The following is a 41,290-nucleotide window of genomic DNA, read 5'->3' as shown; positions in this document are numbered from 1 at the left end:
AACTCCAAACTCCAAACTCCAAACTCCAAACTCCAAACTCCAAACTCCAAACTCCTAACTCCAAACTCCTAACTCCTAACTCCTAACTCCTAACTCCTAACTATTTACAACCTTGGACTACATCTATCTTCACGGCTTTGCTTCTAGCCCTAATTCTGCCAAAGCGCGGGATATAAGCGATCGCTTTACCCAAATTCACACAAAGCTGAAAATTCCCGATCTCAATGCTGGCGATTTTTCTCAGTTGACAATCACTCGTCAGATCGCTCAAGTTGCCGCCGAATTCAACAATGATTCTACACCAGTAACACTCATTGGCTCAAGTTTGGGTGGTTTGACCGCCACCCACTTGGGACAGCAAAATTTACAAGTGCAACGCTTAGTTTTGCTAGCACCAGCTTTTGGGTTTTTATCCCATTGGTTGCCCAAGTTAGGGGATGAAGAAGTACAGCGTTGGCAGCAAGAAAAATATATTATGGTCTACCACTATGGGGAAGAGCGATTAATTCCTTTAAGTTACGATTTCGTCATAGATGCTGCCCAATACCAAGAAAAACTTTTGCAACGTCCTATCCCCACGCTAATTTTGCACGGCAAAAAGGATGAAGTCATTCCAATCGAAGCTAGTCGTGACTTTGCGCGTTCTCGTCCTTGGGTGGAGTTAGTCGAACTCGACAGTGACCACGCCTTGGCTAATGTTCTGGAAGAAATTTGGCAGGCAATTCACCTCTTTTGCCAATTACCTTAAAGCTGTAAAATATTAAACTCACACATAACTAATATCCTGAGTCATTTGTCCTTTGTTAGTTACTAATGACCAATGACTAATGACTAATGACTAAAACTATGCTTCCCTTCATCCGGTCAGATTTAGCCCAATTCACCGCCTATAAACCCCACCCCAGCAGCGATACAGCCAATTCTGTCCCCATACAGTTTGATCGGCTAGATACAAATGAAAGCCCTTACGATTTACCACCTGAGTTAAAAGAGAAGCTGGCATGGACGTATCAGCAAGTAATTGAAACAAATCGTTATCCCGATGGTGGACATGAAACACTTAAGGATGCGATCGCACAGTACGTCAATGAATCAGCCGCCCCCTCATCATCCTTGTTTACTGCTGCCAATATTTCTGTTGGCAATGGTTCAGATGAAATTATCCGCTCTTTATTAATCGCCACCTGTCTAGGAGGAGAAGGTTCAATTCTCGTTGCCAATCCCACTTTCTCTATGTACGGGATTTTGGCACAAACTTTAGGCATTCCTGTAGTGGCGGTGGGGAGAAATGAAACAAATTTTGAAATTGACTTAAAAGCTGCACAGTCTGCGATCGAACAAACTCAAAATCCCCCTATTCGCGTAGTTTTCGTAGTGCATCCCAATTCGCCGACTGCCAACAGCTTAACTGCGGCAGAGTTGACATGGTTAAGAAGTTTGCCACAGCATATTTTGGTAGTAATTGATGAAGCTTATTTTGAATTCAGCCAAACTACCTTAGTAGGTGAATTAGCACAGCATCCGAATTGGGTGATATTACGTACTTTTTCTAAAGCCTTCCGGTTAGCATCTCTCCGTGTTGGTTATTGCGTCGCTCATACTGAAGCGATCGCCATCTTAGAAAAAGTTCGCTTACCCTACAATCTCCCCAGCTTTTCCATCGCAGCAGCATTAGTTGCTTTACAAAACTGCACACTCTTGCTCGAATCAATTCCTCAAACCCTGAGCGAACGAGCCAAACTCATCGAAATTCTATCCCAGCAACCAGAACTACAAATTACCCCAAGTGCTGCCAACTTTATTTACCTGCGTCTTCAAGCAAATAGCTTGAGTTCACAAGATGCTGTATTAAAAACTTTCCATCAGAAACTTAGGACGCTGGGTACTCTTGTGAGACACATTAGCGGAGGATTGCGAATTACCGTCGGAACCACAGAGGAAAACGCCCGCACCATAGATCGAGTCCAAGCTGCTTTGGCAAATTTTGAATCTTAGCTGGATCAGCAGAAGCCTCACACTCACTTTTAGGAGTTGTGAGATGAATGCGAGTGAGGTGACGACTATCCCTTTTTGGATGTGTAAAGCACGGAAAAAAGGGATGTGGAGGAAACGAACAAATCTAAGTTAAAATTAATAAATAGGGGCGGTAGGGCATTCCATCTCTTTAATAAAGCTACTCGCCTCCTAAGCAATAGCCGGATTGGGTGAGAAGCCTACACTGCAAGCAGTGCAGTCCGTGTAGGAGTATGTCACTAATTCACTCAGTAATTAAACCTGCTGTTCATATCACTGCCCAAACGGCGTACTATTCCTACTGTTTGTGGCAGTACACCTACCAAAAGAGCAAAGGCAACATCCGGCAAAAAAGCCACTACTTCTGGTGGAAAGTATTGTTCAAATTGATCGAGAATCTTCTGAACCCGCTGCCCAGGCAGTGGGTTTTCAGTTATTTGTTTGATTAATCGAATCCACTGTCGCCTAATCAAGTAAGCTTTCTGGCGTTCTTCATTAGATTCGGGAGTTAATAAAGACAGATTACCTATGGGCAGTGCCCTTTGGCAATCACAATCGTAATCCCCACCCACAGCAGCCCCAGGCCCAGCAAACTCTGCATGGTAGCGTTTAAAGAGTATTAATCCATTCCGCCTACGACTATTGACGATAAAAACTTCTCCACTGTGCAAACGTGTAAGGATATCCGAGCCTTGTGACTGCTCAGTTCCGTCTGACATGACAACAGAATCAAGGAAACTTGTTTCAGGGTAATAGGTTGATACCATAGAGGTCTGATAGCGTTGATGCTGTTCGCTATCCATGTTTTTTAAAGTTTCAACGAATGTGGTAGTAGTATGCACTTCAAAACTTAAATAAGTGTTATGTCAAATCAGGTTTTTGAATTCTTTTATTATCAAGAGTTTTTTAGTCAAGTGAACTAAAACAACAGTATATAGACGTTGTTTCAGTAATCGAGTCATTATATTTTATGAGATATAACTAGATTTGTCTGTAAACTCTAGTAGTGTTTTCTTAAAGTTTTTATAAAGATCGATATCTTAATTACAAAGTTATTATGATGAACTGATGATTTTTTTAAGCGTATTTTCGCGTATGCTCCCATTGTAATCCATATCGAATACTTGAAAATATTTGTTAACGATAAGTCCAAAAAGACAAAACTTAACATTTTATAATGTTAAAAATCTTTGCCAAAAAGAGACTTTGTTTTTTGAATAATCAATAATATTTTTCGGAACCAGTCTGATTAGAATATTCTTCCTAAAAAGAATTACCAAAAGCGATGTACATAGATTTTTAAATTCATGCTTCTTAGTTTTTATTTAGTACATTGTGGCAGAAGTTTCTCTACCACTAACCAATTGCTTGAGTAACGGGTTATCTGTTTTATTGAGATATTGGCTGGATTTCAGGGGTGCTGTACTAGATATTTAGCTTATACCAATTCTGCATGAAGATGCTACATAATAAGACCTGTCTGTAGTCCACCCGATGCTTTGGGGGACAGCGTAGCCGGGGGGAAATATATGCAGCTTCACAAAAAAACGGTATTAGGTTATTTTGTGTTTAATTACCGCTATGAGTTACAGATTTTATCCAAATTGCAACACAAAACTTGACAATTACTAAAACAAAATCTTAGATGATGGAGTCAGCACTCAAGTGCTTATGCAATAACATCTGGCTTGAGCGTCTTAGAAAAAATGTATTCCAATTCGATTCGACTTTATGCACCCGATATCCCAGCTTGAAATAAAGCTGTCTTGCTTGATGGTTATTTTCTAAAACATGGAGATATAAGTCTTTAAATCCCCACTCGCGAGAAACTTTTTCACAGCTAGTAAGTAATCCTGAAGCCACACCATGTCTACGGTATTTTGGGTGAACCGCTAAATTAGATAAGTAAGGAAAACCTACGCCAACCTGACTCCAAGAATCACTGTAACGTACACCCAGTTCCACACTTCCCACTAAATTATTAGCTTCACCAGTAGTAGCTTCAAAGGCGACTAAACAAACATGACGAGGCGCAGGTGATGCCATGCGATGCCTTAAATCTTCGTAAATACCCAGACGTAGCAATGGGAAAGCCCATCCCCATATACCCTTATGGGAGTGAAAGCTTTCAGTAATAATTTGGGCAACACCAATCAAATCAGCAGGTGCAGCTGTACGAATTTGGAATTGGTAGGAAGCTGGATCGATTGGCTGTTGGTGGTATGGGTGAAAAAACCGATATTTCAAGGCTAGTTTAGTATTGATTTTATTCTACGAAAATTTTCTCAAATATCCGAAAACACCATTTTAACTAAATGAAAACTTAATTGCTGCTCAGGAGATTGAACTGACTCAATATCGCTAATTCGCTTTTGCTTGTGGATCAAACAAAGTTTTATACTTTAGTTTGAGGTTTTTTCAAGATGCAGGAGCAAGGGACGCTTTTAAGCGAGGAACTTAGGTTATGGAAGCTTTGTATCTTGGGCATTGGGAAATCTTACCCATGCCCCATGCCCCATGCCCTAAAACTCCATCCCGCAAGTGGCGTGGAGTTTTTTATTCACTTCTTTCCTCCAACAATAACTGCCCTCTGCGGCTCGACTGAGCGATCGCGATCGTTGAGCGTCCTCTTGCTTTCTCTTATAACCTGCATTTTTGAAAGAGTCTTAGGAATTACAGCTCCATAAATCTATAAACTTCAATTCAGTAGGTTCCGGTGCATCCCTTGTTTTCGGTTGGCAGGATATCAGACTGATTACCACAAGAAAATCTGTAAAGTAATATAGCTTTGCATGAGTGAGCAGAGAAATAGCATAACTTGCCCGTAGGCGGCACTTACAAAATTGTTAAGTAAGTACACCATCGCCAAACTCTGGTTCAAACCACCCTTGCTTACAATACTGGACTTTTTTTGCACTTGCCACTACACTGACACTACTTTGCTACTAAGTTATATGAATAGGCAATACATATACTGGTACAAGAATCTTAAGGTTCCCTAATCCCTAATCTCAAACTTTCCAACCACTACCACTTGTCTGAATGATAGTTCTGATTGCTAAATTAGAAAGAGGTATTTGTCTAATAGTATACTTTGGCTTTAAATCTTATTTTTTTGATTTTGCTGACTCCACCATGACTATCATAAATAAAATTTACCTGCAAGTGTTAGTACAACTGCTGCGGAGGGAAAACTTAATATGCAGCTTCATCTGGATTTTTAAGCTAGCTATGAGCGCTGTGTGTGGTATCAGACATTGCTCACAGGAGGTGAATGAACATTTGGCAAGCAAGCATCGACTCTGTAACACTAAAACAGACTATGAAAGCAATTACACTGCACCAAAGCAAACAGTAATCGGCACAAGCCATTGAGACGAATTACTGTGAGCAAATGCTCCTACACTCAGCAGTCATGTAGCCAACCAGCCTTATTGGTCGAAATGCTCTGCTCTCACCTGACTCAGAAAAATCCTTACCTGATCAGATTATTCTTTATCCGACTGCCGTTGCAGCAGGAAAGCGGTGCATGAAATCCCAAGCAAACAGTAAGCCTAAAATTTTGGTTGTCGATGATGAACCAGACAACCTTGACTTGCTTTACCGCACTTTCTATCGCGACTATAAGGTGCTAAGGGCAACCTCTGGTCCTGCGGCCCTTGATCTGCTGGCTCAAGAGGGAGAGGTCGCGGTGATCATCTCCGATCAGCGGATGCCGATGATGAGCGGTACAGAATTTTTGAGCCTCACAGCAACTCAATATCCAGATATTATTCGGATTATTTTAACTGGCTACACCGATGTCGAAGACTTGGTGGAAGCAATCAACGCTGGTAAGGTATTCAAATATGTCACTAAACCGTGGGAAGCTGAAGAACTTAAAGCAGTGGTACGCCAAGCTTTGGATACCCACAATGTTCTCAAAGCCAGAACCCGCGAACTCACCCGCACACTCCGTCAAGAATCGCTGCTGAATACCGTTACAAATACGATTCGTAGTGCTTTAGACTATAGACAAATTTTGCAAGCAATTGTAGACACAGTGGGTCACATGTTGGAGGTGGATGTCTGTCTGTTGCGTCCCTTCCAAGATGACCAGTTGGCGGATAAAGGATTTATTTATCAGAAGCCTCTTTCTGAAGAAGCAGAGGAGCAGGGGAGCACAGGGGAAGTAGCACTAAATCTTTCTCCTCTGCCCCCCATCTCTTCTGCTCCCCATCCTCTTGTTTCCCCTCAGCCCCTTTTGGATCAGACAGTCTGGGAAACCCGCGAAGTCCAGGTAATTCACGATGCCATCGATGATGAGCGGATTCATGGTAATACTGCCGAACTGCACGAGCGTGGGGAAGCTTTTGCTGCTGCTAATATTCGTTCTAGTTTAATTGTGCCACTGATCTGCCAACAAGAACTGATGGCAGTATTAGCACTGCACCAGTGTTCTCAGCCTCGCCTCTGGGGGGAGGATGAGGTGCAGTTAGTTTTGATGGTAGCGGATCAGGCAGCCTTAGCTTTATCTCAAGCTTATGCTTATGAACAAGTACGTGCCCTTGCCAAGCGAGAAGCCCTAATTAACACGATTACGAGCGCGATTCGCTCTAGTCTAGATCCGCAAGATATCTTTGCGGCCATCACCCAGCAATTGGGACAAGCTTTACAAGTCGATGGCTGTGTCCTGTCTTTGTGGACAGAGGAAGATGAGTTTGTTGAGTGTGTGGGCTTGTATGACAGTTTTCAACATCTAGAAAATTTACGCTTGCCAGCCCCAGATAATCATTCAAGTGGCAATAATCACCTACCAACCCAGAGATTACCCTATTCTCAAGCATCTATACAGGAGAATCCCATCCTCCAACAAATGCTACAGACACATGAACCTGTGGTCATTGGTAATGTGAGTAATTCTCCCTCAGATGTGCGGGGTTTTGATTTGCCTTTAAAAATACCTGCGCGATCACTAATGTTTGTGCCATTGTTGGCTGACGGTAAATGTATCGGTAGTATTACTTTGCATGAAGGTAAAAAAGTACGCCAATGGCTACCTTCTGATATCGATTTGGCGAAAGCAGTAGCAGCACAAGCAGCGATCGCTGTCCAGCAGTCACACTTGTATGAAAAAACTCGGCAACAAGCTGAACGCTTACTAGAATTAGACAAACAAAAAACCGAATTTTTCCAAAATATTTCCCATGAGTTTCGCACACCGATTACCTTGATTCAAGGGCCTTTAGAGTCGGCGGTGGCGGCTGGTGAAGGATTATCTTACTCCCAAAGTGCGATCGCTCTGCGTAACTCCCGCCGCCTGCTGCGACTGGTAAACCAACTCCTGGATTTACAACGCCTAAATGCGGGGAGAATGCAGCCTAGCTTCCATCCTTGCGATTTAGTCGAGTTTGTCAGCCAAATTGTGGAATCTTTTCGTCCCTACTGCGAGAAAAAGAGACTGCATCTCGTCACCCAGTTAGATGAATGTTCTACGGTGTACCTAGACATGGAAAAATTTGACAAGGTGGTTTATAACCTCCTGTCAAATGCCATGAAGTTTACTCCCGAAGGTGGCACGATTAGTGTCAGACTAAAATCTGAGCGCGATCGCTGCGTCTTGCAAGTACAAGATACTGGAATTGGCATTGTTAGAGAACAAATTCCCCACCTATTTGAGCGCTTCCGCCAAGCTGAAGGTTCAGCAAATCGCTCCTATGAAGGCAGTGGTTTGGGTTTAGCTTTAGTTAAAGAATTGGTCGAATTACATGGTGGTCAAGTCACCGTGGAATCAGTTTACGGCCAAGGCACTACCTTTAGTTTATGGCTTATGAGTGGAAATGCTCATTTACCCCCACAGCAAGTACTAGAAACGCCTACCGAACTGAATACGAGCCGCGCTAGCGTAGAATTGGCTGATTTAGAACTAGTAGAGTCAACAACAGACAATATTGAAGATATTACAATAAACTCCCCCAGTAGTATTGATACTCAAGACTCAGTACATAAGACTCAGCACTCAATTTTAGTTGTAGATGACAACCCAGATTTGCGAACCTATGTCTCTGAGATTTTCCGTCGCAACGGTTATCGTGTACAGACAGCTCGTAACGGTCATGAAGGGCACAGTAAAGCTAAGGAAATTCTACCCAGCTTAATTGTGACTGACTTAATGATGCCCTTAGTGAGCGGACTTGAGATGATTCAGTTGATCCGCAGTGAGGAGAAATTGAAAGGAACACCAATCATTCTGCTGACAGCGAAAGTAGATGAAGAAACCCGCATCGAAAGTACAGAACATGGGGCGGATGCTTATTTAGCAAAACCATTCAACGATCGGGAACTTTTGGCGGAAGTTCGGAATCTTTTAGCGTTGAAAGAAAATGAGCGGCGAATCGTGGAGTTAAATACTTATCTCACAGAATCGGTGCTAAAGCGCTTTTTACCGGCTGTATTGGTGCAAAAAGCCGCAACCGGAGATTTGACGTTAGATTTACGCCCAGAACCACGCTTAATTACAGTTTTGTTTAGTGACATTGTGGGTTTTACACAGCTATCCAATACTCTCAGATCCCGACGAGTTGCAGAGTTGCTAAATGAATATTTAGAAGCTATGACCAAGGTTGTATTTGGTAATGGCGGCACTGTAGATAAATTTATGGGAGATGCTATCTTAGCTTTATACGGAGCGCCTGAAGAACTAACCCCCAATGAACAGGTGCGTCGTGCTATTAATACAGCAAGAGCAATGCACCGCTCACTGGCTGTGTTAAACGAACGCTGGCGAGAGCAAGGTGTATTCGATGGCGACAGACTTACTAGCGTACAGTTTCGGTGTGGTATCCACCAAGGTACTGCTGTTGTGGGGATGTTTGGTAGCGCTGAACGTGCCGATTATACTGCTATTGGCCCAAGTGTAAATATCGCTGCCAGGTTGCAAGCTGCCGCTGTTCCCGGTACGATCCTGGTTTCTGCTGCCGTGGCAGATTATTTGCAGGAAGAAGAAATTACTAAAGGTAGTCCGCTAGAACTTAAAGGAGTAGATGAAACAGTTTTGACTTTCGCTGTTACACCAGAGATTATGGTTAATCGCTAAAATTTAGACTGGTATTTGAAAGCATTATCAATGAGTAAGAGTGCCTAATCATATCCAGTTTATATAATATGACACCATCGGTTGCAGACAAAACTCCAATTCCAGCCAAGGTCTGGAGACGACACACTGATCCCCCAGGTTTGTGGATTTCTGTTGTTGTAGGTTCAGTCTCTCTGCACTTGCTGGTGTTTTGGCTGATGCGCTCATCTAATGCATTTAGTCTGTGGTTTCCCCAGCAAAGTCAATCTGCTATTCCTATTGAATTGATAGACATTGCTCCCAAAACAAAATCAATAATCAAATCAAAATCAACAGCCAAAACAGTTTCGTCAAAGCCATTATCCTCACCTCAAAAGTCTGTACCAGCAGCACATCCACTACAGACAGGACGAACTACGCCCAGAAATCAAGATTTTGGCGTCATAAATTCTACGGATAATCCCCAGAAAAAGAGCCGAACTGACGCTTCTCAAACTAATCGCAAACTCTTTAGACGACAGATAGTTCCCAGGCCAAAACCAACACCTACAGCCACACCAAAACCAACACCTACAGCCACACCAAAACCAACACCTACAGCCACGCCAAAACCAACGCCTACAGCCACGCCAAAACCAACGCCTACAGTTCCAGTTGGTAATTTACCTTGGAAGCGCCGTCAAGAAATCAAACTGGGAAAGGGAAGGCCACTACCAGCAGGTATTCCATCAAATCGACCAGTTTTAGAACCTGAAAATAGAGAAACTCCAGCAACTCCGACTAGAGAAACTCCAGCAACTCCGACTAGAGAAACTCCAGCAACTCCGACTAGGGAAACTCCAGCAACTCCGATTGGGGGAGCATCGGTAGCAATAGTAGCTCCTTTATCTAGAGATGAAGTGATTAGCTTGATACAATCAAGAGGATTTCGACAAGATGCTCTACCCGACGTTATCGCTTTATACAAGGGAAGCAACACAAAACAATTAGACTCAAGTTTTCTTGTACAGAATTCTGGACTTAAACCGGCACAGCTCTTGGCTAGCTTAATAATTGATAGCAATGGTAACTTTAAACAGGCTGTAGTTCTAGAAATACAACCAGCAGCACTGCAAAGTGAAAAAACCACATACGAGCAAGTCCTCAATGAAGTTTTCAAAACAGAAAACTTTCTTCCTGCCCACAATAACGATGGCAAAAAACCAGGCTTGAGCAATCTGTATATCAGAGTCACAATCCAAACTGCCAATTAAAACTAAATGCTTGATTTTTTACATAAGCTGTGTTAAATTCATAGGGTTGGAAATACGCGGGCGTAGTTTAGTGGTAAAACTATAGCCTTCCAAGCTATTAATGCGGGTTCGATTCCCGCCGCCCGCTTAGAATAAACCCTCAAATATACTAACTAGTGCCATCAGTAAGGTTAGAAAGACGCGATCAATCACCGTCTCTACAGGGGATTTATCCGTCAATTAGTTCTTGACAGACTACTAGTGGTCTGTCAATACTGTCCGGTTAAGACAAAAGACGGGATGAATCGCCGTCTCTACAATAATTTCTTGAATCTTTGCACTCTACAATTTCCATCAAAAAACCTTAACCGAACCGTATTGAGTGGTATGTCCCATTAAATACAATGGGTGAACTCATTCTTAATTTTTCTTCCTTTGCGACGGCAGTCGCTCATGGGGGAAACCCCCAAGACCGCGCTGCCTCCTCTTTGCCTCCTTTGCGGTTCGTTCTCTTAACTCTCAAAATTAATGGGACAGACCACTAGATACTCAAAGCAGCAAAATTTCAGGCAGGGTGAGAAACCAGGACTGTGGGAATCACCCAATGCTTCTTAATTATTCTGAATTTAGAATTGCTGCTATGCTAATTGAGATTTTCTAGGCGAATGCGTGGATCGGCTGCTTTGAGCATCAAGTCGGCGATTAAATTGCCAATAATCAGCAGTACTGCACCCATTAACAAGCTTGCCATTAATAAATATAAATCTTGAGCTTGTAAAGCCTGTAAGGTCAATCTCCCTAAACCAGGCCAGTTGAAGAAAAATTCGGCGATGAAGGCACCATTTAATAAACCGGCTAATTCAAAACCCAATAAGGTAATTAAGGGATTTATGGCGTTACGGAGTGCATGAACGTAGATGACGCGGTTTTCTGGTAGACCTTTGGCACGAGCCGTTTGGATATAATCTTGACGCAGCACATCCAATAATTCGCCGCGAGTGATGCGTTGCAAACCAGCAAAACTAGTAATTGAGAGGGCGATTGTGGGTAAAATCATGTGCCAGCCGATATCTAAGATTCTGCCAAACCACGACAGTTCCGAGTGATTAATGCTAGTCATGCTACCCACTGGGAATAGTGGCGAGGTGATTTGGGCTAAAACCAGCAGCGCTAAGGCAGTGATGAAACTGGGAAAGCCTTGTCCAGCGTAACTGATCACCTGTAGAATCCGGTCTGCTGGTTTATTTTGTTTAACAGCGGCAAAGATTCCCAGCGGGATGGCGATCGCCCATGTGACAATTAAAGATGCGATCGCTAATAGTAAAGTTGCTGGTACTCGTTCCCACAACAGCGATGCCACTGAACGCTGATAAATAAAACTTGTGCCAAAATCCCCTTTGGTCACGATTCGCCATAGCCATAGCCAAAATTGCTCTGGCCAAGACTTATCTAGGCCAAATTGCCGCTTGATTTCCTCAATTCTTTCTGGAGATATCTTTGGATTTTGCCGCAGTGTATCTACATAATCACCAGGGGCGAGTTGAATGATAAAAAACGACAACGCTGACGCCAACAACAAAGTCAGGAGTGCCTGCAATAGCCGCTTTCCTACATAAACAAAAGTTTCGCTCGTGACTAGCCTGATTAGCCAATCCCGACCTGTCTCCAAGGAAATTTTTGTAGATGTCATTTATCTTTTGTCCTTTGTCCTTTGTCCTTTGTCCTTTGTCCTTTGTCCTTTGTCCTTTGTCCTTTGTCCTTTGTCATTTGTCAGTTGTTTTTCTATTGACCAATGACTATTGACCAATGACTAATGACTAATATTCAATTAAAGAGATAATTGGCACGTCCGGCAAATGTGTACGCCCTTGTAAATCCCGTAGCTCGATAATAAACCCAAACCCTACTAGTTCGCAGCCAATTTTCTGCACCAACTTTGCTGTCGCACTCGCAGTTCCACCTGTGGCAATCAAATCGTCCACAATCAAAACTCGGCTACCTTGGTGTAAAGCGTCTTGATGCACTTCTAGGCAGTCTGTACCATACTCTAATTCATATTCAATTGAGTAAACGGCTGCCGGTAACTTACCTCTTTTGCGAATGGGAATAAAACCAGCTCCTAATTTATAAGCCAGAGGTGAACCAAAAATGAATCCCCTCGACTCTATACCAATGACATAATCTACAGTTATTCCAGTTTCGCTGCATTTTTGTGTTAAAAAGTCAATAGTGTAACGCAGTCCTTCTGGATCGCGCAGTAACGTAGTAATATCCCGAAATAAAATTCCGGGTTTCGGGAAATCTGGGATGTCACGAACGAGAGACTTTAAATCCATAAAATAGTGAATTGGGAATTGGGAATGGGGCATAGGGCATGGGAGATGAAGGAGCAGGGGGAGCTTGAGGGGAGCAGGAGATAGATATGGGAGTAGGAAAGAAATAACTTATGCCCAATGCCCAATTCCCAATGCCCAATGCCTAATTTCAGATACCTGAAAAATCGTACACTATAATGTCATACGCTGGGGGTCGAGGCTGAAGCTTCGCCCTTTATTGACGATAATTAGAATCTAAACCAAGCTAGAAAAGGTATTGCATTAATAAATGAGGTGAATTTAGTGATGTTTTAAAATTTTGATTTCAATATAGGGAAAACTTTCAATAGAAAGAGTTAAGTAATGTATATATCAAGGTAGTTATGATACTGCTACAAGTCTAACGCTCAAGTCTTGACTACCGATCTTAAATTTGTTTTATCTAGTCTGTTGGAACCGCATAAGGTATTTATAGAATGAATGTCTCAGCAAGTTTAACGCCGTTCAACAGTCCAACCCAAGACTCGATGCCGATGATTCTGGACACTTTACCAGATCCGGCGATCGCTTCCAAAACCTGTCCTCGGAGAACCAGGCTGCAAATTGACCTGATTTTACTGGCAATTGAAGCTTTAGAGCTTGGTGGTTCGGAAGCAATCCTGGCTTTTGCTCAAGAGTTGGATCTTAAAGGAATTGTTAAAGACAGGGTGAATTTATGGCGGATGCGTAGCTCTAACCCGCTACGAAGAGCGCATATACGCCGTCCCTTAACTATTATGGAAGCGAAAGCTCTGGTGGTCATTGCTTGCTATATAGCGCGGCGTTTAACTGTTGTCATCCGCCAGTTATTAATGATATGTCAACAAATGGAAGAGAAGCAAATTCCATTAGAACAAAATTTGCGGCTATCTAATTACCTAGAGCGGTTTAGAGCGCATTTTAAAAGTCGGATGAATGCTCGGCGTTCTGGTGTACTAGCATTAACTTCTGATGAGAAATTAGATGCACTAGCGATAAATCTGTTAGGACAATTACTATTTTGTACTGGTACGGCTGGAATGCAGCGGTTCTGGATTAGTCTTTTTGACGGTGAAGTGGAATGAATATTCAACGTAAGTATAGTCTACCTAATTGTACACTTCTTTTAGAAGGGTTAAGTGATGTTACTAGGGCTGCACAGTTCCAGGAAATGCGCCCGGAATTGTCAATATTGGTAAATGCAGAATGCTATTTATCTGGCTACAATCAACCCTTAACGGGAGGGCGGGAATTTTTTGAAAGTTTGGTAAGGGCTGTTAGTGGCTACGCCCAAGAATTTTTAAGTAGTGTACCCAATCCGCAGGCACACAATCAGGAATCGGAGCTAGTAGAGTTTCAAAAAATTGACAGCAACCGACATCGGTTAATCATACATTCAGAAAGCGCTCCAGAGGGATTTGAGTCTCACTCTAAGAATTCCAAACGTCCGCCTATTGAAATAGATTTGAATACAGTGCAGTTGTTTGATTTGGTAGAAGCAGTAGATCAGTTTTTTGCTGATACCCAGACCTTACCAGAATTATCTCTAGAACTACAACCAGTTACTAGACGCTATGGCGGTGCTAGTCAGGCTTTGCTCAGGCAGGCTGTTCCTGCGGCTGTGGGAGTATCAAGTTTAGCAGTAGCAGCGATCGCATTTAACTTGATTCCACCTCCCCAAATTCGTCCACCACAGCCTAAGGTAGATGAGCAAACTAGCTCTACAACAAAGAGCCTCACTCCTCCAGTATCAGCGACTACAACTCCCATTGTCGCTGCGACTCCCACACCTACACCTACAGCTACAGCTAATACAAAGCCAGTAGTTAAAGATTTAGAAGCACTTTTAAATACAGTTCCAGAAATTACTGATCCATCCCAGCTGCGTGCATTGAATCGTCAAGTGTATAACCAAATTCATCCAGCTTGGACTAAACGTTCAGGATTGCAACAGGATTTGATCTATCGTTTGGGTGTAGCTGCCGATGGAGCGATCGTTGGTTATAAAGCGGTGAATAAGGAGGCTAATCAAGGAGTTGGGCAAACTCCTCTGCCTAACCTACTTTACAATCCTGCTAACCGCGCTCCCATTTCCAATGAACCGATCGCCCAATTCCGAATAGTGTTTACTACAAGTGGTGTGCTGCAAGTCAGCCCTTGGCGGGGATATGCCAGGACACCAGAAGTAATGGGTGCAAAAATTACTGATTCTAAGATAACGAAAGGTTTAAATCAAAAGCTTTATAATGCAGTTCGCCAAAGCTGGAGTGGCACTCCCACCTTTACGCGAGATTTGAAATATCGAGTAGCGGTCAACAAAGATGGTGTAATTGCTGACTATGAACCACTCAACCAAGTTGCCTTTGACTATTTTCGGGAAACACCTCTTCCCAAGATGTTTAATGCTATCCACGGTTCCAATGTAGCTGCTCCCAATACTAAAGAACCTCTGGCTCACTTCCAAGTGATATTCAAGCCTAGTGGCATGTTGGAAGTTACTCCTTGGGAGGGATATCAATAATTGGAGAATGGGGAATGGGGAGATGAGGGAGATGAGGGAGATGAGGGGTATGGGGCATTGGAAGAGAATTAAGTTGCTGCTATTCCCAATTCTCTATTCCCTATTCCGGGGTATGAGTATCATCGGATACTGTTGGCAAAAGTGTTACAAACACATAAACAAAAGTGTTACAACTAAAAACTGCAACGGCAGATTGAAGGTTTGAACTTACATAATACTTTCACATACAAGTATGTATTACATTCGCCAACGGTATCATCATCGGAACAGAAAACCCAGTTAAGCTTAAAAGCCTTATTAGATAAAGATTCTCCTGATAACCAAGGTCATTGACGCTCTGCTGATCGTCGAGTCACTACTCAACGATAAAATAAGGGTTTCAGCTTCTAAAAATGCTTGTATTGCTTATGTAATATCTCTTAACCCGGTTTTCTGAGTGAATGCTAATCATACCCCTATGACTATTGTTTTCATTGCATCCCTCTTATTTGAGTAATTACTCAAAGTATTAAAACATAAGGCGGGGCTTTGCAAGTTTTTTTACAGAAAACTTGACACATTGCGCGAAGCACCTTTTTCACCCCTAGCTGTCTCCCCTTGTCTCCTCTTGATTGAGATGGACTGCCAAACAAACAGCTTGCTTATTGCCTAGAAATTAATTAGTATTAAATTTGCATTATATTTAATGCATAGCTTCACGAAATGGCATTATGGATATTAGCCGCGACATTGAATCACTTTCTAACTTCAAGCGAAACACGGTTAGGTTTCTTGAACAGATGAAAGAAACCAGGGAACCCGTTGTATTGACGATCAACGGCAAGGCTGAACTTGTTGTACAAGATGCACAGGCATATCAAGCGCTTCTTGACCGTATCGACTATTTAGAAACAATGAAAGCGATAGAACAGGGGTTACAAGACGTAAAGGATGGTAAAAGCATTGTTTTAGAGGATTTTATAGCTGATATGCGGAAAAAACATGGCATTCACGGTTAAGCTTTCCGCCCTTGCAACCCAGCATATTGAGGATGCGTATTCATGGATACAAGAAACCAACCCTGGCGCTTTGGATGAATGGTTTAATGGTATTACAAACGCCCTTCAATCCCTGAAAAACTTGCCCTATCGATGTTCGAGAATACCTGAGACGGGCGAGTTGAATCAGGAAATTCGTCAACTTATTTACTTTCCTCGTCGGCGGGTAGTTTTCCTTTCTTGTTGCCTGCCGTGGATGTCAATATCCTAATCTGATAAACCCTATTGACTACAGGTAAACCGTCCTTCTGGCTGACACGGGAAGGACGGTTTTTCACTCTTTAGTGTGCGGGGCGTGGTTTGAAATAATTACATGATTTTTAATCGTCATCGTCGGGGTCAAATGAGTAAGTAAGGCTGAAAACCATACTAGACAAACATTCCATTCATCAATATTTTAGGACTTACGCACTGTACAAAAGAAGCATCTTGTGTATTAACGTAAATAGGTTGTTTTAGGCTTTTGAAGGGCGCTTTTGATTGCTGGCGATCGCCAAAATATGATTGAAAACCCTAACCAAAAGCCTTGAAAACTATACCTGTTATTTTCGCTTTTCTGTCAATGCGTAAGTCCTATATTTTTGGAAATTCTCAATGTACCAATTAACCTATAATTAGGTATCGTTCTGTAACCAACCTTTGATGACTGTTTTTCCAACTTTGAGATACTTATTGTCTAAAAAAAACTCTTCAATAGCTGTCTCTCCTCCTTCTTTTAATGCAGCTATCGCCTGTTGCTTAATATCTGGTTTAGTAGCAATATTGACGTAATCTAAAGATTACTCAATATCTCCAAAAATCTTTAGTCTACTTCAGTAGACTTTAACTATTAGCCTTGAACTTTAGTTCAGGGCGGGTCAGGAAACCAACAGATAAGCCAAATAAGCTTAAGTTGACACCGATGGGCACTGCCGTGCCCCTACACATCGCGATATATTGTACCGCATCTGAATGGGAAGCGCTATAGTGTTCTGTTACCAAACCTGGGAAGTGTAATGTACCATCAATAAATTTTGCAAATGCTCAATGCCCAATACCCTTTTACCTTGTAATCCGCCGCATATAATTCCCCCACAACTGGGCTGCTTGAGCGCTGCTACCAGATGTTGGGGAATTATTGTCGTTTCCCAGCCAAACGCCAGTTACAAGTCGCTGACTGGGGATAAAACCAATGAACCACAAGTCAACGTTTTTATCAGTGGTGCCAGTTTTACCAGCTTCTCCTAGTCCAATGGCAGCACTACGACCAGTACCTCTGGCGATTACACCACGCATTAAAGTAGTCATTTCATCGGCGACAGCATTTGTCAGCACTTGTTTGTTAGCAGCTGGATCTTGGTCGAAGGAGTAGATTACCCGACAAGTTTTGATATCATTGCGATCGCGGCAATCACCACTGTCTAAAATTCGGCTAATGGCATGGGGAGGATTGGACACACCGCGATTGCCAATAGCGCCGAAAGCACCAGTCATTTCTAAAACATTGACCACGCTTTGACCTAGTACCAAGCCAGGAACCGGATCGAGGTTTGATTTTATCCCTAAACGCCGCGCCATTGCCACAACTTTATCCAGCCCGACTTCTTTGGCAACTCGCAAGGCAATGGGATTTTCTGAAAGCGCCAGCCCGGTGGCAATATCGAAACTCGTGTCAGCACCAGCACGACAGGGTTTATAAGTAAAGCCTTGCCAACTTAAAGGAGCGCAGGAATAACTCTTTGATGGTGAAATTCCCTGTTGAATAGCGGCAGTGTAAGCAAAAATTTTGAAGGTGGAACCTGGTTGTCTTTTGGCTTGAACAGCACGATTGAACTGACTTTTTTTGTAATCAGTTCCACCTACCATTGCAAGAATGCTGCCTGTACTAGAGTCAAGAGTTACCACAGCTCCTTGAGAAAAATTAAAATTTCTACCAGAGTTGTTCACCGAATTACTCAACGCGGCTTCTGCTTGTCTCTGTATGGCTGGATCAAGCTTGGTTTCAATGATATAGTTTCCCTCTCTTGCGGCTCCCTCTCCCAAGATTGATTCGAGTTCAGAAAAGACGTAACTGTAAAAATAAGGTGCGATCGTTTTAGCTTGTTGTTCGCAGACTTTAGGACTAATTTGGACGGTGGAGCGTCTAGCTCGGTTCGCATCCTCTGGTTTAATTTTGCCCATCTCCAGCAACCGCTTAATCACACGATTCCGGTATTCAGCCGCTTCTAGCTTATTTGGCCCATTCCCACAAAAATCGAAGGCGTTGGGAGCAGGTAAAATTCCTACCAATGTTGCTGCTTCTGCCAAAGTTAATTCTTTAGCTGGCTTCTCAAAGTAATACCGGGCTGCATCCTCAAAGCCAGAGGTATCCCCGCCCAAAAAAACCCGATTTAAGTACATCAGCAAAATATCATCTTTGCTGTAAAAGGTTTCGAGTTTTAGGGCGACAACTGCCTCCCGCAATTTGCGTCCAAGAGTATCTTGTCTGCCTACATACTCACGGAACAAACTGCGGGCAACTTGCTGGGTAACAGTACTGGCTCCTTGTTGGACATCTCCGCTGCGGCTATTGATCAACACGGCTCGTAAAATACCCAGAGGGTCAACCCCAAAGTGCCAGTAATAACGAGTATCTTCTGAAGCTACTACGGCAGCAGGCAAATAAGGGCCAAATTCCTCTAATCGCTTCATGTCTACATGAGAGATTGTCCGAGGCTCTCTCAAGGGGGTGGCTCCATCACGGGCGTAAACAACTACTGGGGCGCGTGTCGCTGTCGGTAGAGGTTTAACTTTAAATTTCAGCCATTCGACGCCAATCACTAATATTAACAGGGCAGTGACACCACCGACACCATAAGCTGTCCAAGTTGCAGCTTTGACATACCATGCTGGTGGATCGACGTATTGCAAACGTACAGAAGCAGCGAGTTCTGGGGGCCCCAGAGTCAGAATATCGCCGTGACGCAGTTCTAGGGAGCTAACACGACGCTTGCCACGATAAATGCCGTTGGTCGAGTTTTCGTCTTTGATGACAAAAACTGGTGTGCTATGAGTAGAATTTCGCGATAGCGACAGGTGAATTTGGCTGACAACAGGGTTACGGATGACGATATCGCTGGATTTGGAGCTACGACCGAGAATATAGCGATCGCCCAACAGTGGATATACCTCTGCTTTATCCGCCCCCGCATCCTGCACCCAAAGTTCTGGTACTTTAGCATTAGGCTTGAGCGCCAATTTAGAAAAATCGACTCTAGCTTGAATCGTATGTACTGCTTGAGTCAGTTGACCTATTAACGTTTGTGGCTTGTGAGGGGGTTGGGGGGAACTCATCGGCTATTCACATCACAGTTTTTAGTGAAGAATCGGGCGAATTACAATCAATTTTAGATGTTAGTCTTTCATCATTTTACTCATAAGCTAAAGAATAAATTAGCTATACGGAACTTTTTGATTTAATTTATACTTTAATTTATATTAAGATCAGCACTAATTTGTGATTTTCATCACTTGTTTATAAAAGCACAAATTTTTTTCCCATTCTCAAAGGCTTATTTAAGCTACTGTTGTCAGTTCAATAACTACAGGCATTATTTTTAATTTTGTATTTTTAAACACTAGTTATCAGCAAACAACAGGTTTCATTTTTACCAATTTTATATATCCACATACTCTGAAACAAACTTAAACATCTTCATTTAGGAAGATTTTCTAAATCTCATTGTCTGTTTTAATGGGCCGATGTGTTCCGTTGAGGTTAATTTCAGAATGATGGGAAAATCTCTGACCCTGATTGGTGCAGCTTTATCTTTGGCACTTACCACTAATATTGCTGTAGCCGAATCCAGTAAATCCCCCATAGCTCAATCTAGTAGCGACTCTACTAGCGCACCAACGGAAATCAAGATATCGCCAGAAGGTATGAAAATTCTGTGCGAGTATTTTCCGCTCAACTCCCGCTGTCCCAATAATGGCACAGCAGCCACTCCTACCCCTAGCGCTCCTAGTAGCACTACAGTACCAGCAGAAACCACAACGCCTGATAGCACAACTGCACCAGGAACCGTCACCCCTCCTGGATCTGGCACTCCCGAAAGCACTCCAGCACCAGGTAGTATTACCCCACCAGCATCCGGCGCTCCTAGCAACTCAACTCCAGCACCAGGTAATATTACCCCACCAGCACCTGGCGCTCCTAGCAATTTAACTCCAGCACCAGGTAGTATTACCCCACCAGCACCCGGCGCTCCTAGCAATTTAACTCCAGCACCAGGTAGCTCAACTACACCTGAACAACCTGGTACTCCCGGAACTCCTGGCAGCACTACCGAACCAGGTAACTCAACTACACCTGAACAACCTGGCGCTCCTGGCAGCAGTGTTGAACCAGGTAACTCTCCCAGTACTCCCGGCTCTAGTTCACCAAAAACTCCTACCACAGGTAATTAAATTAAAAGCTGGGGCATAATCTAAATGCTAGTTTGCCATCAGCGATCGCCGGTGCATCTTTACTTGACCTCTTGTCAGGTAAAAAATTAAAATAGCTGAAACCTTATAGATAAAGTCTTCGCATATAAGACTGGGCAAGGGTTTCATCAATCAATAGCCTGGGATGATTCATCCCAGGCTTAATAGTTTAATGCGATCTGCCAGTTGAAGTTGGTGTTTTTTGCAAGGAAGCAATTAACAGACAAACAATACCAATACTAATAAATGAATCTGCCACATTAAATACAGCAAAGTTAATCAGGCGAAAATCAAGAAAATCAACTACGTAGCCTAAAACAAAACGATCAATACCGTTGCCCATAGCTCCACCTAAAATCAAGCCATAGCCTAACTGATCCCACAAATTTAACGTTGGGCCAACCAGTGCTAACGCTATTAATACTAAACTCACTCCTAAAGATAACCAGCGCAACCATTCCACTTTCCCGCTTAACAGACTAAAAGCAGCACCAGTGTTAGTGACATAGGTGAAGTGAAATATCCCAGGTAAGAGTGGTAGTGTCTGCCCCAAACTAAAGCTTTGCACTATCCAGTACTTTGTTATTTGGTCTAAGAAAAAAGTGATAAAGGCAGCGATCCAGAAAAGACGATTTTTTAAACGCATGGTGAATTAGTCATTGGTCATTGGTCATTGGTCATTAGTCATTGGTCGTTGGTCATGAGCTTTTGACAAATGACAAAAGACAAATAACAATGAACTAATAAAACATTAAGTGACGCAATATATATGCTATTACACTAACTGCACAGACTACAGTTAATTGACCTGGTAGTGCAAACCAGGAGTATCTGAGGATTGCTTGCATCAAGGGTAGGTTTTCTGTGCCTTTCCACTGAAAAAGATAGCTAATAATCAAATAAGTAATACCGCAGATGTGGAGGGTTAACAAGCCACAGATGCAACTAAAGGCAAGAGTTTCTAGTCGAGGTCTAGCTTTAAAGGCGAACAAACCACAAATCCAAGCTCCAGGAATAAAGCCTAGTAGATAGCCAAACTGAGATAGCTTGACATAACCAATACCACCACCATCGGCAAATACTGGTAGTAAGGTTAACCCCATGACTAAATAGGCGATTTGTGAGAGCGCACCGGCATTTTTGCCCCCTAAACAACCTACCAATAATACTGCGCCAATTTGAAAAGTGACACCTAAAGAAAAAGTCTGAATTCCGTGCTGACTCCAAGTCCAAGGAAAGGTAATGCCATAAACTTCTAGGAAGGTACCACCCATTGTCAGGAGTAAGCCAATCATAGACCATAGTAATTGATTGGAAGCAGCAAACATTTATCAGGCAACTAAGGAAAAGCAAAAGGGAAAACCAACAGCAACTAGTACAAGAAGGCAAAATTAAAAAGGCAAAATTAAAAAGAAAGAATGCTTATATTGTAAGCTTTCTGGCTATTTTAAATGGGTGGTTTATTTACGTCATCTTGTACTAGTATATTCATTAATATTGAAATAAAATCTGTGCTGATATCTTAAGAACTAGCATATTTTCTTTTGCCTTTTCAGTATGTAATTTTTCAGTTCTGCAAATTGTGGCTTAGGTGTCTATTATCTGATTTTATTGATTGAGGCGTGTTCTCAACCTGGTGTTTTACTTAGGAAATTGTAAAACAAATATCGCTTTTATCAGGAAAGGCAGAGGGCAGTCTTGCTGGAGGCAGAAGGGAATGCTGGCTCCAGATTTAAAGCCCGTGACCAAACGGGTCTTGGGTTTAATACCCCACCGTCTACACGGCGCTGACTTTTTCGTTGGGGTCTGAATCCCCATTCAATTGTTCCTTCTGCCTTCTGCCCTCAGCATAGATGCCTTCTTCAATAGTATTTATACTATTTTTTTCAGAGCATTGCCTAAATTTGGCTACAAAGTGCTTAGTATTTATAGCGATTACAGTTGAGTCCAATACAGACATAACAATTGCATACAAACGAAAAGCACTATTTTTCTTTTGCATAAAGTATAAAGCAAAGCTACGGGCTTGGAGGCAGGTATATCTAATTTGGAGTCTTGTATTTTGTACCTCATTTACTTGCAAACTGCTGTATAAACTTTTTTCATGACCGAAAACGACTCATGATACAGAGCAACTAAATTTATTTATGGGGATCATTAATTTTGAATTTTGTTAGCGTAGCGTAAAGCCTTCGGCATGGCTTCGCTTAGAGCGAGTCCGCATTCGCTTTTAGCGTCTCGTAGAGAGCGTAATTTTGAATTCGGAGCGTACCCCTTTGGGGATCTTGCTACGCGCAGCGTCTCCAAGAGTTGCGACGTGACTTGACCAACGAACGTACGTACTCTAATAATAAAGTTTTGTAAATACGTGTAATCAACTTAATATAGTGCTGTTTATAGCTTAAATCTCAAGCATGAGTATAAAATTTATCAAATAAAACTAGAAACAAGGGTTTGTTCTTCATCAAAAAAAAACAAGTATTTTTTGTTCTGTTAACCTATTGTTAATCTTTATTGCTGTGCTTTAGGAGTATCTTAGAAACGCTTACCTGAAAACTTACTAAAAAATTGATAGCGATGCTCTCACGTTTTAGTGCAACAAAAATTCATCGCCTCACAGGTTCGATTTCAGTGTTAGCACTGACAATCAGCCTCGCAGCTTGTGGCGGACAGCAAACCCCAGATAGCACAGCCACCAAGGATACACCTTCTGGTACTGCTACAGATACTACTGCTTCTTCTAGCCCAGCTAAATTAGACCTTGGCGGAACCGTAAAGTTAACTGGGGCTGGTGCGTCTTTCCCTGCACCACTCTACGATACCTGGTTTACAGATTTAAACAAAAAATATCCAAATCTGCAAGTTGACTATGCATCAGTTGGTAGCGGTGCTGGAGTTGAGCAATTTATCAAAGGCACTGTAGACTTTGGTGCCAGCGATGTGGCGATGAAGGATGAAGAAATCCAGAAAGTACCAGCAGATAAGGGTGTTATTTTGCTGCCTGTGACTGCTGGTAGCATCGTGCTAAGTTACAACTTGCCTGATGTTCCAGAACTCAAGCTTCCACGAGCCGTTTACACCGATATTTTACTAGGCAAAATCAAATCTTGGGATGATGCCCAAATTGCCAAAGCTAACCCAGGTGCAAAACTTCCTAAACAGCCAATCACAGTTGTTTATCGTTCCGATGGTAGCGGAACCACAGGTGTGTTCACCAAACATCTCAGCGCGATCAGCCCGGAGTGGAAGAGTAAAGTTGGTGATGGCAAAACTGTCAACTGGCCTGCGGGAGTCGGTGCTAAGGGTAATGAGGGTGTTACCGCTCAAATTCAACAAACTCAAGGTTCTATTGGTTATGTCGAGTACGGCTATGCCAAACAAAATAGTCTCAAGTTTGCTGCTTTAGAAAACAAGGCTGGTAAGTTTATAGTACCTAGTGAAGAGTCAGCCTCTAAAACTCTGGAATCAGTAACTCTACCCCCAGACCTCCGCGTCTTCATTTCCGATCCCGAAGGGGCTGATTCCTATCCAATCGTTACTTACACCTGGATTTTGGCTTACAAGAAATATCCCAATGCGGCAAAAGCCAAAGCGATCGAAGCTGCGATTGAATATGCTTTAACTGATGGTCAGAAGCAGGCTAGTGCATTAGGGTATGTTCCTCTACCCGCAAACGTCATCACCAAGGTGGCTGCTGCTGCGGATCAAATCAGTCCAGAGTATAAAATTTCTGTTGGCAGTGCTACTAGCGCTAATAAGTAAGAATCAAACACGCCTAATCAATAGTAACTGGAAACACGGAGTTACTAAATATATCAGTTTAAATAGATGATGAGGCGACAATTTTAGTAATCTGGTTGCCTCCCCCATTTTTCTCTGATTTAATTGTTAAAGTCGGTATTCATGACTACAAATTCTCAAAATCTGTCATCAGCGATGAAAAATCGCTCTGGCGCAGAAAAGTCCCTAGATCAGGGTTTTATTTGGCTCACTAAAATTTTCGCCTTTGGGGTTGCTGGTACTTTATTATGGATCGGGTCGCAGGTTGCAATTGGCTCTTGGCCTGCCATCCAAAAGTTTGGTGCTAGCTTTTTAGTCAACACCACTTGGAATCCGGTTAATGATAGCTATGGGGTGCTACCTCAAATCTATGGAACTCTCTTGAGTTCTTTTATCGGTCTGCTGATCGCAGTCCCAATCGGCGTTGGTACCGCTATTATACTCAGCGAGGATTTTTTACCTGCGAAAGTGAAACTGGTACTGGTTTTCGCAGTAGAACTACTCGCAGCTATTCCCAGCGTTGTCTACGGCGTGTGGGGTATTTTTGTTTTGGTGCCAATCTTAACCAACTTGGGAAAATGGCTCAATGGTTACTTTGGTTGGCTGCCATTTTTTAGCACTTCTCCTACAGGACCAGGAATGTTACCGGCGGGAGTCATATTAGCGATTATGACTTTGCCGATTATCACAGCCTTATCCCGCGATGCCTTGATTTCTGTACCTCCCAGTTTACGCCAAGCCTCTATAGGACTAGGAGCAACCCGCTGGGAAACAATTTTGCAAGTTCTTATCCCAGCAGCCTTTTCGGGCATAGTTAGCGCTGTGATGTTGGGACTCGGCCGGGCAATGGGCGAAACAATGGCTGTCACTATGTTAATTGGCAACTCCAACAACATCAGTCTCTCTCTTTTAGCACCAGCCAATACGATTTCTTCTCTACTGGCAAATCAATTCTCAGAAGCTAGTGGTTTGCAAGTTGCGGCTTTAATGTACGCAGCTTTAGTTCTATTTTTCTTGACACTAGTAGTCAATATTCTGGCAGAGTTAATCGTTCTGAGAGTCAAGCGAATATAGCTTAGTTTTTGGTTAAATTATGACTTCTAATTTTCCAGAGCGCAGTTTAACTCGCTCCCCCATGTCTCAGAGGACACTGTTTAATACAGTGATGACCGTAGTTGCATTTACCTGCGGAGTATTGGCTCTTTTGCCTTTGCTAGCAGTACTCTCTTACGTGATTATTAAAGGCTTTAGCAGTCTGAATCTGGCCGTGTTTGTGGAACTGCCACCCAAAGCTCTACAAAAGGGAGGAGGCTTTGGTAATGCAATTTTAGGCACACTACTAATGGTAGGAATTGCTGCCTTGATTAGCATCCCCTTTGGAGTTTTAGGGGCAATTTACATCACAGAATTTAGTTCGGCGAAAGTAGCTAGATGGGTACGTTTTGCCGCTAACGTCCTGAGTGGAGTCCCCTCGATTATTGCTGGGGTATTTGCCTATGGGATTGTAGTTTTAACACTGGTAAAATTGAACTTAGGATCGTATTCAGCTCTTGGTGGAGGGTTTGCACTGGCAATTTTGATGTTGCCCATTATTCTGCGAACGACTGATGAAGCGTTACAGTTAGTATCGCAAGATTTGCGACAAGCTTCTGTAGGGTTAGGAGCGACTAACTTTCAAACGGTAAGTCAAGTAGTTTTACCAGCAGCTTTACCAGCTATTGTAACTGGGGCAACGCTAGCGATCGCCAGAGCATCTGGAGAAACCGCACCATTGCTATTTACTGCTCTGTTTTCTAATTTTTGGCCAGATGGCTTATTTCAACCAACAGCTTCTCTGGCTGTCTTGGTTTACAAATATGCCATTTCTCCGTTTAAAAATTGGCAATCTCTAGCTTGGGCTGCATCTTTGATATTGGTATTGATGGTTCTAATCACAAGTATCATCGCTCGCTGGGCAACTCGTCAAAAAGCTTAGTAAACAACCATCCACAGTGCAAATCCCCATCGCTTAAACTAACACTAGATTTAATTTATGGCTACCAACACTAGGACAGTGAATGACACTGAAACCGTTTTACGCACTGAAAATCTCAACGTTTACTATGGCAAGTTTTTAGCCTTACAGAATATTTGGCTAGATATACCGAAAAATCAGGTGACAGCTTTTATCGGCCCTTCTGGTTGTGGTAAAAGTACGTTGTTGCGATGCTATAACCGTCTCAATGACTTGATTGAGTCATTTCGGGCAGAAGGTAAGATACTTTTTTACGATAAAAACTTGTATGCACCCGATATCGACCCTGTAGAAGTGCGTCGGAGAATTGGGATGGTGTTTCAAAGACCAAACCCATTTCCAAAATCAATTTTTGACAATATTACTTTTGGAGCCAAAATCAACGGCTACAAAGGTAATTTGGATGAATTGGTAGAAAGCAGTCTCAGAAAAGCAGCTTTGTGGGATGAAGTCAAGGATAAACTACATCAAAGTGGCTCGTCTTTATCCGGTGGACAACAACAACGGTTATGTATTGCTCGCGCGATCGCAGTCCAACCTGAAATTATACTGATGGATGAGCCTTGCTCCGCTCTTGACCCCATTTCCACCTTGCGTGTTGAAGAACTGATTCACGAACTTAAAGAGCAATATACTATTGTCATCGTCACCCATAACATGCAGCAAGCAGCCCGTGTTTCTGATAAGACAGCCTTTTTTAATGTTCGGACTTCAGAGACAGGAAGCCGTAACGGTTATATGGTAGAGTATGATGCAACAGAAGTAATTTTCAACAATCCTCAGCAGGAAGATACCAGAGATTACGTCAGCGGCAAATTTGGATAAATAAATATTTCACATTGTTGATGTTAGAGCAGTGAGGGATACTCGGAAATTAAGGCTGTACGATATTCCTCTATGTTTTTTATTTGCAGGACTTTTTTCCTCTCAGGCAAACCTCATCTCCATGCTGTCCGAAGTATATTACCTGGTGCGCTCAAAAACTGATGGTAATTATCTCATCGCCCGTCCTAATGCTGAAACATCGGGTTATTTATTACTGTTTCAGGAAAATTTTGACGCTCTCAGCTATCTCAATACCCATGCAGCAGAAGTGGCAAATCGCTTTGCTGTAGAATCTATTGCGCGTACACAGTTGGGAAACTTGCTTAAACGTTGGGGTTTTAACGGTGTGGGTATTGTGACTGACCCATTATTGCCCAAAGTTGAGTTTTTACAGCACAGTTAAAATAATTCGTAATTCGTAATTTTTGTTAATTAAATAGTTGTGCGTAGGCGTAGCCCGTCGTAGACATCGCACAACTAAAATCAGGTAATATGGGTGAACTCAATTCATCACCATTGAATAAGGTAGCAACTAATTTTAAACTCGCTTGTTCGCGTCGATATACTTCCACCTGTTGCTTGCGCCAATCTACAATCCAATATTCTCTGACTCCTCGTGATGAGTAGAGCTTAAGTTTTAGTTCTCTGTCCCGCTTTTCGTTTTCACTACCAGCAGATAGCACCTCTACAGCAAGTTCTGGCGCACCAGTCAAATGCCCAGCCTCGTCTAAAAGTAGGGGTAATCTCTCGTTGCTAGCCCAGACAACATCGGGAATAACATTATCATTGTCGCCAAAAATTATTCCTGGAGCCGTCACAACTTCTCCTAGACCATTAAAAGGGAACAGGGAACGGGCAACAGGCAACAGGGAAATCCCCATAATTAAAATCAGGGGATTTGTACAAGGACAAATTGAAACATCGTGGCTGACGCCATCTCGTTTCAAATATTTTTATCTCTTTTCATAAATAAATTTAGGGGCTTTAAACCCTGTATTCGGGGCTAATTTTTTTTCTGTTCCCTGTTAAGAGTTCCCTGTTCCCGCCCCGAAGGGGCTTGGTAATTTGTGACCAGTTATCCAAGGAAGTGCTAATTCTGACACAAGTTTTTTGATGCTTCCAGTGAGGCGCTTTAGTCACAAACAATTCTCCGTCAATAATTTCATAGCGATTCCCGTTATCTGGAAACAACTCTAAGTCGGCGGTAGTCCAGCGCACTCTCTCAGATATTGGCTGGTTCATAAATTATCTTTGTTGAGGGATTTACCTATTTTAGCCTGAGTGGAAATGGAACATTTTAGTTGCACTCCCATAATCTATATGATATTCCTTGCAAAGAATATCATGATTGACATTCCTTGTAAGGAATACTATACTTTGAGGTAGGAAGTGAATTGGACTTGGGAACTTTATCAAGATGTCAATGGGGAAATCCCCAAAGATTTGCTTGCTTTTTTCATTAGGATGATTCCTGAACAGGAGCAACCAGAAAATCCACCAAAGCCATTACTGAGTCTTTCCGAAACCAGGCGTTTGCAAGTTAACCTTGGCTACCTGTGTAACAAAGGACTCGCATCACTCACCAGTGGCATCTTTGAGAAACTCGAAGATGACCTGTATGAATTACGTATGACCAAGAGCGAACATAATCCAAGGTTTATTTTAACGGCTGCTACACCTGGGCGCTTTGTAGTGCTGCACGCCTTTATGAAGAAATACGACAACGCTATTAAAGATAGAGACAAAGAGGCTGCAAGAGTAAGATTACGTGAATTGCAGCAGAGGGAAAATTGATGGAAAAACCTAATTTTCAAGCTTGGTTGCAGAAGAAGGTAAGCGATGAGCCAGAAGTAATTTTGGCGGGAAAGTTAGAGTATCTGCGTCTATATCTTACTGATGCCATGCGGGAAATACGTAATAAAGCAGGATTGACTCAGGCACAGTTAGCCCAAAAACTGGGAGTAAAGCAGGCGGCTGTGTCCAAGTTGGAGTCGGCATTAAAGGAACATGAGTTGGAATCGGTGTTGCACTATTTACATACCTTGGGTGCAGATTTGCTGGTAGCCGTCAAACAAGGAGATGACTTATATCAAGCTAGTGATAACGAAGGTGTGTTGCTGGTAGATGTACCAGATGTAGTTTTCCAAAAAGCATTGGCGGCAAACATGAGCGTGCGGGAATATGTGCGTCTAGCCGTTGAGAAGTTTTCTGGTGAGGATGATGGACTGAGAACAGCTTTGGTAAAACTACTTGAAAGTGACGATTTGGTGGCGGTGAAAGTAAGAGCGCGTTTAGGTTCAAGGACAATCCAAGAAGTTGCTGTTGAGTTGGAAAAATGTTTGAGTCTATCTGAAGAAGATAGGATTTTTGCTGTGAAAAATGTTTTGGCTGCTAATGTGGCGTGTGGAGAAAGTAATCGTGGAAGTAGTGATGAAGTTGATGAAATTGAGTTGTTGGATTTAGCCGAAGAATTGCTAGAAAAGTTGGCAGATATTTAGGATGACACAGACTACAGTCTACCTTGGTGCTACATCTCTAATCTAAAGATAGAGAGTTTTCCACTTATCATTTAGACTGATAAAATAATTTTAAAATTTTAGCGATATACTCCAGATTTGAGGTTTATCATTATTTGCAAGCCAAAGAAATTAAAACACAATTAAGATTACTAATAGAGGAAGCATCTATTATAGATCCTGTTTTAGCGAAAAGGTTAGAAGAGATTAATCGCTGGGTGAAAGATGTCAAACCGGGTTCGCTGACTGCGAAAAGATTTGTCATACTGTTTTTGCAACAAATGCTCCAAGATGCTGAAGTTTGGCTGAGACTTAAATCATTACCATCTGAAGAAGAGCAGCAATCAGCGTTAAGAGTACTGAATCCAACTTTAAAATATTGGTATGGCTACTTGTTTCCTAAATGGTTGAGTGAAAACGACCCTAAATTTTATATCTGGAGACGAAAACTGATGGCGGGGGAGTTCAATCAGGAGGATGCCAAATTAATTGGCTCTATTGCTAATAATATTAAAAATTGTGGTGGCACGACTGTATTACGCTATGTTGCAGACCTGTCTATGGCAACTGATATAATTGTTAGCAGTACGCAAGAGAGTCCACTATGTATTCAACTCACTAGCGTCTCAGAAGAATTTTCTCAAGAAAAGTTTGATGATTGGGAAAATGCCCTAATTTTTTGGGCAATAGATAGAGGATTATTTTTAAGTTACAATCCCCGTGCAACTGATTTTGTAAATCAGATAGTCAATATATTATTATCTAACAGCGATAATCTCAGTATAGGTAGTTATTTAAAATTTAATTTATAGTTGTCGAACAATTGCATTTACTGGATTTGTATAGCCACGTTATTACTTAACAAAGTGAGTTCTTATGGTTCAGGAAAAACAATCTGACCGTCAACAGAGATTAGACAACTTTTTACAAGCTGTAGAAGCTGCTCAGAAAGTGCAGGATGACATTATGAAGTATGGGCTTGAAGCCGCTCATTTATATTGTGATGATGTTGATAGAGATTGGCTAGAAACATGGGGAGAAGATGAAGATTGGCAGCAAAATTTTGTAGAATTAGTGACTAATTTCCTGCAAAGTGATGACTTGGTAGCGGTCAGGCTAAGAAAGCAGCTAAAAGATAAACCGCTCCAAGAGATTACTGTTGAGTTGGAAAGATGTTTGAGTTTATCTGAAGATGAAGACCGGATTTTTGCTGTCAAAAATGTATTAGTGGATGGTGTAGCGGTTGCAGAAAGTAATCGCGGAACTATTGATGAAATTGATGAAATTGAGTTGTTGTATTTAGCTGAGGAATTGCTAGAGAAGTTGGCAGAAATTTTGGCAGAAATACCATTATAAAGTTATTGAACTAAGGAAAGTAGCGGCAGTTTAGTATTTTACAAAAGACACATTATAATAGAAAATGTATAAATTATGGAAGTAATATAATACAGGTTTAAAATTTCATAACATGACTGAATCATTAAATATTGAAATTGCTATAGCAAAATATGACGCAGAACTAATACTTGTTAAGTATCCTCAACAATGGGCTGAAATACAGGATATTTTGGGAAATGCTTACTGTGATAGAATTCGTGGTGATTGGGTAAACAATGGAGAGAAAGCAATTAAGGCCTTTAAAAAAGCTTTAAAAGTTTATACTCGTGAAAAATTTCCACAAGAGTGGGCTAGTATCCAAAATAGTTTAGCAACTATCTACTCTAATTTATGTGCTATAGATGAAGCAAATACTGAATTAGCAATATTTTGCTGTCAAGAAGCTTTGCAAGTTTATACTCGTGAAAAGTTTCCAGCAGAGTGGGTAATGGTTCTTACTAATTTAGGTGCTGCCTACAGAGAAAGAAAACAAGGAGAGCCAATAGAAAATTTAAAGATAGCTATATCCTGGTATAAAGCTGCTTTAGAAGAACATATTTATAAATGTTTTAAGGCTGGTTTAGAAGAACATATTTATGAAGATTTTCTGCCAAATTGTGAAGATTTTCTAGAAGATTTGGCTGGACTTAAAAACAATCTTGGCAATGTATATCGTGACTTAGCTAAAGAGGAAGGCACAAACAATTTAGAGCAAGTATTTTATTACTTTAATCAGGCTTTAGAAGTTTATAGTTGCGAATCTTACCCGCTAGATTGGGCAATGGTTCAAAATAATTTAGCTTTCACTTATTATCAGCAAGGAAATATTAATCAGGCATTTGCTTGTTTTCGCTTATCACTAAAAATTTGTACACCCACTGCCTTCCCTACAGATTGTCTCCAATATGGAGGTAATTTCGGAGACAAAGCTTTTGCGGTGGAGCGTTGGACAGAAGCAATTGAGGGGTACGACTTTGCTATTAAAGCGATAGAGCAAATTCGTGTTTGGAGCCGCTCTGAAATTCGTCGTCAACAGATTTTGCAGGGAACTATTGAAGTTTATGAAAAGATAGTGCAAGCCTGTATCAATGGGGCAATTGATGACACCAAGCTGGCGTTTACCTCAACTTGTAGAAGTATTTCTGTCTTGCTGCGAGACAAATCTCGGTATTCCATCCCTGACTGATGATATTCTTACTCTCTCCACAGGTTTTTTATGTGCAGGTGCGAGAAGCGTTGTTAGTAGTTTATGGTTAATAGATGACTTAGCAACAGCATTATTTTCCATCTTTTATTATCAGCAGCAACAAGAAGGTAGAAACCGTCCTGAAGCATTACAGAAAGCGCAAATTCAGCTACGAGAATTTACAAAATTAGACCTAAATAAAATATTTCAGGAAGTAGAAGCAAGGGAAAAATTATTGATAGTAAATAGAAAAAAATATCCTTCAGATTCTATCGAATATCAACAATGGGAGCTTGAATATAATATGTATACTAAATTGAACAGACAAATTAAAAAAATAGAAAACTCTACTCAGCAATTTCCCTTTTCAGATCCTCATTACTGGGCTGCTTTTATTTGTCACGGTTTACGGTGAGAAAATAATAGTATTGGGGTGATTACTCGCCCTGTTCATCAACCTGATTAAAATTTGGTAAGAATTTAGGATTCAAAGTTTGGTCTAAAGTGTAGGGACAGATTTCTGGAAAAACATTTTCACCCAACTCAGTTTCTCGAATTGCTAAAGCCAAACCTAGTTCATAAACACTGAAGAAAACTTCATCAAGATAGGGTTTCAAACTAGGGCTATCTTGCAGAAGCAGCTTAATTTGAACACGTTGCTCTCGAATTGTACCCAACCAGCTATTGCTACGTTTTTCAGGTTGAAATTGCCATTTCAGTAGATGTCCTAGCAATACTCCCAGCCGATTTCGCAATTCTTGCCGTTCTTTTCTGCCCAAAGTTTCAATTTCTTCAATCAGGTTAACTGTATCTAATTGTTCCCACTGTTGAGTTTTGAGTAAGCTAACCTGCTTTTGCGTCCAATCATAGAAATCTGTTTCATATAGGTGAGATGTGTACATTTTTTCCACTTTATTTACACCTATCTACTTACCTACCCCTGCGGTAACACTTGCACAAAAATCCAAAATCTAAAAATAAATATTGGGTGGAGCGATGCATAGGGCGGCAAGCTACGCCCCACCCAACCTAAAATAATCTAATAGACATCTCCAGAAATTAAAGATGCGTTACCCAGAACCCTTGTAGAGACGTAGCACTGCTACGTCTCTACATTCTTTTTCGGAGATGTCTAATAAGTAACGACTAATTCGCTACCTCAGCCACTTCAATAACTCGCCCTTCATAGTCCTTGACTAAAAAGTTCAGGGGTTTCTGGTTACGAATCTTCAATTTCAAACCGCGCGTTTCGACTCGCATTAAAATCATTTCCAGGCAGTCGTGGTCAAAACAAACGTGGCGTTGCTGATTTTTCCTACCTAAACTCGCGCCAGTAATAATGTGTAGCTGGGTGTTTTTCTTCAATTGATACCACAGCCCATCATTGGCATTATTCATCATTTTACCAGACAAGCTCGGCCCAGTAGACATATATAGCGGATCAATGCCAGTTGCGCCTATAGTTTGTTCGTAGTTGTAGTAGTAGTGCAATGGCACTTCAGCTGCCGGCAAATCTAGCAGCCCTTCATACAACTGTCGGGCAATTTCCAAATCTGACACCATTACAGTATGTACTTTTGGCGCACTGGTGAGAAACATCCACATGGCACCAGCGTAAGCTGCTAGCAGCATTACCATAATGCCTTGGGTGGAAAATAGGCTATCCAAGGGCAGGGAAGGCAGAAAGGAGCCTAAAGTAAGGGGACTGACCAGGAACGATATCACACTAGCTGCTATAACCATGAACAAATAAGGATTCTATAAGGTAGTTGATTTTATGACTGTCGATTAAGACTAAAATTAAGTCCTTGTTTCTAGTTTATCAATACTCAAGTAGTCTGAGTCTCATCTACAAACTGAACAACACCAAGATATTATGCGATTAACTAGGGGAGTGCAATTCCCAAAACTATTTTAACAATTATCAATCGCAAGGCTCATGCAAATTCCTCATTTTACGGAAGCTAATCACCCGCTAGTGAAGTCGCTATTCCATCACAGTGACTATGAACTACTGACTCTGTTTCAGCGCTATCCAGATGCCGGAAAGTACTTTACGGTAATTTTTTGCCGCTATAGTCCCATAGTCTATACCTTAATTCGGCATTCGGCGCGATCGCCTGTGCAAGCAGATTATCTGTTTGCCCTCACTTGGCGACATATCTATTACGAACTCGGTGGACTCAAATTAACTGACTCTGAATCCGGCGAGGAAGCCTTAACCATGCAAAATTGGTTAATTAATATGACAGCTTTCTGTATTAACGAGATTAAACTACCACCCACAGAAGCAATTCATTATTCTCTGCAAGCGACTTCGCCACCGCTATGGTGCTATGTAGAACAGGCGTTAGACCAACTACCACCAGTTTTACGATTAATCGTGTTAATGTCTCAAACTTTCCACTGGAGCGAAACTAGAATCGCTGCCTATCTCCAAGCCGAAGGAGAAGCGATCGCTCCAAGTGTTGTAGCCAATTTTCTTCAGGAAGGCTATCGTATGCTAGAGGACAAATTACCCGCAGATATCCGCGCTATCTACTTTGGGGAAGATTTCGCTCAATCATAACTTAAGTACAAATGCGTATATTGAATGTCTTCAATTTAAAACTTAAAACTTCTTCTTAGACCTTCTACTTAAACCCGCAACTTTACGGGCAATTTTTATGAAACAACAGCTTGTATTTTCCTGGCAAAAGGTAGGCTTAATTTGTGTAGGTACTGTTTCTCGTCCCCAGGTACTTTTACACAGCTTTTTACTGTTTACTTTTTTGCTGAGTCCTGTAGCTGCAAGTGTGGTTGATATTACGCAACAACTCCATCGACCTTTAAATAGTTCGGTTGGGCGACAATCAAGAGATGAAGCAGATAGTTTGCTGCGTATCGGTGAACAACAATATACTTCAGGATATGCCGACAAAACAGTTGCGTCTTGTTTGCGGGCACTAGAACTATATCACTCAATTGGCGACCTGAAAGCACAAGGTCTGACGTACAATTTGCTTGCTAAGGCTTATATCCAGCTTGGTAGTTCAAAAGAGGCTGAAGATGCTTTAAGAAGAGGATTAGCGATCGCTCGTGATACTAAAGACTTCCAAGCTCAAATTTTTGCGCTGAATAATATCGGTACATTTCTGCTGCAACAAGGCGAATCTGCTGCTGCTGGTAAAACAGTTGAAGATGCACTCGCAATTGCTTATGGTGTGAAAAATATTGAAGGTGAAGGACTATCTTTGAGTAATTTGGGTTTGGTAACTGCCAGGTTGGGAGATTACAACAAAGCAATTAAGCTTTACGAAAATGCTTTAACTTTCCGCCGTCAGACTGGTGATGCCATCGGTGAAGCAAATACCCTGAATAATTTAGGTGATGCCTATTTAGCATCTGGAAATTATCAAGATACTATTGCTACTTATGGTGAAGCAATGCGGATAGCTAAAACCAACCGCGATCGCACTAATGAATTACGGGCAATTGACGGTTTAGTTACGGCTCACACTGCTGTCGGACGTTACGAACGGGCCTTTGACTTGCTAGAGCAACGTTTAGCACTTGCTAAAGAATTGCAAAATTTGCGAGAAGAATTAAAATCTTTTGAATCTTACGCTCAGTTGTATAAGCAACAAGGTAATTACTTAACTGCCCGTAATTTTTACGAAAGGGCGATTACACTAGCGCGGACATTGGAAGACAGCAAGCAAGAAGTGCAATTGCAGGATCAGCTAACTCAAATGCTTCAGCGGAAGTAGCAGTCAATTTAACGTTAAAAGGGCGGTTAGAAACCGCGTCTACACAGTCAAAACCCACCTGCGTGGGTTATAGCTAGATTTTTTCTTAGCCAAGGTTGGTGTAGCTCTTATTTGTGTAGCCGCGAATGACTTTCGCCCTAGCTCTAAGTTGATTAATTCAAAAATACTGAGCCGCTTCGTTCGATTCTCATGGCACTTCTACCCTGTGTGGCATTGGTGGCTTCCTTAAATGTCACTTCCAAGCTTCCTGGTTCAGAAGAACCTTGTGGAGTTACTATTAACTGTCCGCCATCTTCTCGTTCAAATGTCACTGTTACTGGTGCTTTGAGATTTTGCAGTGTTACATCTGACTTACCTTGTAGCGATCGCGGTGCCGTATCGCCAATCACTTGGAAAGTTACATTAGTCGCAGTGTTATTTACTAACCTGACATTAACCATACCATTAGCTAGTGCGATCGTCGCACTGGGGGTTTGCCGTGGTTGTAGTTGTGGTTGCTCAGTGGAAACCGCCCCTGGTGAAGGCTGTTGAGTTTGATCGCTAGAGGCTGGGCGTGCTAGCCTGACACCTGGTTCCGCAGCTTCCCCACCGCCGACACCCAATCTTATTTGCTCTTGTGATGGGGTAGCAGGGACAGGAAGAAGCCCTTGAGCAGCTAGTCTTTCTGTTAAGGCGTTGGGAGGACATCCCTGTGGCACTACAACCTGATTATTATGTGGTTCTTCGTAGAAAATACGAGGACAAGGGTTAATTTTGGGAATAGATTCTTGTGCTAATACTTGAGGGATTGCTGGCAGGCTAATCAGTAATCCTCCACAGATAGCGCCAAATAACTCAGCAGACTTGCGAAAATTTTGAGACTTCATATTCATCATTGACTCCTAGAAAAACATCCCAGTTATCTTTTTTTAATATTTTAAAAACAGCAAATTAAATTATTTTAAGCTGTCGTTGTGTCAATATAATCCTAACAATTGGCTCTATTTTTTATATCTAACTATAGACATGAGAATTATCTAAATTAGATATAAGTTTTTCATTCATAAGGATGAAACAACTAAATCGTTAGTGATAAATCAGGAGTCAGAATAAAGAGTACAGAATTCAGAATACTCCACTCATAAAGGGATTGAGTTTTAAGAGGATGTTTGAAAAGCATTAGGCGAAATTCTATTCGCTACTACACAAAACTTAGTCCGCCTCCGTGGACTAAGAGAAAATCAAGGGTTTTTAACCCACGGAGGTGGGTTTGGTTTGTGTAGCCGCGACTTCCAGTCGCCCGGTGAGTAATAAATTAGACTTTTCAAACAACCTCTAAGGCGAATATATTTAATACTAGTTTTGCCCACTATTCCACTCGCTTTTAACCAATATTCAGACGCGACTCGAAAATACCCACTACCGCTTCGCTATCGCAGACTCGCTACCGCTGCGCTATTACCCAGTCCTACAAAATTCAACCCTGAATTCTGACTAGAGGCGGAGCGTCTCCGGCTCCGCTCCTGAATTCTAAATTCTTCTTATAAAGAAGAGTAGAAATATAAAACTATAGCAATTTAATAAATAGCTAAATATTGCAACCGTTACAGCGCTTCCGGCTATTATGCAATACAGTTTTCCTCTTGCCCCTCTCCTATCATAGCTTTCAGCTATGAGGTACATCCTCATAGCTGCCGGAAGTGCTGTATTATATAAAGTAGTAAATATGTTTACTTTTCTACATCTATCACAGGAAACAAAAATTTATTACCGAATTAAGACTCAAGAGTTATTGGTAAAGTGACAGTAAAGGTAGTGCCAATGCCTTGGGTACTTTCAACTTGAATATGACCCTGGTGATGTTCGACAATAGCTTGAGCGATCGCTAATCCTAATCCTGAACCAGTAGCGCTGGCTGTAGCTGTATTCCCAGTCTGATGAGTACGTGCCGGATCTACTCGATAAAAACGGTCAAACAACCGTGGTAGCGCTTCCGCTGGAATTCCAACTCCGGTATCACTCACCTTAACTTGCAACTGGGCACTAGTGTTACGTAATCCAGAAACGCGATTTATTCCTTCTATCCGCGCCAATTCCACTTTCACTCGTCCACCTGCTGGAGTGTAATGCAAGGCATTAGCAATTAAATTTGTGAACAGCCGCACCAATTGATCCCAATTGCCCACAAGGGTAAACCAATTTTCCAGTAATTCGGGGCTAGTTTCAGAAGCAGGAGGATCAACTAAGTCCAGAGAAAGGGCGATTTCTTTTTCAGGGACTAACAATTGTTGTTCTTCAACTACCTCCATCAGCAAAGCATCCACCGGACAAGGTGAAAAAGTATCTTTGCTAATACCACTATCCTGCCGTGCAAGGAAGAGTAAGTCATTGACTAGCTTACCCAAACGCTGTGTTAACCGTTCCACCACCTTTAACTGTTGCCGATACAGCAAAGAAGTAGTTGTTTCTGTCTCTGCTAAATCCAAGTCAGCAAGAGCAACTTGCACATTAGTTTGAATCAAAGTAATAGGACTTCTAAGTTCGTGGGAAGCATCAGCAGTAAATTGTTTGAGGCGTTGATAAGACTGGCCAACAGGTTCCATCGCTTTACCCGAAAGAAACCAACCACTTGCACCTACCGAAAGCACCATTAACCCAATACCTAGCGCCAAATCAAAAATTAACTGGCGACTGGGTTTAGTGACTTCAAACCAGGGATGACTAACACGCAGATATCCTAATACTTGCCGTCTCACTTCCACCCGTTGTGTGACTTGTCGTAATAAGAGTGGAGAGTGGGAAGTTAGCAATTTGGAATTTTCATTCCCTCCCTTGACTACACGCACAGTTTCACCAGTACGGTTAGCACGAATGGGAATATTTAGAGGCTCAGATAGCGTTGACCAAAGTAATTTACCAGTCGGACTAAACCATTCTAGGTCGATGTGGTCATCTTCTACGGTATCGGTATTGTCACGAAGACTGGCTTCTACATTAATCCGAAATTTATCTGCATCAGCATCAATTTGCTCAAATATCAGCGTAGATGCACAGCGGCTAGTTGTAAGACAACGCTCCACTATTTCAACTACATGATTAAGGGTATCATCAATCCGCTCAATCAATGTACTGCGGACGTATAAATAAACGCCACTGGCAAATAGTAATAGTAATACAGCAGTAACAGTAGTGTACCAAATTGCAAGACGGCGGCGAGTAGCCTGAAACATATTTGTTGTAGGTGGTATGCTGAAATTTTAATTAAATCCCAAAATTTCCCTTTAAAATCAAGGCTTACAGGCGATTATAAACTCAACTTCAGAACTAAGCCTCCATCCAACCTACGTCTAATGCACAATTTTTTTGCTTGCCACGCCAGTAGTGTTAGCGATCGCAAAGGTCTGTAGAAGCGTCATTACGAATTACAAATTGGTGTTAAACCTCTACCAACACTACTTCCCGTAGCTTGGCAATCACATCATTTAGATTACCCGTGTTCAGGCGATAACTCAAAGGATGGGCAATCAACCGCGCCGTGCTTTCATACAGAGTAGCGATTTCAATTAAACCATTTTCGCGCAAAGTTCGCCCTGTCGAAACTAAATCCACGATCGCTTCTGACATACCAGTAATTGGGCCTAGTTCCACTGAACCATACAATGGCACTATTTCCACAGGCAAATCTAGACTATGGAAATATTCACGAGCGCAATTCACATATTTTGAAGCAACTCTACCATGTGGTGGTAAATCTAAAGGCGACGTATAAGAACTGGATGCTTTTACTGCCACCGACATCCGACAATGACCAAACTGCAAATCTACCAAGTGGGCAACTTGCGGCTGCTTCTCTCGCAGCACATCGTAACCGACAATCCCCAGTTGTGCCTGACCATATTCCACATAAACAGGTACATCCTGCGCGCGCACCAGTAAAGCTTTCGCAATTCCCTTCGTGTCAGGAATTTGAAGTTGGCGAGTTCCTGAATCTAAAAAAGCACTAAAATCTAATCCCACACCTTGTAGCAGGCGGATGCTATTTTTAAGTAGTTCCCCTTTTGGCAATGCAACAGTCAGCATTCTTTTTCTTAGTATCCTTAGCGTTCCGGCAATTGAATAATATTGAGAATATCTCTATATGCTTACCACAAGCAGCATGAGAATTTTATTAGTTGATGATGAAATTGAACTCACTCAACCCTTGAGTCGCTTGTTAACTCGTGAGGGTTACGCTGTAGATGCCGCTTATGATGGGACATCTGGTAGCGAACTGGCACAAGCAGGCAGTTATGACCTACTGATTTTAGATTGGATGCTGCCAGGAAAAACCGGGTTAGAGATTTGTCAGGAATTGCGACGCCAAAGCAAAACCACTCCCGTGCTGTTTCTTACGGCAAAAGATACTCTCGATGATCGTGTAGAAGGTTTAGATGCTGGTGCGGACGACTATTTGGTTAAACCTTTTGAACTGCGGGAGTTATTAGCCAGAGTCCGCGCTTTATTGCGTCGTTCCGGTTCCCAAATTTATGAGACTACCACTGGACGACTAACTGTCGCTGATTTAGAACTCGATTGTGACAATCAAGTAGCCTATCGTCAGGGACGGATAATTGAGCTATCACAAAAAGAAAGCCAGTTATTGCAATACTTTATGGAACACACTGGACAATTGCTAACTCATGCCCAGATTATGCAAAATTTGTGGCAAGAGGAAGAACAACCCAGTAGCAATGTGATAGCGGCGTTAATTCGCTTGCTGCGCCGTAAGATTGAGGTGGGTAAAGAAACGACGCTGATTCACACAGTTTACGGTAAAGGCTATCGTTTTGGTGCTTCCTCGATGGAGTCAGTTTAGCAAAGAAATGTTTGTATACTGGGCACTGCTTAGTATTTGCTTAAACCCTAATTTTTATGTTATGGGCATTATCCGCCCTGCGGTAATTTGATTTTTACTAGGAGAGAAAAATAATGGTCATCAGCCTGAAAGAACTCTTAGACGACCCAAAACTTGCAGATATTGATGATCCAGAGGAGAAGTTTATCACTAGTGGGGTAAGCTGGCAAATGTATGAAGCTTTACTAGCCAAACTAGAAGATAATTCTCATTACCGTGTCACCTATTTGGATGAAATCTGTAACTGCCCAGGTAGGAATGTCAGGAATATTCCCATGAGGGAAGAAAGATGGTAGTGTTCAAGCATGAGTCCAGAAGAAAAAGATCAAAAAAT

The 41,290-nt window shown here is 41.9% G+C and carries 38 protein-coding genes and 1 tRNA gene; 25 read left to right on the top strand and 14 right to left on the bottom strand.

Annotation, left to right across the window (positions count from 1 at the left end):
* Nucleotides 1–112: 112 nt before the first annotated feature.
* On the top strand, nucleotides 113–748 hold the full coding sequence (locus tag V7K67_RS13840; protein WP_334731408.1) for a YqiA/YcfP family alpha/beta fold hydrolase: 636 nt from the start codon (nucleotides 113–115) through the stop codon (nucleotides 746–748).
* Nucleotides 749–846: 98 nt separating this feature from the next.
* The gene (locus V7K67_RS13835; protein WP_334731409.1) at nucleotides 847–1,995 is read left to right on the top strand and encodes a histidinol-phosphate transaminase; all 1,149 of its coding nucleotides are present in this window, start codon (nucleotides 847–849) and stop codon (nucleotides 1,993–1,995) included.
* A gap of 266 nt (nucleotides 1,996–2,261) precedes the next feature.
* Here V7K67_RS13835 and V7K67_RS13830 read toward each other — a convergent pair whose 3' ends face one another.
* Nucleotides 2,262–2,816 (bottom strand): hypothetical protein, encoded by a 555-nt coding sequence (locus V7K67_RS13830; RefSeq protein ID WP_334707496.1) that lies wholly within the window; start codon nucleotides 2,814–2,816, stop codon nucleotides 2,262–2,264.
* An 838-nt stretch (nucleotides 2,817–3,654) separates the two neighbouring features.
* Entirely contained in the window at nucleotides 3,655–4,278 is a 624-nt protein-coding gene (locus tag V7K67_RS13825; protein ID WP_375495856.1) for a GNAT family N-acetyltransferase, read from the bottom strand.
* A gap of 1,264 nt (nucleotides 4,279–5,542) precedes the next feature.
* On the opposite strand from V7K67_RS13825, the gene V7K67_RS13820 reads away from it, so the two are divergent.
* From V7K67_RS13820 to V7K67_RS13810, 3 genes are all read left to right on the top strand, one after another.
* Nucleotides 5,543–9,088, top strand: coding sequence for a response regulator (locus tag V7K67_RS13820; RefSeq protein ID WP_335166974.1), 3,546 nt, complete (start codon nucleotides 5,543–5,545; stop codon nucleotides 9,086–9,088).
* A gap of 68 nt (nucleotides 9,089–9,156) precedes the next feature.
* Nucleotides 9,157–10,320, top strand: a complete 1,164-nt coding sequence (locus tag V7K67_RS13815; protein WP_335166972.1) for a hypothetical protein — start codon at nucleotides 9,157–9,159, stop codon at nucleotides 10,318–10,320.
* Nucleotides 10,321–10,376: 56 nt separating this feature from the next.
* Nucleotides 10,377–10,447, top strand: a tRNA-Gly gene (locus tag V7K67_RS13810).
* Nucleotides 10,448–10,942: 495 nt separating this feature from the next.
* Here V7K67_RS13810 and V7K67_RS13805 read toward each other — a convergent pair.
* A complete protein-coding gene (locus tag V7K67_RS13805) occupies nucleotides 10,943–11,989 on the bottom strand; it encodes an ABC transporter permease (RefSeq protein ID WP_334707489.1) in 1,047 nt (348 codons plus the stop codon).
* Between the two features lie 127 nt (nucleotides 11,990–12,116).
* On the bottom strand, nucleotides 12,117–12,635 hold the full coding sequence (locus V7K67_RS13800) for an adenine phosphoribosyltransferase (RefSeq protein WP_334731403.1): 519 nt from the start codon (nucleotides 12,633–12,635) through the stop codon (nucleotides 12,117–12,119).
* A 455-nt stretch (nucleotides 12,636–13,090) separates the two neighbouring features.
* On the opposite strand from V7K67_RS13800, the gene V7K67_RS13795 reads away from it, so the two are divergent.
* From V7K67_RS13795 to V7K67_RS13780, 4 genes are all read left to right on the top strand, one after another.
* Entirely contained in the window at nucleotides 13,091–13,717 is a 627-nt protein-coding gene (locus tag V7K67_RS13795) for a DUF3038 domain-containing protein (protein ID WP_334731402.1), read from the top strand.
* Nucleotides 13,714–15,153, top strand: a complete 1,440-nt coding sequence (locus V7K67_RS13790; RefSeq protein WP_335166969.1) for a DUF4335 domain-containing protein — start codon at nucleotides 13,714–13,716, stop codon at nucleotides 15,151–15,153. The genes V7K67_RS13795 and V7K67_RS13790 overlap by 4 nt, the downstream gene beginning before the upstream one ends.
* Nucleotides 15,154–15,863: 710 nt before the next feature.
* Nucleotides 15,864–16,151, top strand: coding sequence for a type II toxin-antitoxin system Phd/YefM family antitoxin (locus V7K67_RS13785; RefSeq protein ID WP_334731400.1), 288 nt, complete (start codon nucleotides 15,864–15,866; stop codon nucleotides 16,149–16,151).
* The gene (locus tag V7K67_RS13780; RefSeq protein ID WP_334731399.1) at nucleotides 16,135–16,401 is read left to right on the top strand and encodes a type II toxin-antitoxin system RelE/ParE family toxin; all 267 of its coding nucleotides are present in this window, start codon (nucleotides 16,135–16,137) and stop codon (nucleotides 16,399–16,401) included. The genes V7K67_RS13785 and V7K67_RS13780 overlap by 17 nt, the downstream gene beginning before the upstream one ends.
* 830 nt (nucleotides 16,402–17,231) lie before the next feature.
* Here V7K67_RS13780 and V7K67_RS13775 read toward each other — a convergent pair.
* A complete protein-coding gene (locus tag V7K67_RS13775; protein ID WP_334731398.1) occupies nucleotides 17,232–19,502 on the bottom strand; it encodes a transglycosylase domain-containing protein in 2,271 nt (756 codons plus the stop codon).
* Nucleotides 19,503–19,937: 435 nt separating this feature from the next.
* Between V7K67_RS13775 and V7K67_RS13770 the strand changes: the two genes are divergently transcribed.
* Nucleotides 19,938–20,618, top strand: coding sequence for a hypothetical protein (locus V7K67_RS13770; RefSeq protein WP_334731397.1), 681 nt, complete (start codon nucleotides 19,938–19,940; stop codon nucleotides 20,616–20,618).
* A gap of 187 nt (nucleotides 20,619–20,805) precedes the next feature.
* Here V7K67_RS13770 and lspA read toward each other — a convergent pair whose 3' ends face one another.
* Complete coding sequence (gene lspA / locus V7K67_RS13765; RefSeq protein ID WP_334707483.1) at nucleotides 20,806–21,282, bottom strand: signal peptidase II; 477 nt, start codon at nucleotides 21,280–21,282, stop codon at nucleotides 20,806–20,808.
* A gap of 94 nt (nucleotides 21,283–21,376) precedes the next feature.
* Nucleotides 21,377–21,964, bottom strand: coding sequence for a biotin transporter BioY (locus V7K67_RS13760; protein ID WP_334707482.1), 588 nt, complete (start codon nucleotides 21,962–21,964; stop codon nucleotides 21,377–21,379).
* Between the two features lie 1,249 nt (nucleotides 21,965–23,213).
* Between V7K67_RS13760 and pstS the strand changes: the two genes are divergently transcribed.
* From pstS to V7K67_RS13735, 5 genes are all read left to right on the top strand, one after another.
* Nucleotides 23,214–24,398, top strand: a complete 1,185-nt coding sequence (gene pstS, locus V7K67_RS13755) for a phosphate ABC transporter substrate-binding protein PstS (RefSeq protein ID WP_334731395.1) — start codon at nucleotides 23,214–23,216, stop codon at nucleotides 24,396–24,398.
* Nucleotides 24,399–24,539: 141 nt separating this feature from the next.
* Nucleotides 24,540–25,490: a phosphate ABC transporter permease subunit PstC gene (gene pstC, locus V7K67_RS13750; RefSeq protein WP_334731394.1), complete on the top strand. Its 951-nt coding sequence runs from the start codon at nucleotides 24,540–24,542 to the stop codon at nucleotides 25,488–25,490.
* 19 nt (nucleotides 25,491–25,509) lie between these two features.
* Nucleotides 25,510–26,391, top strand: a complete 882-nt coding sequence (pstA, locus tag V7K67_RS13745; protein ID WP_334731393.1) for a phosphate ABC transporter permease PstA — start codon at nucleotides 25,510–25,512, stop codon at nucleotides 26,389–26,391.
* A 57-nt stretch (nucleotides 26,392–26,448) separates the two neighbouring features.
* A complete protein-coding gene (gene pstB / locus V7K67_RS13740; protein ID WP_334710478.1) occupies nucleotides 26,449–27,255 on the top strand; it encodes a phosphate ABC transporter ATP-binding protein PstB in 807 nt (268 codons plus the stop codon).
* A 121-nt stretch (nucleotides 27,256–27,376) separates the two neighbouring features.
* On the top strand, nucleotides 27,377–27,658 hold the full coding sequence (locus V7K67_RS13735; RefSeq protein ID WP_334710477.1) for a hypothetical protein: 282 nt from the start codon (nucleotides 27,377–27,379) through the stop codon (nucleotides 27,656–27,658).
* 25 nt (nucleotides 27,659–27,683) lie between these two features.
* On the opposite strand, the gene V7K67_RS13730 is transcribed toward V7K67_RS13735, so the two are convergent.
* Together V7K67_RS13730 and V7K67_RS13725 are read right to left on the bottom strand one after the other, a co-directional pair.
* Nucleotides 27,684–28,148, bottom strand: coding sequence for a Uma2 family endonuclease (locus V7K67_RS13730; RefSeq protein WP_335166979.1), 465 nt, complete (start codon nucleotides 28,146–28,148; stop codon nucleotides 27,684–27,686).
* A gap of 91 nt (nucleotides 28,149–28,239) precedes the next feature.
* Nucleotides 28,240–28,497 carry a Uma2 family endonuclease gene (locus V7K67_RS13725; RefSeq protein ID WP_442943827.1) on the bottom strand — a complete coding sequence of 86 codons (258 nt, stop codon included), beginning with the start codon at nucleotides 28,495–28,497 and terminating at the stop codon, nucleotides 28,240–28,242.
* 147 nt (nucleotides 28,498–28,644) lie between these two features.
* On the opposite strand from V7K67_RS13725, the gene V7K67_RS13720 reads away from it, so the two are divergent.
* From V7K67_RS13720 to V7K67_RS13695, 6 genes are all read left to right on the top strand, one after another.
* Nucleotides 28,645–29,049 carry a type II toxin-antitoxin system RelE/ParE family toxin gene (locus V7K67_RS13720; protein WP_335166963.1) on the top strand — a complete coding sequence of 135 codons (405 nt, stop codon included), beginning with the start codon at nucleotides 28,645–28,647 and terminating at the stop codon, nucleotides 29,047–29,049.
* The gene (locus tag V7K67_RS13715) at nucleotides 29,049–29,753 is read left to right on the top strand and encodes a helix-turn-helix domain-containing protein (RefSeq protein ID WP_335166961.1); all 705 of its coding nucleotides are present in this window, start codon (nucleotides 29,049–29,051) and stop codon (nucleotides 29,751–29,753) included. Before V7K67_RS13720 ends, V7K67_RS13715 begins: the two co-directional genes overlap by 1 nt.
* A 134-nt stretch (nucleotides 29,754–29,887) precedes the next feature.
* Nucleotides 29,888–30,583: a hypothetical protein gene (locus tag V7K67_RS13710; RefSeq protein ID WP_335166959.1), complete on the top strand. Its 696-nt coding sequence runs from the start codon at nucleotides 29,888–29,890 to the stop codon at nucleotides 30,581–30,583.
* 64 nt (nucleotides 30,584–30,647) lie between these two features.
* Nucleotides 30,648–31,127 (top strand): hypothetical protein, encoded by a 480-nt coding sequence (locus V7K67_RS13705; RefSeq protein WP_334732784.1) that lies wholly within the window; start codon nucleotides 30,648–30,650, stop codon nucleotides 31,125–31,127.
* A 112-nt stretch (nucleotides 31,128–31,239) separates the two neighbouring features.
* Nucleotides 31,240–32,334 (top strand): tetratricopeptide repeat protein, encoded by a 1,095-nt coding sequence (locus tag V7K67_RS13700; RefSeq protein ID WP_335166957.1) that lies wholly within the window; start codon nucleotides 31,240–31,242, stop codon nucleotides 32,332–32,334.
* Entirely contained in the window at nucleotides 32,249–32,749 is a 501-nt protein-coding gene (locus tag V7K67_RS13695) for a CHAT domain-containing protein (protein WP_335166955.1), read from the top strand. The genes V7K67_RS13700 and V7K67_RS13695 overlap by 86 nt, the downstream gene beginning before the upstream one ends.
* Before the next feature lie 22 nt (nucleotides 32,750–32,771).
* Here the strand turns inward: V7K67_RS13695 and V7K67_RS13690 are convergent, their stop codons facing one another.
* Both V7K67_RS13690 and V7K67_RS13685 read right to left on the bottom strand, forming a co-directional pair.
* Nucleotides 32,772–33,236, bottom strand: coding sequence for a DUF29 domain-containing protein (locus tag V7K67_RS13690; RefSeq protein ID WP_335166953.1), 465 nt, complete (start codon nucleotides 33,234–33,236; stop codon nucleotides 32,772–32,774).
* 244 nt (nucleotides 33,237–33,480) lie between these two features.
* Nucleotides 33,481–34,077, bottom strand: coding sequence for a glyoxalase-like domain protein (locus V7K67_RS13685; protein ID WP_334710471.1), 597 nt, complete (start codon nucleotides 34,075–34,077; stop codon nucleotides 33,481–33,483).
* 196 nt (nucleotides 34,078–34,273) lie between these two features.
* Here V7K67_RS13685 and V7K67_RS13680 point away from each other — a divergent pair, with 196 nt between their 5' ends.
* Both V7K67_RS13680 and V7K67_RS13675 read left to right on the top strand, forming a co-directional pair.
* A complete protein-coding gene (locus V7K67_RS13680) occupies nucleotides 34,274–34,903 on the top strand; it encodes a sigma-70 family RNA polymerase sigma factor (protein WP_334732787.1) in 630 nt (209 codons plus the stop codon).
* A gap of 97 nt (nucleotides 34,904–35,000) precedes the next feature.
* Nucleotides 35,001–36,083, top strand: a complete 1,083-nt coding sequence (locus V7K67_RS13675; RefSeq protein ID WP_334732788.1) for a tetratricopeptide repeat protein — start codon at nucleotides 35,001–35,003, stop codon at nucleotides 36,081–36,083.
* A 152-nt stretch (nucleotides 36,084–36,235) separates the two neighbouring features.
* On the opposite strand, the gene V7K67_RS13670 is transcribed toward V7K67_RS13675, so the two are convergent.
* From V7K67_RS13670 to hisG, 3 genes are all read right to left on the bottom strand, one after another.
* Entirely contained in the window at nucleotides 36,236–36,955 is a 720-nt protein-coding gene (locus V7K67_RS13670) for a hypothetical protein (protein ID WP_335166977.1), read from the bottom strand.
* An 882-nt stretch (nucleotides 36,956–37,837) separates the two neighbouring features.
* Nucleotides 37,838–39,292, bottom strand: coding sequence for a sensor histidine kinase (locus V7K67_RS13665; protein ID WP_334732789.1), 1,455 nt, complete (start codon nucleotides 39,290–39,292; stop codon nucleotides 37,838–37,840).
* A 205-nt stretch (nucleotides 39,293–39,497) separates the two neighbouring features.
* On the bottom strand, nucleotides 39,498–40,142 hold the full coding sequence (gene hisG, locus V7K67_RS13660) for an ATP phosphoribosyltransferase (protein WP_179067730.1): 645 nt from the start codon (nucleotides 40,140–40,142) through the stop codon (nucleotides 39,498–39,500).
* A gap of 76 nt (nucleotides 40,143–40,218) precedes the next feature.
* Between hisG and rppA the strand changes: the two genes are divergently transcribed.
* Together rppA and V7K67_RS13650 are read left to right on the top strand one after the other, a co-directional pair.
* Entirely contained in the window at nucleotides 40,219–40,917 is a 699-nt protein-coding gene (rppA, locus tag V7K67_RS13655) for a two-component system response regulator RppA (protein WP_334710483.1), read from the top strand.
* 113 nt (nucleotides 40,918–41,030) lie between these two features.
* Nucleotides 41,031–41,252: a hypothetical protein gene (locus tag V7K67_RS13650; protein ID WP_442943826.1), complete on the top strand. Its 222-nt coding sequence runs from the start codon at nucleotides 41,031–41,033 to the stop codon at nucleotides 41,250–41,252.
* Nucleotides 41,253–41,290: the final 38 nt, after the last annotated feature.

Origin of the sequence: Nostoc sp., from assembly GCF_036917155.1 — a bacterium.
In the GTDB taxonomy this organism is placed as follows: domain Bacteria; phylum Cyanobacteriota; class Cyanobacteriia; order Cyanobacteriales; family Nostocaceae; genus Nostoc.
This window is presented reverse-complemented; position numbering and strand designations above follow the sequence as displayed.

What these genes read in the sequence shown, in the direction of transcription:
- pstA (WP_334731393.1), top strand. Translation starts at nt 25,510, where the DNA reads ATGACTTCTAATTTTCCAGAGCGCAGTTTAACTCGCTCCCCCATGTCT.
- V7K67_RS13735 (WP_334710477.1), top strand. Translation starts at nt 27,377, where the DNA reads ATGCTGTCCGAAGTATATTACCTGGTGCGCTCAAAAACTGATGGTAAT.
- V7K67_RS13820 (WP_335166974.1), top strand. Translation starts at nt 5,543, where the DNA reads ATGAAATCCCAAGCAAACAGTAAGCCTAAAATTTTGGTTGTCGATGAT.
- V7K67_RS13725 (WP_442943827.1), bottom strand. Translation starts at nt 28,497, where the DNA reads ATGAACCAGCCAATATCTGAGAGAGTGCGCTGGACTACCGCCGACTTA.
- V7K67_RS13785 (WP_334731400.1), top strand. Translation starts at nt 15,864, where the DNA reads ATGGATATTAGCCGCGACATTGAATCACTTTCTAACTTCAAGCGAAAC.
- V7K67_RS13835 (WP_334731409.1), top strand. Translation starts at nt 847, where the DNA reads ATGCTTCCCTTCATCCGGTCAGATTTAGCCCAATTCACCGCCTATAAA.
- V7K67_RS13680 (WP_334732787.1), top strand. Translation starts at nt 34,274, where the DNA reads ATGCAAATTCCTCATTTTACGGAAGCTAATCACCCGCTAGTGAAGTCG.
- rppA (WP_334710483.1), top strand. Translation starts at nt 40,219, where the DNA reads ATGAGAATTTTATTAGTTGATGATGAAATTGAACTCACTCAACCCTTG.
- V7K67_RS13770 (WP_334731397.1), top strand. Translation starts at nt 19,938, where the DNA reads ATGATGGGAAAATCTCTGACCCTGATTGGTGCAGCTTTATCTTTGGCA.
- V7K67_RS13830 (WP_334707496.1), bottom strand. Translation starts at nt 2,816, where the DNA reads ATGGATAGCGAACAGCATCAACGCTATCAGACCTCTATGGTATCAACC.
- V7K67_RS13705 (WP_334732784.1), top strand. Translation starts at nt 30,648, where the DNA reads ATGGTTCAGGAAAAACAATCTGACCGTCAACAGAGATTAGACAACTTT.
- pstB (WP_334710478.1), top strand. Translation starts at nt 26,449, where the DNA reads ATGGCTACCAACACTAGGACAGTGAATGACACTGAAACCGTTTTACGC.
- lspA (WP_334707483.1), bottom strand. Translation starts at nt 21,282, where the DNA reads ATGCGTTTAAAAAATCGTCTTTTCTGGATCGCTGCCTTTATCACTTTT.
- pstS (WP_334731395.1), top strand. Translation starts at nt 23,214, where the DNA reads ATGCTCTCACGTTTTAGTGCAACAAAAATTCATCGCCTCACAGGTTCG.
- V7K67_RS13665 (WP_334732789.1), bottom strand. Translation starts at nt 39,292, where the DNA reads ATGTTTCAGGCTACTCGCCGCCGTCTTGCAATTTGGTACACTACTGTT.
- V7K67_RS13805 (WP_334707489.1), bottom strand. Translation starts at nt 11,989, where the DNA reads ATGACATCTACAAAAATTTCCTTGGAGACAGGTCGGGATTGGCTAATC.
- V7K67_RS13795 (WP_334731402.1), top strand. Translation starts at nt 13,091, where the DNA reads ATGAATGTCTCAGCAAGTTTAACGCCGTTCAACAGTCCAACCCAAGAC.
- V7K67_RS13685 (WP_334710471.1), bottom strand. Translation starts at nt 34,077, where the DNA reads ATGGTTATAGCAGCTAGTGTGATATCGTTCCTGGTCAGTCCCCTTACT.
- V7K67_RS13815 (WP_335166972.1), top strand. Translation starts at nt 9,157, where the DNA reads ATGACACCATCGGTTGCAGACAAAACTCCAATTCCAGCCAAGGTCTGG.
- V7K67_RS13780 (WP_334731399.1), top strand. Translation starts at nt 16,135, where the DNA reads ATGGCATTCACGGTTAAGCTTTCCGCCCTTGCAACCCAGCATATTGAG.
- V7K67_RS13695 (WP_335166955.1), top strand. Translation starts at nt 32,249, where the DNA reads ATGACACCAAGCTGGCGTTTACCTCAACTTGTAGAAGTATTTCTGTCT.
- V7K67_RS13790 (WP_335166969.1), top strand. Translation starts at nt 13,714, where the DNA reads ATGAATATTCAACGTAAGTATAGTCTACCTAATTGTACACTTCTTTTA.
- V7K67_RS13715 (WP_335166961.1), top strand. Translation starts at nt 29,049, where the DNA reads ATGGAAAAACCTAATTTTCAAGCTTGGTTGCAGAAGAAGGTAAGCGAT.
- V7K67_RS13675 (WP_334732788.1), top strand. Translation starts at nt 35,001, where the DNA reads ATGAAACAACAGCTTGTATTTTCCTGGCAAAAGGTAGGCTTAATTTGT.
- V7K67_RS13670 (WP_335166977.1), bottom strand. Translation starts at nt 36,955, where the DNA reads ATGAATATGAAGTCTCAAAATTTTCGCAAGTCTGCTGAGTTATTTGGC.
- hisG (WP_179067730.1), bottom strand. Translation starts at nt 40,142, where the DNA reads ATGCTGACTGTTGCATTGCCAAAAGGGGAACTACTTAAAAATAGCATC.
- V7K67_RS13700 (WP_335166957.1), top strand. Translation starts at nt 31,240, where the DNA reads ATGACTGAATCATTAAATATTGAAATTGCTATAGCAAAATATGACGCA.
- V7K67_RS13760 (WP_334707482.1), bottom strand. Translation starts at nt 21,964, where the DNA reads ATGTTTGCTGCTTCCAATCAATTACTATGGTCTATGATTGGCTTACTC.
- V7K67_RS13775 (WP_334731398.1), bottom strand. Translation starts at nt 19,502, where the DNA reads ATGAGTTCCCCCCAACCCCCTCACAAGCCACAAACGTTAATAGGTCAA.
- V7K67_RS13690 (WP_335166953.1), bottom strand. Translation starts at nt 33,236, where the DNA reads ATGTACACATCTCACCTATATGAAACAGATTTCTATGATTGGACGCAA.
- V7K67_RS13800 (WP_334731403.1), bottom strand. Translation starts at nt 12,635, where the DNA reads ATGGATTTAAAGTCTCTCGTTCGTGACATCCCAGATTTCCCGAAACCC.
- V7K67_RS13650 (WP_442943826.1), top strand. Translation starts at nt 41,031, where the DNA reads ATGGTCATCAGCCTGAAAGAACTCTTAGACGACCCAAAACTTGCAGAT.
- pstC (WP_334731394.1), top strand. Translation starts at nt 24,540, where the DNA reads ATGACTACAAATTCTCAAAATCTGTCATCAGCGATGAAAAATCGCTCT.